Annotated in this window: 34 protein-coding genes; 14 read left to right on the top strand and 20 right to left on the bottom strand. The window is 72.4% G+C overall.

Features of this window, described 5'->3' with window-relative positions:
- Positions 1–212: 212 nt before the first annotated feature.
- A complete protein-coding gene (locus AB0C15_RS17265) occupies positions 213–581 on the bottom strand; it encodes a DUF3499 domain-containing protein (RefSeq protein WP_357352900.1) in 369 nt (122 codons plus the stop codon).
- A 153-nt stretch (positions 582–734) separates the two neighbouring features.
- Here AB0C15_RS17265 and AB0C15_RS17260 point away from each other — a divergent pair, with 153 nt between their 5' ends.
- Positions 735–1,184 carry a metallopeptidase family protein gene (locus tag AB0C15_RS17260; RefSeq protein ID WP_074316962.1) on the top strand — a complete coding sequence of 150 codons (450 nt, stop codon included), beginning with the start codon at positions 735–737 and terminating at the stop codon, positions 1,182–1,184.
- 286 nt (positions 1,185–1,470) lie between these two features.
- Here AB0C15_RS17260 and AB0C15_RS17255 read toward each other — a convergent pair whose 3' ends face one another.
- The 6 genes from AB0C15_RS17255 to AB0C15_RS17230 all read right to left on the bottom strand — a co-directional run bounded on the left by AB0C15_RS17255 (position 1,471) and on the right by AB0C15_RS17230 (position 8,421).
- Positions 1,471–1,728 carry a WhiB family transcriptional regulator gene (locus AB0C15_RS17255; protein ID WP_088986255.1) on the bottom strand — a complete coding sequence of 86 codons (258 nt, stop codon included), beginning with the start codon at positions 1,726–1,728 and terminating at the stop codon, positions 1,471–1,473.
- 458 nt (positions 1,729–2,186) lie between these two features.
- Entirely contained in the window at positions 2,187–2,516 is a 330-nt protein-coding gene (locus tag AB0C15_RS17250; RefSeq protein ID WP_357352898.1) for a phospholipase, read from the bottom strand.
- Between the two features lie 20 nt (positions 2,517–2,536).
- Complete coding sequence (locus AB0C15_RS17245) at positions 2,537–3,931, bottom strand: DUF4331 domain-containing protein (protein WP_357352896.1); 1,395 nt, start codon at positions 3,929–3,931, stop codon at positions 2,537–2,539.
- Between the two features lie 51 nt (positions 3,932–3,982).
- Positions 3,983–4,261, bottom strand: a complete 279-nt coding sequence (locus tag AB0C15_RS17240; protein WP_357352894.1) for a hypothetical protein — start codon at positions 4,259–4,261, stop codon at positions 3,983–3,985.
- 162 nt (positions 4,262–4,423) lie between these two features.
- Positions 4,424–6,967 (bottom strand): bifunctional FO biosynthesis protein CofGH, encoded by a 2,544-nt coding sequence (locus AB0C15_RS17235; RefSeq protein ID WP_357352892.1) that lies wholly within the window; start codon positions 6,965–6,967, stop codon positions 4,424–4,426.
- Between the two features lie 362 nt (positions 6,968–7,329).
- Complete coding sequence (locus AB0C15_RS17230) at positions 7,330–8,421, bottom strand: hypothetical protein (protein WP_357352890.1); 1,092 nt, start codon at positions 8,419–8,421, stop codon at positions 7,330–7,332.
- A gap of 97 nt (positions 8,422–8,518) precedes the next feature.
- Between AB0C15_RS17230 and cofD the strand changes: the two genes are divergently transcribed.
- Positions 8,519–9,466, top strand: a complete 948-nt coding sequence (gene cofD / locus AB0C15_RS17225; protein WP_357352888.1) for a 2-phospho-L-lactate transferase — start codon at positions 8,519–8,521, stop codon at positions 9,464–9,466.
- Complete coding sequence (locus AB0C15_RS17220; RefSeq protein ID WP_357352886.1) at positions 9,463–10,548, top strand: coenzyme F420-0:L-glutamate ligase; 1,086 nt, start codon at positions 9,463–9,465, stop codon at positions 10,546–10,548. Before cofD ends, AB0C15_RS17220 begins: the two co-directional genes overlap by 4 nt.
- Positions 10,549–10,626: 78 nt before the next feature.
- On the opposite strand, the gene AB0C15_RS17215 is transcribed toward AB0C15_RS17220, so the two are convergent.
- Positions 10,627–11,619 (bottom strand): winged helix-turn-helix domain-containing protein, encoded by a 993-nt coding sequence (locus AB0C15_RS17215; protein WP_357352884.1) that lies wholly within the window; start codon positions 11,617–11,619, stop codon positions 10,627–10,629.
- Between the two features lie 428 nt (positions 11,620–12,047).
- Between AB0C15_RS17215 and AB0C15_RS17210 the strand changes: the two genes are divergently transcribed.
- Positions 12,048–12,584, top strand: coding sequence for an NUDIX domain-containing protein (locus AB0C15_RS17210; RefSeq protein ID WP_357352932.1), 537 nt, complete (start codon positions 12,048–12,050; stop codon positions 12,582–12,584).
- On the opposite strand, the gene AB0C15_RS17205 is transcribed toward AB0C15_RS17210, so the two are convergent.
- Positions 12,553–13,644, bottom strand: a complete 1,092-nt coding sequence (locus AB0C15_RS17205) for a sugar phosphate nucleotidyltransferase (RefSeq protein ID WP_357352882.1) — start codon at positions 13,642–13,644, stop codon at positions 12,553–12,555. The two genes, AB0C15_RS17210 and AB0C15_RS17205, sit on opposite strands and share 32 nt — an antisense overlap.
- Before the next feature lie 63 nt (positions 13,645–13,707).
- Positions 13,708–14,853, bottom strand: a complete 1,146-nt coding sequence (locus AB0C15_RS17200) for a glycosyltransferase family 1 protein (RefSeq protein WP_357352880.1) — start codon at positions 14,851–14,853, stop codon at positions 13,708–13,710.
- A gap of 154 nt (positions 14,854–15,007) precedes the next feature.
- On the opposite strand from AB0C15_RS17200, the gene AB0C15_RS17195 reads away from it, so the two are divergent.
- Positions 15,008–15,697: a TIGR03089 family protein gene (locus AB0C15_RS17195; protein ID WP_357352878.1), complete on the top strand. Its 690-nt coding sequence runs from the start codon at positions 15,008–15,010 to the stop codon at positions 15,695–15,697.
- A gap of 256 nt (positions 15,698–15,953) precedes the next feature.
- Here AB0C15_RS17195 and AB0C15_RS17190 read toward each other — a convergent pair whose 3' ends face one another.
- Together AB0C15_RS17190 and AB0C15_RS17185 are read right to left on the bottom strand one after the other, a co-directional pair.
- Positions 15,954–17,963, bottom strand: a complete 2,010-nt coding sequence (locus AB0C15_RS17190) for an acetoacetate--CoA ligase (protein ID WP_357352876.1) — start codon at positions 17,961–17,963, stop codon at positions 15,954–15,956.
- 143 nt (positions 17,964–18,106) lie between these two features.
- Complete coding sequence (locus tag AB0C15_RS17185) at positions 18,107–18,625, bottom strand: hotdog domain-containing protein (RefSeq protein WP_357352874.1); 519 nt, start codon at positions 18,623–18,625, stop codon at positions 18,107–18,109.
- 23 nt (positions 18,626–18,648) lie between these two features.
- Here AB0C15_RS17185 and AB0C15_RS17180 point away from each other — a divergent pair, with 23 nt between their 5' ends.
- Entirely contained in the window at positions 18,649–19,326 is a 678-nt protein-coding gene (locus AB0C15_RS17180) for a hypothetical protein (protein ID WP_357352872.1), read from the top strand.
- Positions 19,327–19,375: 49 nt separating this feature from the next.
- On the opposite strand, the gene AB0C15_RS17175 is transcribed toward AB0C15_RS17180, so the two are convergent.
- Positions 19,376–20,668: a multidrug effflux MFS transporter gene (locus tag AB0C15_RS17175; RefSeq protein WP_357352870.1), complete on the bottom strand. Its 1,293-nt coding sequence runs from the start codon at positions 20,666–20,668 to the stop codon at positions 19,376–19,378.
- 229 nt (positions 20,669–20,897) lie between these two features.
- On the opposite strand from AB0C15_RS17175, the gene AB0C15_RS17170 reads away from it, so the two are divergent.
- From AB0C15_RS17170 to AB0C15_RS17150, 5 genes are read left to right on the top strand one after another with little or no spacing between them, the layout of a single operon-like run.
- Positions 20,898–21,449: a sigma-70 family RNA polymerase sigma factor gene (locus tag AB0C15_RS17170; RefSeq protein ID WP_357352868.1), complete on the top strand. Its 552-nt coding sequence runs from the start codon at positions 20,898–20,900 to the stop codon at positions 21,447–21,449.
- Positions 21,446–22,237 carry a hypothetical protein gene (locus tag AB0C15_RS17165; protein WP_357352866.1) on the top strand — a complete coding sequence of 264 codons (792 nt, stop codon included), beginning with the start codon at positions 21,446–21,448 and terminating at the stop codon, positions 22,235–22,237. Before AB0C15_RS17170 ends, AB0C15_RS17165 begins: the two co-directional genes overlap by 4 nt.
- Positions 22,238–22,292: 55 nt before the next feature.
- Positions 22,293–23,093 carry an ABC transporter ATP-binding protein gene (locus AB0C15_RS17160; RefSeq protein WP_357352930.1) on the top strand — a complete coding sequence of 267 codons (801 nt, stop codon included), beginning with the start codon at positions 22,293–22,295 and terminating at the stop codon, positions 23,091–23,093.
- Entirely contained in the window at positions 23,090–24,481 is a 1,392-nt protein-coding gene (locus AB0C15_RS17155; RefSeq protein WP_357352864.1) for a hypothetical protein, read from the top strand. Before AB0C15_RS17160 ends, AB0C15_RS17155 begins: the two co-directional genes overlap by 4 nt.
- 32 nt (positions 24,482–24,513) lie before the next feature.
- A complete protein-coding gene (locus tag AB0C15_RS17150) occupies positions 24,514–25,092 on the top strand; it encodes a hypothetical protein (RefSeq protein WP_357352862.1) in 579 nt (192 codons plus the stop codon).
- A gap of 26 nt (positions 25,093–25,118) precedes the next feature.
- Here the strand turns inward: AB0C15_RS17150 and AB0C15_RS17145 are convergent, their stop codons facing one another.
- Positions 25,119–26,288 carry an acyl-CoA dehydrogenase family protein gene (locus tag AB0C15_RS17145; RefSeq protein ID WP_357352860.1) on the bottom strand — a complete coding sequence of 390 codons (1,170 nt, stop codon included), beginning with the start codon at positions 26,286–26,288 and terminating at the stop codon, positions 25,119–25,121.
- A 250-nt stretch (positions 26,289–26,538) separates the two neighbouring features.
- On the opposite strand from AB0C15_RS17145, the gene AB0C15_RS17140 reads away from it, so the two are divergent.
- Positions 26,539–27,966, top strand: a complete 1,428-nt coding sequence (locus tag AB0C15_RS17140) for a UDP-glucose/GDP-mannose dehydrogenase family protein (protein ID WP_357352858.1) — start codon at positions 26,539–26,541, stop codon at positions 27,964–27,966.
- 150 nt (positions 27,967–28,116) lie between these two features.
- Positions 28,117–33,009 (top strand): permease, encoded by a 4,893-nt coding sequence (locus AB0C15_RS17135; RefSeq protein ID WP_357352856.1) that lies wholly within the window; start codon positions 28,117–28,119, stop codon positions 33,007–33,009.
- A gap of 318 nt (positions 33,010–33,327) precedes the next feature.
- On the opposite strand, the gene purE is transcribed toward AB0C15_RS17135, so the two are convergent.
- The 6 genes from purE to mca form a co-directional block, all read right to left on the bottom strand.
- Positions 33,328–33,819 carry a 5-(carboxyamino)imidazole ribonucleotide mutase gene (gene purE, locus AB0C15_RS17130; protein WP_357352854.1) on the bottom strand — a complete coding sequence of 164 codons (492 nt, stop codon included), beginning with the start codon at positions 33,817–33,819 and terminating at the stop codon, positions 33,328–33,330.
- Between the two features lie 32 nt (positions 33,820–33,851).
- The gene (locus AB0C15_RS17125; protein ID WP_357352852.1) at positions 33,852–35,027 is read right to left on the bottom strand and encodes a 5-(carboxyamino)imidazole ribonucleotide synthase; all 1,176 of its coding nucleotides are present in this window, start codon (positions 35,025–35,027) and stop codon (positions 33,852–33,854) included.
- A gap of 121 nt (positions 35,028–35,148) precedes the next feature.
- The gene (locus tag AB0C15_RS17120) at positions 35,149–37,185 is read right to left on the bottom strand and encodes a thioredoxin domain-containing protein (RefSeq protein ID WP_357352850.1); all 2,037 of its coding nucleotides are present in this window, start codon (positions 37,183–37,185) and stop codon (positions 35,149–35,151) included.
- A gap of 52 nt (positions 37,186–37,237) precedes the next feature.
- Positions 37,238–39,769 (bottom strand): bifunctional diguanylate cyclase/phosphodiesterase, encoded by a 2,532-nt coding sequence (locus AB0C15_RS17115; RefSeq protein ID WP_357352847.1) that lies wholly within the window; start codon positions 39,767–39,769, stop codon positions 37,238–37,240.
- A gap of 179 nt (positions 39,770–39,948) precedes the next feature.
- Complete coding sequence (locus tag AB0C15_RS17110) at positions 39,949–40,242, bottom strand: hypothetical protein (protein ID WP_357352845.1); 294 nt, start codon at positions 40,240–40,242, stop codon at positions 39,949–39,951.
- A gap of 48 nt (positions 40,243–40,290) precedes the next feature.
- Positions 40,291–41,172 carry a mycothiol conjugate amidase Mca gene (gene mca, locus AB0C15_RS17105; protein ID WP_357352843.1) on the bottom strand — a complete coding sequence of 294 codons (882 nt, stop codon included), beginning with the start codon at positions 41,170–41,172 and terminating at the stop codon, positions 40,291–40,293.
- Between the two features lie 203 nt (positions 41,173–41,375).
- Between mca and AB0C15_RS17100 the strand changes: the two genes are divergently transcribed.
- Positions 41,376–41,816, top strand: coding sequence for a DUF4307 domain-containing protein (locus AB0C15_RS17100; RefSeq protein WP_357352841.1), 441 nt, complete (start codon positions 41,376–41,378; stop codon positions 41,814–41,816).
- The last annotated feature ends 116 nt before the right edge of the window (positions 41,817–41,932 follow it).

Genomic DNA, 41,932 nt, shown 5'->3' with positions numbered 1-41,932 from the left:
CCCACCCCCGCCCCCGCCCCCGCCCCCGCCCCCGACGATGTTGATCAAGAGGTTTGCGTCAAGAACACGCCGATCGGTGACCGAAACGTCTTGATCAACACCTGCGGGCGGGTGCGCCGGAGGGGGTGGGGGTGGGGATGGGGATGGGGCGGGGCGGGGCGGGGCGGGGGCGGCGGGCTGGGCCAGGGGGCGGCGGCGTTGGGGCGGGGCTGTTAGTGGTTGGGGGGGATTACCCGGAGGTGGCCTCGGCGGCCGGTCTGGTGGGGGTTCTCCGGGTGGTGCTGGTCCGGCTCCGGGGGGCGGGGGGCCGGGCGGGCAGCTTCACGGACCGCTTCAGCGAGTGCGACCAGGTCGTCGGTGGTGGGCGGCGGGGGCTCGAACTCGCCCTCGTGCCGGACGACGTCCCAGCCCCGTGGCGCGGTCAGGCTGCGGGCGTGCGGCTCGCACAGGTCGTACGTGTGCGGCTCGGCGAACGCGGCCAGCGGCCCCACCACCGCTGTCGACTCGTTGTAGACATAGGTCAATGTGGCGACCGCTTGCCGGGGGCAGCCGTTACGGGAGCAGCGCCGTGGTGACCTCACGTGCGGCAGGGTATCTCCATTACCGGGTCCGGCGCACCGCTTCGCGTTGCGACACGCCCGTCATGGTGATCACAGTCGACCGTCCTGGACGCGCCGCGCCACGGGAACGGCGCTGCCGCTGACCGGCCCGACGCGGGCGCTACCCTTTGCTTCATGACCAGCCCGGAACACCGCCGCCCCGGCTCCGGCCGGCGTGCGCACCGCGACCGCCACGGACGCGGCCTGCGCGGGCGGCTGGTGCCGGCCACCGTGCCGTTGGCGCGGACCAAGGCCGAGGTCTTCGACGACCTGGTCCTGGACACCGTCGAGACGCTGGAGCGTCGGTTCGCCAAGGAGTTGGCGGGTGTCGAGTTCGCGGTCGAGGACGTCCCGCCGGATTTGAACGTCTACGACTCCGACGTGCTGGAGGACGGCGAGGTCCCGCTGGCCCGCTTGCTGCCCGGCCGGCCGGGCCGGCAGGAGGTGCCGCCGCGGATCGTGCTGTACCGACGGCCCCTGGAGTTCCGGGCCATGGACCGTGAGGACCTCGCCGATCTCGTCCATGACGTGATCATCGAACAGGTGGCGAACCTCCTGGGGGTCGACCCCGACGAGCTGGCCTGAGCGATCCCCCCGCAGGCAAGGCCGAGCACACCACCCCAGCAAGCAGGCCGAGCACACCCCACGAGCCAGACCGAGCGCACACCCCCGCAAGCAAGGCCGAGCGCACCCCGCGTGCCAGGCTGAACGGTCCCCCGGCAACGAGCCAGACCGAGCGCACCCCGCGTGCCAGGCCGAACGGCCCCCCGCAACGAGCCAGACCTAGCGCACCCCCGCGCGCTGGACCGACTCGGTCAGGCTGCCGAGCGGCGCGAGTCGGGCGGCCCCCGCCGCCTCGACCGCACACCGCTCAGGCGGCCCGCCGCTTCAACTTGCGCCGCTCCCGCTCGGAGAGCCCACCCCAGATACCGAACCGCTCGTCGTGACCCAGCGCGTATTCGAGGCACTCGGTCTTGACCTCGCAGCGCCCACAGATCCTCTTCGCCTCGCGGGTCGAACCGCCCTTCTCGGGAAAGAACGCCTCGGGGTCGGTCTGCGAGCACAACGCCCGCTCCTGCCACTCCGGCGCGTTTCCGAGCAGGTCGGCCACCTCAAGCTGGCCGTCCATCAATTGCCTCCTTGTCGCGCACCGGCGTCATCGCCGCTGCAACCCCCCACGCGAAAGGCGTGCTTGTCCGTCCGGTCCCGTTTTGTTGCGTTCCGCGCGAACAACCCCATTCAAATTACACGCGTGTAATGCGTGCGCCGTCAAGCCAAACTTGATAATGGAGTCGCCCTCCCGACACCCCCGGTCGGCCACTCGGGCCGACCAGCCTCGCAACCTGCCCTATCGATTCAGACCCCGGCCGAGTAACGCCCTCTCCGGCGAGTTGCCCGACTTTTCTGCCGTGGCGCTTCCCGGACGGCTCGCCGCCCGGGGCGTGACAGACATCCCCACCCTTAAGCTGATCTTGGTGGGGGACAGGTTAACGCGGCGCGGCGCAGACTGCCCGTCAAGCTGCGGACAGCACTCACGCCCCGTCCACATTGTGGACGGGGCGTGGCGGTGAGAACGAGGTGTCGAGGTCAGCCAGCGACCCCAAAACCACTGCTCGGCCAGGCAAACTCGGCTATCGCTCCACCATGGACAGAGATGGTGCCGGCGGGCGTACGATCGTCCCACCAGACGGTATAAATCCCGCTCGGCAGATCGGGGTAGACCGCACTGTGGAACGAGCCGTCGCGCACCAGACGTTCGCGTACCGCCGAGTGGACCCGCCGGTCACCGTCACGACTGATCTCGATCTCCCGACCGTGCAGGTCGCGACCCGTGTAGACGATCAGGGCACCGGTGTCGCCGCCCAGATCGAGGACGACACTCCCAGTCTCCGACGGCCCGTAGGCGTGCTCGTGCATCCGCTCGCTCTCCGTCCCGGTCAGGACGCCGCCGGCGGGTTGTTGAACCCGTCGTACGGCGTACCCAGATAGGGGAATTTTCCGAGGAACGGCGCGGTCACATCGGCGGCGCTCAGCCCCGGGGTGACCGCGGCGGCCGCCGCGTCCGGTCGGAACGTCTTGTCCACGAGTGGGACGGTCACCCCGGCGATCGCCCGCAACGCGATGCTGACCACGTCGTCACCGACCCGCCGGCCGTTCGGGTACCCGGCCAGGTCACCACCGAGCACCCCGAACCGGTCCGGGCTCCTGGACGGCGGGATCGCGGTGTTCAGTCGCAGCATGTCGGCCTGCACGTCGCCGGTGGTGTTGGTGAAGCCGTCGATCAGCCCGGCCGGTACGCCGGTGAGCAGGATCGCCACCAGGTCGGCGCGGGCCTTCTTCGCCTTGGTGAGCTTGTCGAGGTTCGGGAAGACGTCCGGGTAGAGCGCGGGCAGCAACGCGGCCAGCTCCGGCTGCTCGACGAACTTGGCGAACCGCTTGTCCTCCGACGGCGGCAGCGTGTTCCACTGGTCCTTCTTGGACATCGGCACGATGACCTCGTTGAACAGGGGATTACCCAGCCGCGAGACCTGGGTGAACGGGCCGGTGGAGGTGTCCGCCCCACCCCGGTCGCCGAGCACCCGCACCTGGCGGCGCGACGCCGACGTCCACACCCCGATCACCGAGGCGCGGTCGGCGGCACCGTAGCGGTTGGCGCGCCGACGCACCCGCTCCAGCGGCACCTGCACCGCGATGCTGTGCACGTTCATCCGGTCGGTGGCGTTGACCGGCTCCCCCTCGGCCTTGAAGATCTTCTTTCCGGCGACGTGCAGCTGCTGGAACGGCCGCAGCGTGCCCAGATCGAAGATCGCACCGAGGTCGACGAAGAACCCGTCGGCGCGCTGCCCGGCGAAGACCCGCTCCCCGGTGGAGAGCGAGTAGGTGGCCTGCCGCACCAGCTCGGCGTACTTCGGGGTGGACAGCGGGCCGACGTTGCACGGGGGGCACTGCAGCTTGTGCGCCAGCCGGTGCTCGCGGCCGTCGGCCACCCGGGTCAGGCTGTAGAACTGCCGCCGGTTCCAGTTCTTGCTGTCGAGCGAGTCGATCGGCCCGGTGTTGTAGAGAAAGCTGTTCGGGTTCGTGATCTCGGTGGTGAACTCGAACCGATAGGTGACATCCGGACGACCGTCGCCGTCGTTGTCGATATGGATCTCGTACCGCACGTCGTCGCCGAACTCGAAGAAGTTCGGTCCCCCGGAGGGGAGCTGCAACGGCACGTAGTTGGCGATCAACGTGACCGTGTCGCGCTTGTCGGGGCTGACGAACGCGTACAGGTCGGAGCTGTCGGCGACCGGATCCTTGGCGATCTCCGGGGCCTCGCGGTGGGAAGACATGACGGACCAACCTCACTGGGCGGGGACAGGATGGCGGAGCGGGGTGTCGGGTCAGCGCCGGGCGGCGCGCCGCAGCCGGTCCGCCAGGCCGCGGTCGCGTACCTCGATCCGGGTCTCACCGACGAAGACGTCCATCGTTCCGGAGTCGGCGTCACGCAGGTGCACGACGATGGGTTCGTCGGCCCGCCCGGACGCGCCGGGGGCGTTCTGCGCGGCCGACAGGCCGGGCACGGTGAGCGCGGCGGCGCCGAGGGTGGCGCTTGCCGCGGCGGTCAACGTCTGCCGGCGGGTCAGTCGCGGCCACTGCCGCTTCCGCTGATCACTGGTCATGGGCAACCTTTCCGGCGGTGGCGCGAACGCGCCCGCGGAGACGGACGGGTCCGGTGCCGTCTCGCGACGCCGCCGGGCCCCTGAGGGGACACCGGCGGCGGTCCTCGCCGCGACCGCCACCGGCATCGCGTGGTACGGCCGGCGGCGGGGAAAGGTTCGACGTCAGGGCCGGGCGTGACCGTACGCAGTCGACCGCTTGCGCGCCGGACGACCGGCGGCCTTCGCGATGGCCCGCAACTGCTCCTCGGTACGCGCCGACCCGTTGTCGGAGCCGGCCATCCGGGAGATCGTCTCCTCCATCAGCGTGCCGCCGAGGTCGTTGCAGCCACCCTGGAGCATCGCGACGGTGCCCTCGTCGCCGAGCTTCACCCAGGAGCACTGGATGTTGTCGATCCGGCCGTGCAACAGCAACCGGGACATGGCGTGCACCACCCGGTTCTCCCGCCAGGTCGGCCCGGGTCGGGCGATACCCGCCAGATAGATCGGAGCATTCGTGTGCACGAAGGGCAGCGCCACGAACTCGGTGAACCCACCGGTGCGGTCCTGCACCCCGGCCAGCACCCGGAAGTGCGCAAGCCACTGCCCGGGGTGGTCGACGTGGCCGTACATCATCGTGGAGCTGGACCGGATGCCCAGCTCGTGGGCGGTGCTCACCACCTCGACCCAGGCGGCGGCCGGAAGTTTGCCCTTGGTCAGCACCCAGCGCACGTCGTCGTCGAGGATCTCGGCGGCGGTGCCGGGGATGGTGTCCAGCCCGGCCTCGCGCAGCTGGAGCAACCAGTCACGAATCGGCACCCCGGCCTTCGCGGCGGCGGTGACGATCTCCATAGGCGAGAACGCGTGCACGTGCATCTCGGGCACCCGGGCCTTGATGGCGCGCACGATGTCGGCGTACCCGGTGACCGGCATCTTCGGGTCGATGCCGCCCTGGAGGCACACCTCGCTGGCACCGGCCGCCCACGCCTGCTCGGCCCGGTCCGCCACCTGCTCGACCGAGAGCCGGTACGCGTCGGCGTCCCGCTCCCGCTGCGCAAAGGCACAGAAACGGCAGCCCACGTAGCAGACGTTGCTGAAGTTGATGTTGCGGTTGACCACGTAGGTGACATCGTCGCCGACCGCGTCGCGGCGCACGTCGTCGGCGAGCCGGCACAACTCGTCGAGCGCCGACCCGTCCGCGCCGAACAACGCCAGCGCGGCATCGGTGTGCCGGGGGTCGAGCAACGCCGCCGGGTCGTCGGCGGCGAGCCGCAACCCCGCCGTCAGGTCACGGTCCGCGCCACTTCCGGCCGGTGCCAGAGGTACGCCGTTACGGCGGGCCTCCGCCTCGGGCGTGACCTTGCCGGCCACCTCGGACCAGTCACCGTAGACGCTGTCGAAGTCGCCACGCCGGTCGTCGGTCCGGCCGGTGGTGTCGATTGTGGCGTGCAGGTCCACCCGCCCGCCGAACACCTCCTCCGGCTCCTGCCAGGGGCGGCCCTGCGGAATTGTGGATTCGACCGCCATGCCGGTGCCCGGGTCGGCCAGCGCGCTCACGTGCGGCAGCAGCCGTGGGTCGAGCCACGGGTCGCCCGCGCGCACGTACTCCGGGTAGATCGTCAACCGCTCCCGCAGCGTGAACCCGGCCAACTCGGTGTGCCGGGCCAACTCCTCGATCTGCGGCCAGGGGCGCTCCGGGTTGACGTGGTCGGGGGTGAGCGGGGAAACGCCACCCCAGTCGTCGATGCCGGCGCGCAGCAGCAGCTCGTACTCGCCGGCGATGAGGTTCGGCGGGGCCTGGATCCGGGCCTTCGGGCCGAGCAGCAACCGGGCCACCGCCACCGTGGCGGCCAGGTCGTGCAACTCCGCGTCGGGCATGCCGCGCATCGCCGTGTCCGGCTTGGCCCGGAAGTTCTGCACGATCACCTCCTGGAGGTGCCCGTACTCCCGGTGGGCGCGGCGGATCGCGAACAGCGCGTCCACCCGTTCCGCCGGGGTCTCCCCGATGCCGATCAGGATGCCTGTGGTGAACGGCACCCCGACCCGGCCCGCGTCCTCGAGCACCCGCAACCGGACCGCCGGCTCCTTGTCCGGTGACCCGAAGTGCGGGCCACCCGGCTCCGACCAGAGCCGGGTCGCAGTCGTCTCCAGCATCATCCCCATGCTCGGCGCGACCGGCTTGAGTCGCTGCAACTCCGACCAGGACAGCACCCCCGGGTTGAGGTGCGGCAGCAGACCGGTCTCCTCAAGCACCGCGACCGCGCAGGCGCGCAGGTAGTCCAGGGTCGAGTCGTACCCGCGCTCGTCCAACCAGGTCCGGGCCGCCGGCCAGCGCTCCTCCGGCCGGTCACCCAGAGTGAACAGCGCCTCCTTGCAGCCCTGCGCGGCACCGGCCCGGGCGATCGCGAGGACCTCGTCGCGATCCAGGAACGGCGCAGGCAGCCGGTGCGGCACGGTGGCGAAGGTGCAGTAGTGGCAGCGGTCCCGACAGAGCCGGGTCAGCGGGATGAAAACCTTCTTGGAGTACGTGACCACGCCCGGCCGCCCGGCGTCCCGCAGCCCCGCGTCGCGGACCCCACCGGCGATGTGGAGCAACTCGTCGAGCGCGGCACCGCGAGCGGACAGCAGCGCGGTCGCCTCGTCGACATCAAGCGCCCGCCCGTTCGCGGCCCGGCCCAGGGCCCGCCGCACGCTCGCATCGCTCGGAACCGGATGGGTGCGATCAACCATCCACTCACCCTATGCGCAGCGCGACAACACCAAACCAGTCCCCACCACGCCCGTGGCCCATCACGCCCCGCCCCCACCGCGCTTCACTCCGATACCCGGCCCCGCCCCGCCCCGCCCGCGCCCCGCCCCGCCCGGCCCCGCCCCGCCCGCGCCCCGCCCCGCCGATCAAGGAGTTGTGGTGGGTGACAAAGCGCCTCGTAAGGCGTGAATCCGGCATCATAACTCCATGATCGACGGAGCCGAGGCGGCCGTGGTTCGCGATCTTGCAGTTTGTGTCCCGACTTAGGGGACATATGTTTTGTTTCGACCACCGAAAGTGCAAGATCGCCGCGGGGCAGCGGGGCAGCGGGGCAGGCTTCGGGTTAGCGGGGCTGGTCGGGGTGGTCGTTCGGCTTGATGTGTTGGGTGCGGTCGTTGTCCGGGTCGGTGGGGTGGGAGATGACCTCGGTCGGGTCCGCAGACTGGCGCGGGATCGCCTGGGTGGGGTCGGCCGACGGTGGCTGCCCGAACGGCGGCGCGGCCGGGGACGGCGCGGCCGGGGACGGTGGCGTCGACTGGGGAGTGGGGTTCGCCGGGGGCGCCGACTGCGGGTGCGGCGAGGCCGACTGCGGGTGCGGCGGCGCGGACTGCGGGTGCGGCGAGGCCGACTGCGGGAACGGCGGCGCGGACTGCGGGTGCGGCGAGGCCGACTGCGGGAACGGCGGCGCGGACTGCGGGTGCGGCGAGGCCGACTGCGGGTGCGGCGGGGCGGACTGCGGGGCCTGGAACGGCGGTGACTGCTGGCCGTACTGGCCGGCGTGCGGGTAACCAACCGGTTGACCGGCCTGCGGGTAGCCGCCGGGCTGGCCGGGAGTGGGCCACCCGCCCTGCGGCTGGCCTCCGGGCTGACCCGGGGCCGGCCATCCGCCCTGCTGCTGCGGCCAGCCCGACGGGGCCTGGCCGGGCTGGCCGTACACGCCAGGTTGGGGCTTGGGTCGCGGCACGTAGTAATGGGCGCGCCAGATGGTGTAGACCGCCCAGGCGGCGATCGCAAAGATCACCATCCAGGCGAACCGGGTGAGCACACCGAGCAGCGCGTCGAGCACCTCGGCCTCGGCCAGCCGGCCCACCGTCCAGATCAGCGTGGTCAGCGTGCCGAAGACGGCGCTCACCGCGTACTCGATGAGAGCTGTCTGCGTGATCAGCTTGGCCTTCGGCAGCACCGGCGAGATGTGCGTGGCCAGCAGCACCGCCAGCAGCGGGAGGCTCACGGCCTCCACCCCGATGAACGTGTCGAAGGCGGCGCCGGCACGACCCGTGGAGGAGCCGTCCGGGGTGATCAGCCGGAGCAGTCCCACGAACAGGAACACGGCGTTGGCACCGAGCAGCGCGAGCGCGGCGAGCTCACGTAGTGGCTTGGTGAGCTGGCGGGCCTGCGTCGCATTGGAGGACGCGGGCTCGGCGGGGCTGGTCACGAGCTCCCCCTCGGGGCTGAACGGACAGGGCGCACGTGAGCCTAGTCTCCCGGGCCAGCCACGGATCGGAGGCGTCACGTGCGCGAGGATGGTCGACATGCGCATCGTGGTTCTGGCCGGCGGCATCGGCGGCGCCCGCTTCCTGCTCGGGGTCCGGGCGTACGCCCGTGCTGTCGGCGCGGAGGTGACCGCCGTGGTCAACGTCGGCGACGACCTGTGGTTGCACGGGTTGAAGATCTGCCCCGACCTGGACAGCGTCATGTACACGCTCGGCGGGGGCGCCGACCCGGAACGGGGCTGGGGTCGGGTCGGCGAGAGCTGGACGGTCAAGCAGGAGTTGGCCGCGTACGGGGCGGAGCCGACCTGGTTCGGTCTCGGCGACAAGGACATCGCCACCCATCTGGTCCGCAGCACCATGCTCAACGGTGGTTACCCGTTGAGCGCGGTGACCGAGGCGCTCGCCAGCCGCTGGGAGCCGGGCGTACGCCTGTTGCCGGCAACGGACGACCGGCTGGAGACCCACGCCGTGGTGGAGGACGACCAGGGGCAGCGGGCGATCCACTTCCAGGAGTGGTGGGTGCGGTACCGGGCCGACATCGCGACGCACCGTTTCGTGTTCGTCGGCGCGGAGTCGGCGAAGCCGGCACCGGGAGTGCTGGACGCCGTCGCCTCGGCCGACCTGGTGTTGATCGCGCCGAGCAACCCGGTGGTGAGTGTGGCGCCGGTGCTGGCCGTACCCGGGCTGCGTGCGGCCGTGGCGGACGGCCCGGCACCGGTGGTGGGCGTCTCCCCGATCATCGGCGGCGCGCCGGTCCGGGGGATGGCCGATCGTTGTCTGGCGGTGCTCGGCGTCGAGTGCAGCGCGGCGGGTGTGGGTCGCCTCTACGGCGGCCGGGCCAGCGGCGGCCTGCTCGACGGTTGGCTGGTGGCCGAGGAGGACGCGGGCACGGTGGTGCCCGAGGTGACGGTCCGCGCGGTGCCGCTGCGGATGACCGACGAGGCGGCGACGGCGGCAATGGTCCGCGCCGCGGTGGAGTTGACGTGAGGCTGGAGATTCTGCCGGTGCTCGGCATCGGTCACGTGACCGAGGGTGACGACCTGGCCGCGGTGATCGCGACCGCCGCGCCGTGGTTGCGCAACGGGGACGTGCTGGTGGTGACCAGCAAGATCGTCTCGAAGGCGGAGGGGCGGCTTGTCGACGTACCTGCGGACGGGCCGGAACGGCTGGCCGCACGGGACGAGGTTCTCGCCGGTGAGACCGCGCGGGTGGTGGCCAGCCGGGGGGCGACCCGGATCGTGCAGACCCATCACGGCTTCGTGATGGCCTCGGCGGGGATCGACGCGTCGAACGTGGACAAGACCCAACTGGTGTTGCTGCCGGTCGACCCGGACGCCTCGGCGCGGGCTCTGCGCGACGCGCTGCGGGAGCGCTACGACCTGGACGTGGCGGTGATCGTCAGCGACACGATGGGTCGGCCGTGGCGCAACGGGCTCACCGACGTGGCGCTCGGTGTGGCCGGGATGCCCGCCATCCGTGACCACCGGGGTGAGATCGACCCGTACGGCAACGAGTTGCAGTTGACCCAGATGGCCGTGGTGGACGAGCTGGCGGGTGCCGGCGAGCTGATCAAGGGCAAGTGCGACCAGGTCCCCGTCGCGGTGGTGCGGGGCTACCTGCCCGCCACCGACCCGGACGACACCGGTGGCGCGCGGGTGTTGGTCCGCGACGCGGCACAGGACCTGTTCTCACTCGGTACCGCCGAGGCCCGCGCCGCCGGGCTCGTCGACGCCGCCACCCTGGCCGACGGTCCCGGCCCGACACCGGCCGACCTGACCGCGGTACGGCGGGCGATCGACGCGGTCGCCGGGGTGGTCGCCCCCGGCACCGTCTTCACCCTGATCGACGAAGCCGAGGTACGCGCCGGCCTGGTCGCCGAGATGCCCGGCTGGCCGGACGGCGCCGACCTGCTGCTCGGCTCGGCCCCGGCTCCCGTCGAACCGATCGGTCTGGTCCGCTTCGGTGCCGACCTGCACCGGCTGCGCGTCGCCCTGGCCGCCGAGGGCGTCGGATCGACCCTGCTGCCGCCACCACCGGGCAGCCCGGCGAGCGCCGCCCTCGCCCTGTAACCCGGGCGGGCGCTCGCCCTTCGAGTCGGGCGGGTCACGGCACGCGGGCCGACGAGCGCTGTGCGCCGGACGGCCGGGTCACGCGTCGAGCATGGCCCGGCCCAACGGGGTCAGCGTGTGCAGCACGCTGTTGCGTTCCCGGTGGCTGACCAGCAGGCCAGCGTTGCGCAGCACGGTGGCGTGCTGGCTCGCCGCCGCCGGTGAGATGTTGAGCTGGCGGGCGACCTCACCTGTGGTGCAGCCCTCGTCGCTGGCCTCCAGGACCGCCGCCCTGGTGCGGCCCAACAGCGCGGCGAGTGAGTCGCGGCCGGCACCGGACGCGGCGCCGGCATCGGCGGACACCAGCGCGCCGAGCCGATCCACCGGGTAGACGAGCACCGGTGGTAGCGCCGGGTCGAGCAGCGCGACCGGAGTGGCCGCGCAGAAGAACGACGGCACCAGCAGCAGCCCTCGGCCGTCGAGGTGCAGCTCCCGGCTGTGCGGGTAGTTGCGGACCTCCAGCACCCCGCTGTCCCACCGCATCGCCGGACGGAGGCTGGTGAGCAGACCCTCGACACCGCCGTCGAGCAGCGCCCGCGCCCGTCGCGCGCGGTCCGCCGCCACCGCTGCCTGGATCCGACTCCAGTACGGGCTGATCGCCAACGATCGGTACTGCTCCATCGACTCGGCCAGGTGGTGCAGCACCGCCACCTCGCCCCGGGCCAGCGCGGCCGCCGAGGAGGGCAGTTGGTTCTCGGCGGCAAGCACGCTCAGGTCACGGTGCAGCAACTCGGCGGGCGTACGGCGGAGCGCGTCCAGCCCGGCCTCGAAGCCCTCGACGCTCGCGTACGGAGTGAGGAAGTCGGGGAAGTAGCCGCGCGGCGGGCTCAGGGCGAAGAGCAGACGGAGTTGCTCGGAGGAGGCGTCCTGGCGCAGATCCCGGGCAACGCTGCGTCGCCAGTTGGCCGTCAACGGGTCACGGGTGCGGCCGCGCAGCACGTGCAGGCTGAGGACCAGCTCCCAGACCGGGTCGGCCGCTGGCGCCACCCGGGTCCGGAGGATGTCCTCCCCAGAAAAGTGGATCTTCAGCATGGAGCGCTCCCGTGTCGCCGGCAGGGGGGTGCCGGATGACCGTTCGACTGTACCTGGCCGGCAGTAATCTCCATCTTTAAGTCTGGGCTGAAAAACCTCGACGCCCCCCGTTCCCGTTCGGCATGCTTCCCATGCCCGAACACGGCGCCGCGCGTCTCGAACGCCTGTGCGGCCGGGGGCACCGGGACCGGGGAGGCCCCGGTGATCGGACGGCACCACGAGGGTCTGCGGCCCTTGCTCCGCGGAGGTGCCGTCCGGTCATCCCGCCCCCACCCGTCGAGCCGAAGACGCACATCCAGCCGTCGTGGTGGGCGAGCGCCCGGAGCACACACTCGTACAGTGGCGGGGTGCCCGACACCGTGATCACCGGACCGATCCCCCACCCGACCGACCCCGAGGCGTACGCGACGCTGCACGCCGACGCGACCATGTTGCTCGAGGGCTGGCAGCCCACCAGCCCGGACGCGGCCAGTGCGCGGGAGCGGACCCTCGCGCTGCTCGCCGCCGGCCCGGTCGCGATGAGCCGGCAACACCGCCCAGGGCACATCACCGCCAGCGCGTTGGTGCTGGACTCCACCGGCTCCCGGGTGCTGCTCTGCCTGCACGGCAAGTTCGGGCGCTGGGTGCAGCTCGGCGGGCACTGCGAACCGACCGACCAGACGGTGGTCGCCGCCGCGCTCCGTGAGGCCACCGAGGAGTCCGGGATCGCCGGCCTGCGCATCGACCCGGTGCCGATCGACCTGGACGTGCACCAGGTGCAGTGCCAGGGCGGCTCGGCGCACCACGACATCCGGTTCGCCGTGCTCGCCCCGCCCTCGGCGGTGGAGCAGGTCAGCGACGAAGCCGAGGCGCTGGGCTGGTTCCCACCGGACCAACTGCCCGAGCCGTTGGCCGGTGGAACCGTACAGCTTGTCGCACCGGCCCTCGCAGCCCTCAGACGTAAGCCTCTTCGCCTCGCCTCTTGAGCTCGTCGACCAGGACCTTGACGTCCTGCGCCCGGTCGCGCGGGCAGACCAGCACCGCGTCCGGGGTGTCCACCACGATCAGGTCGCGCAGACCGAGGACGGCCACCAACCGACCCGACTGCGGGACGACCACGAGGTTGCTGCTGTCGCGCAGCAGCACACCCGGCTTGGCCTCCGTGCCGAGCACCACGTTGTTCGCCTCGTCGGCCGGCAGCACGTCGCCGAGGGTGTGGAAGTCACCGACGTCGTTCCAGCCGAAGTCGCCCGGCACCGTCGCGACGCGACCCGCCGTGGCCGCACCCTCCATCACCGCGTAGTCGACGGAGATCTTCGGCAGGGTCGGCCAGATCGCGCCCAGGACCTCGTCCTGCTCCGGAGTGCCCCAGGCAGCGGCGATCGCGGCGACGCCGGCGTGCAGCGCCGGCTGCTGGCGGGCCAGTTCGGCGAGGAAGACGTCCACCCGCCACACGAACATGCTCGCGTTCCACAGGTGCCGGCCCGAACGGACGTACGCCTCGGCGACCTCGGCGCCCGGCTTCTCCTTGAACTCGGCCACCGGCCGCCACGGCACACCCTCGGTCGGATCGCCGGTCTCCAGGTAGCCGTAGCCGGTCTCCGCGCGGGTCGGGGTGATCCCGACGGTCATCAGCATGCCCTGCTCGGCACCCCGGACCGCCTCCTGGACGGTGCAGACCCAGCTGTCCGGGTCGCGGATCAGGTGGTCGGCGGCGAAGCTGCCCATCACCGCGTTCGGGTCGCGGGTCGCGATCACCGCCGCGGCCAACGCGATCGCCGCGCAGGAGTCCCGTGGGGAGGGCTCGACCAGGATGTTCTCCTCCGGCAGCACGGTCAGCTGCCGTGCCACAGCCGTGACGTGCGCGGCCCCGGTGACCACAAGGGTTCGATCCGGTGTGGTCAGCGGCGCGAGCCGTTCCACAGTCGCCTGGAGTAGCGAGGCGCTGGTGCCGGTCAGCGGGTGGAGGAACTTGGGATGGCCGGCGCGGGACAACGGCCACAACCTCGTGCCGCTGCCACCTGCCGGAATGACCGCATAGAGCATCCGCACATCATGCCCGACGTACCTGCCGGGAGTGGCCCGGGTCACCGGCAGCGACCCGGAGGGTCAGGCGCGGGCGCGACTCCACGCGGCGATGTGCACCTCGGCGCTGGACCCCCAGGTGAACTCCTTGGCCCGGTCGAAGCCCGCCTTCGCCAGCGACAACCGCCGCTGCTCGTCGTCGAGCAGGGCGGCCAGGTCGGTGGCGATCTGCTCCGGGTCCTCCGAGGTGTACGCGACGGCGTCGCCGCCCACCTCGGGCAGCGAGAGCCGGGGCGTGGTCAGCACCGGGGCGGCGCACGCCATCGCCTCCAGGATCGGCAGCCCGAACCCCTCGCCGTAGGACGGGTACGCGGCGACCAGGGCCCCACCGAGGAAACCGGGGAGGTCGGCGTAGCGCAGGTAGCCGGGACGCAGCAGCCGCAGGTGCGACGGAACCTCCGCCACCGCCCGGTCGATGTCGTCGTCGTGCCCCTGCCCACCGGCGATGACCAGGGCCGGAGGGTCGGACCGGTCGGCCACCGCCCGGGCCCACCCACGAATCAGATTGGGTACGTTCTTGCGCGGCTCCTTGGCCCCGAGGAACGCGACGTAGCTGCTGTTGCCGAGCCCCAGCCGGGCACGGACGCGGGCCTTCTCCTCCTCGGTGGGAGCGTGGAAGGCTGCCTGGTCGACACCGTGGTAGGCCACGTCGATCCGCGTCGGGTCGGCGTCGAGGAGCCGGATCAGCTCGTCCCGGGTGGCCTTGCTGGGCACGATCACCCGGTCGGCGCGGCGCAGCGAGGTCTTGATGGCGCTGCGGAAGAACGTGCGGCGGGACTTGTCGTAGTGCTCCGGCTCGGTGAAGAACGTCGCGTCGTGCACGGTGACCGTGACCGGGCAGCCGGCCCGCAGCGGGCAGGTGTAGAACGGCGAGTGCAGCACCTGCGCGCCGACCTGCTGGGCGAGCAGTGGCAGGCCGGTCTGCTCCCAGGCGAGCCGGGCCGGGCGATGGGCCACGGCGGCCGGAGCGGGGATGATCTCCGCGCCGGGCAGCATCCGGGTGTAACGCTCCAGGTCGGTGCGGAGGCTGACCACCGCCAGCTCCACCCCCGACCCGCACACCTTGCCGAGGGCACCGAGCAGACCGTCGACGTAGCGACCGACGCCACCACGGTCGGCGGGGACACTCGTGGCGTCGATGAGCACGCGGGGCGGGCGACCGGCGGTCACGGGGCGACTCCTTGCACTGGCGGGGTTGTGGGGAAAAACACTCCGGGGCCCAAGCCTACGCCGGAGCGTGGGGGCGGCGCTGACTGCGACCCGACGGTACGCCGACTTGTCATCGCCATCGAGTACGGCCGGCGGGGGCGTATCGTTCGCGCCGATGGCCGACAATATTGCCCGGGTCTTCGCCGACGCGATCGCGACCGACCCGACCAGACCGCTGCTCACCTGGTACGACGACGCCAGCGGTGACCGCACCGAACTGTCCGGCGTCACCCTGGCGAACTGGGTGTCGAAGACCGCCAACCTCCTCGTCGACGAGGTGGGCCTCGCCCCGGGCACTCCGGCCGGCGTGCTGCTGCCGCCGCACTGGCAGACCGCGGCGGTGCTGCTGGGCTGCTGGTCGGCCAAGCTCAGCGTTGTCGACACGCCGGGCGACGTGGGAGTGCTCTTCGCCGCCGCCGACCAGTTCGACGAGGCGCAGTCCTGGTCCGCCGACGAGCGGTACGCACTCGGGCTGGCCCCGCTCGCCGCCCCGCTTCGGCAGGTGCCGCCCGGGTTCGCCGACTACGTCGTCGAGGTACGCGGACACGGCGACCACTTCACGCCACAGTCCGGCCCCGGCCCTGCCGACGCGCACCTGCTGGCCCGGGCCGAGGCCCGCGCGACCGAGTTGGGCATCGATCCGGGCGCGCGGATCCTCGTCGACGCCGACCGGCACCCCGACCCGGTCGATTGGTTGCTGGCCCCGCTGACCCGAGCCGCCACGGTGGTCCTCTGCGCCAACCAGGACCCCGCCCGCCTGGACGGCAGGTTGACCGCGGAGAAGGTCACGCACTCCCTCCGGTAGTGCGGTCGCGGTGCGCTGGGGATGTCCAAGGTGATCGCGTCCCGCCAGAGGGCCGATGAGGCGCCGCCTCAGCCTTTGCTCTGCTGCCGCCAACGCGCCACCCACCACCCGCCACCCGCCGACTCAGCCTTTGCTCTGCTGCCGCCAACGCGCCACCCACCACCCGCCACCCGCGAAGTGGCGCTTCGGCGGCAGCAGAGCAAAGGGAAATTCCACCGCGGGTGCGGCCACGTCGTCACGACGGGAGGTGGAGATGTCAGACGCGCGTACCGGTCGGAGGGCGGCGCTGGGCCAGGGCGGCGAAGGCGGTCAGTGACTCGGGGTTGGCCAGGGCGCCCTTGGCTGCGGCCTGGTCGACCGGGGTGCCGGTGAGGATCTTCTTGACCGGCACCTCCAGCTTCTTGGCCGAGAGGGTACGCGGCACCGCACGCACCTGATGGATCTCGTCGGGCACGTGCCGTGGGGAGAGCGCCGTCCGCAGTTCCCGGCAGATCTTCGTGCGCATCGGGTCGTCCAACTCCAGCCCCTCGGCCAGCACCACGAAGAGCAGCAGCTCACCGGCACCGCCCTCGCCGTCCTCCAGGTGGACGACGACCGAGTCGAGCACCTCGTCGAGCCCCTCGACCACCGAGTAGAACTCGGCGGTGCCGAGCCGTACCCCGCCGCGGTTGAGGGTGGCGTCGGAGCGCCCGGTGATCACGCAACCACCTCGCTCGTTGATGGTGATCCAGTCGCCGTGCCGCCAGACACCCGGGTAGACGTCGAAGTACGCCTCGGAGTAGCGGGTGCCGTCCGGGTCGTTCCAGAAGCCGACCGGCATGCTCGGCATCGGCTCGGTGATCACCAACTCGCCCAGCTCGCCGATGACCGGCGTGCCGTCGGCGGAGCGTGCCTCCACCTTGGCGCCCAACGCCCGGCAGGCGATCTCACCGGCGTGGACCGGCAGCAGCGGCACTCCGCCGACGAACCCGGTGCACACGTCGGTGCCACCGGAGAGCGACTGGAGCTGGAGGCGGTCGCCGACGGTCTCGTACACCCAGCGGAAGCCCTCGGCGGGCAGCGGCGCCCCGGTGGAACCCACGCCGCGCAGCGCCGACAGGTCGGCGACCTCCCGGGGGATCAACCCGGCCTTGCGGCAGGCCAGCAGGTACGGCGCGGAGGTACCGAAGTACGTGGTGCCGGTCTCCGCCGCCAGCCGCCACAGCCCGCCGAGGTCAGGTTCAGCCGGCTGGCCGGGCTCCGCCCGGACCGCAGGGTTGCCGTCGAAGAGCACGATGGCCGCGCCAACCGCCGGGCCGGAGACCAGGAAGTTCCACATCATCCACCCGGTGGTGGTGAACCAGAAGAACCTGTCGGCCGGGCCAAGGTCGTGGTGCAGGGCGAGCATCTTCAGGTGCTCCAGCAGGATGCCGCCGTGGCCGTGCACGATCGCCTTCGGCAGCCCGGTGGTCCCCGAGGAGTAGAGCACGTAGAGCGGGTGGTCGAACGGCACCGGCGTGAAGGTCAACGGCTCGTCGGTGGGCGCGGCCAGATCCTCCCAGCTCAGCGCGCCGTCCGGCGCGGGGCCGGTCGGGTCGAGGTAGCCGATGCTGACGGTGTGGCGCAGCGACGGCAGGGCGGCCCGGATCGCGGCGACCTCGGCGCGCCGGTCCACCGGCCTGTCGCCGTACCGGTAGCCGTCCACCGCGACGAGCACGGTCGGCTCGATCTGCTGCCACCTGTCGGTGACACTGCGGGTGCCGAACTCGGGCGCACAGGACGAGAAGATCGCGCCGAGGCCGGCGGTGGCAAGCAGCAGCACGTACGTCTCGGTGATGTTCGGGGCGTACGCCGCCACTCGGTCACCGGCGGTGACGCCGAGCCGGCGCAGCCCGGCCGACACCCGGCGGACCTGCTCGCGCAGCTCGGCGGCGGTGAGCGTGACCGGCGGGCGGGTCTGCCCGTGGGAGATCACCACCGGGTCGTCGTCGGCCCGACCCGGCATCCGCAGCACGTTCTCCGCGTAGTTGAGGGTGGCGCCGGGGAACCAGCGGGCGCCGGGCATCCCCCGCTCGGCCAGCGTGGCGGCCGGCGGGGTGTGCGCGATCACCTCGAAGTGGTCCCAGATCGAGCGCCAGAACCCGTCCAGGTCGGTGGTGGACCAGCGCCACAGCGCGTCGTAGTCGGCGAAGTCCAACCCGCGGTGCTCCGACAGCCAGCGCAGGTAGGCACCGATCCGGGACCGCTCGCGTACGTCCGCCGGCGGCGCCCACAGCATGTCACCCACTGCTCCACCCTCCCCCTGGCCCGTCACGACACTGTGACTGGGCCGTGGCGCCATCTTGCCCTACCTCGAAGCGCCATTCTGCGCACCGGGTAGGCCGACCGACGCGTGCCCGTCCCACACTCCAACCCGCCACCTCATGTGGGTCAGCCCGCCCGGTGGGCCTGGATGGCACGGCGGCGGGCGAGGCGGTGCGCTCGGCGGATCTCCGCCTCCTTGTAGCGGCGCTCGTCCTCCGCCGTCTCCGGCAGCACCGGGCGGACCGCCCGCGGCGCTCCGCCGACGTCCACACCGACAAAGACCAGGTACGCCGTGGCCACCCGCACCGGCGCGTCCTCGGCCGAGTCCCACCGTTCGGCGACCACCCGCACGCCCACCTCCATCGAGGTCTGGCCGGTCCAGTTGACCTGGGCGTGCGCGTGCACGAGGTCGCCGACCCGGACCGCCTCGGAGAAGACGATCTCGTCGATCGCCGCGGTCACCGCGGTTCCGCCGCTGTGTCGGGCGGCGGCGGCCCCGGCCACGTCGTCCACGAACTTCATCAGAACCCCGCCGTGCACGGTGCCGTAGAGGTTGACGTCCACCGCCGTCATGATCTTGCTGAGAGTGACGCGCGAGTACGACGTCGGCTTGCCGACGGGAGCGGCGGAGAGGTGCTCAGTCATGACGAAAACGGTACGGTGCGCGGATGCGACATCTCTGGAGCTTCCTCGCCGGGCTGGTGGTGGCGCCCATCACCTGGGTGCTGGTCACACTGGGGCAGGACGGGTCGAGCCGGACGGTCGACCGCTGGGTGGAGATCGGCACGTTCAACACCGCCAACCTGATCGAGCCGGCTGTGTACCTCGGTGTCGGCGGTGTCCTGCTGGGCCTGCTCGGCACGCTGCGCTTCTCGCCGCTGGGCCCGCTGGCGGCCGGGGCGTTGCTGGTCACCCCGTACGTCGGGATGTTCGTGGCACCCTTCTCCGTGCGCGACGCGATCCCGCACGAGTGGAAGGTGTTCGGCGACCCGTTGCCGCTGCGGCTGCCCGTGGAGAACGGCACGCTCTTCCTGGTCGGCCTCCTGCTGCTGATGGCGACCTTCAGCCAACAGCGGTGGCGGCAGTGGCCGAACCGTGCGGTCGAGCCGGCCCCGGCACCCGCCCCCGCGTCTGACGGAGGCCCCCGCAACGACGACTTCACGTTGACCGACTGGCCGGCCCCCGCGCCCGCGGAGCGCGACACCGCGCCCCTCACTCTGGGTTACCCGGCCGACTCGACGCCCACCGAACCGTTGCCTCGCCGGGTGGGTGGCGAGTCACCCTGGTCCGCCCCACCGCGCGGCCAGCCGCGCAACGAGGACGACACCACCACCGAGATCCGCTGATCGTCGGGGCGGGCCGGTGGACCGGCCCGCCCCTCTCGTCTCTTCCGGGTCAGTGCAGCGCGACCGCCAGGTCCCCCTCGACCGCGCCGAGGCTGGCACGGGGCACGACAACGAGCATGACGACAAGCGCGGCGGCCATGCCGCCCGCGATGACGATCGCCATCGGTACGCTCCCGGTGCCGAACAGACCGGCCAGTGGTGCCGACAGCGCACCGATGCCGAACTGCACCGCGCCGAGCAGCGCCGCGGCGGTGCCGGCAGCCTCGCTGTGTCGGCTCATGGCCAGGGCCGGCGCGTTCGGCAGGGCGAGGCCCGCGGCGGCCAGGACCAGCCACAGTGACGCGAGCAGGGTGCCCAGGCCACCGAAGCCGGTCGCCGCGAACATGACCAGCAGCAGACCAGCCGCCGTTCCGGCGACCAGGGCGCTGACCAGGATCTGCTGCGGGGTGTATCGGCGCAGCAACCGCACGTTGAACTGGGTGGCCCCGATCAGGCCGACCGCGCCGGCCCCGAAGGCGATGCCGAACTGCTGCTCGTCGAGGCCGTACTCCTGCTGGAGCACGAACGACGAACCCGAGACGTACGCGAACAGGGCCGCCATCGCCAATCCGGCGACCAGCACCAGGCCGACGAACGCCCGGTCGTTGAGCAACCCCCGGTAGTCGCGCAGGGTGGCGCTCACCCCACCGTGCCGCCGCCGCGCCACCGGCAGGGTCTCCGGGAGCCGGAACGCTGCCACGACGATCAGCAGCGCGCCGAGCACCGCGAGCGCCGCGAAGACACCGCGCCAGTCGGTCCAGCTCAGCAGGCCGCTGCCGAGCGTCGGGGCGAGGATGGGTGCCAGCCCCATGACGAGCATCAGTCGGGAGAAGATGCGGGCGAAGGAGGCACCGCTGAACAGGTCGCGGACCACTGCCGTCGCGACCACTGTGGCCGCCGCGACGCCGAGCCCCTGCAGTACGCGCAGCCCACCGAGCACCGCGATGTCGGGTGCGAAGACGCACAGCACGGAGGCCACGATGTGCGCGGCCAGCCCGGCCAGCAGCGGCACCCGCCGTCCGACCACGTCGGAGAGCGGCCCGATCAGCAACTGGCCCAACGCGAGACCGACGAGCGTGCCGGTAAGCGTCAACTGCACGGCGGTCTCGGTGGTCTGCAGGCCGGCCGTGATGGCGGGTAGCGCGGGCAGGTACATGTCGATGGTCAGCGGCCCGATCGCGATCAGGGCGCCAAGCACGAGGACGAGCTGCGCCCGCTGACGGTTCGTCATCAGGTCGCCGGGCAGCACCTCCTGGGCGGCGGCGGAATCGTGTCCGGTCTTTTCCACCAACTGCTTCATCATCTCGATCTCTCTGGAAGCTGGCGCGTCGTCATGACGAGGCGGGGGGTCGTGGTGGGGGTGGCCGGGTGGGCGATGATCCAAGGGTGGTTCTGTCGGTCGCCAACACCTCGGCCGCGTGTGACGTTCCCGGTGTGTGGGGAGTCACCCCGACGCATCCCGTCCGCGAACTTGTGATCGGCGTCACAGCCTACGCAGAACCGCGGCAGGGGTACGCGTCGTCTTGCCTGGTGTGAGACGACGTTTGGACGGGCTCGACGAGGGTGAACTCCTTCGCCGCGTCGCTCGGGGCGACCGGCGCGCGTTCGACGTGCTGTACCGGCGTACCGCCCCGTGGTTGACCGCGCGGCTGCGCCGCCGCTGCGCGGACGAGGACGTGGTCGCCGAGGTGCTCCAGGAGACGTACCTGGCGGTCTGGCGTTCGGCCGGCAGCCAGGCGCACGCCGCCACCTCCGGCAGCGCGGTCGGCTGGTTGTGGACGATCGCCGCCCACCGGTTGATCGACGCGTTCCGCCACCGGGCCCGACGGGAGCGGATCCCGTCGGTGCAGACCTTCGAGACGGTGGCCCCGGCCGCCGAGGACGAGGCGTTGGCTGGCGGGTTGGACGCCAATCTGGAGCGCGCGCTGCACGCGTTGCCAGCGGAACTCCGTCAGGTGCTGCGCTCGATGGTCCTCGACGGTCTGACCGCGCGGGAGACCGCGGTGCTGCTCGGCATGCCGGAGGGGACCGTGAAGACCCGCGCCCGACGGGCCCGAATCGCCCTACGGGAGGCGCTGTCATGACCACTCACCCGACACCCACGGTCATCTCCCAGTACGCGGCCGCCGACGCCGGCGTCGACGACACGACCATCTGGGCGGTCGAGGCGCACCTGGAGACCTGCGCCACCTGCCGAGCGCTGCTCACCGACATCACCGACCCGGGCACGAGGGACCTTCTGGACCGGGTCGCGAGCGGCCTCGCCGTCGCGATCGCCACCGGGCCACGCCCGGCCCCTCGGCGGCGGTTCCTGCGTACGGGTGTCGTCGGGCGGCTCCTGCCCTGGCTGGGCACCGCGGCCGGTCTGCTGCTGGCGGCGGTCGTGTTCGAGAGCACCTTCGACAGCCTGCCCTCGCTGGTGCTGTTGATGGCTCCGGTGGTGCCGCTGCTCCCGGTGGCCGCCGTCTGGAGCAGGCACGTCGACCCGGCGTGGGAGCTGACGGCCACCATGCCTCGCACCGGTCTGTCGCTCCTGCTGCGCCGGACGCTCGCGGTCCTGGTGACGGTCATCCCCGTCCTCGCGGTCGCCGGCTGGGGCACCGCCCACTCCCCCGGCCTGTGGTTGTTGCCGGCGCTGGGCCTCACCGCCGGGGCGTTGGCGCTCGGTGGCCTGGTGGGCGTCGACCGGGCGGCACTCGGGCTGACCGTCGCCTGGTGCGCGGGGGTCGTGGCACCCAGCCTCGCCGGGAGGCACCTCCCGGCGATCCTCACCGACGGCAGCTCGCTCGGCTGGGCGGCTGTCACCGCGACCCTGACGGCCGTGGTGCTCGTGCGGGTCACCCGTCAGGGCGTCCGGGAGCGTCGGCACTGACCGGGCAGGGCCCCGCACGACCTCGAACGACGCCATCGGAAACGGAGAGATCATGATGCGGACGATAAGCGTGGCGGAGACCGCGCCGACCACCTATCCGTGGGCCGTGCACGCCGAGGCCCTCCAGGTCCGGGCCGGCCGGAAGGTGGCCGTCGACGGCCTCGACCTGCGGTTGGGCACCGGCGTGCACGGGCTGCTCGGCCCCAACGGCGCCGGCAAGACGACGCTGATGCGGGCCCTCGCCACGGTGGTGAAGCCGGTCGGTGGCCGACTGACCCTGCTCGGCGAGGACGTCAGCGCCGGCGCGGACCTGCGGCGGGTACGCCGGAACCTGGGCTACCTGCCGCAGCACTTCGGCTTCTATCCGCGCTTCACGGTCCGGGAGTTCGTCGAGTACATGGCCTGGCTCAAGGAGATGCCGAAGGCGACGATTCCCGGTGCGGTGCAGCGGGCCGTCGACCGGGTTGGTCTGACGGACCGCGCCGACTCCCGGATGAAGACGTTGTCCGGCGGGATGCTGCGTCGCGCCGGCATCGCCCAGGCGATCGTCAACGACCCGGAGGTGCTCCTGCTCGACGAGCCGACGGTCGGCCTGGACCCGGAACAGCGCCTCGACTTCCGCGAACTGCTGCGCGAGATCGGCCTGGACAGCTGCGTGCTCGTCTCCACCCATCTGGTCGAGGACGTCACGGTGGCCTGCACCGACGTGGTGCTGGTCAGCGAGGGCCGGTTGGTATGGCAGGGCACCAGCGGTGAGCTCGCCGAGCAGGGCGGCGCCGACGACGCCGGGGACAGCGCCACCGAGCGCGGCTACTCGTCGCTGCTGCGCGCCCACCGTAAGCGGGTGTCGGCATGACGGGGCGGATCCTGCGCATCGAGCTACGCCGCTCGGCGGCGGTGCCCACCGCGCTGCTGCTGCTGGTGACCGGCACGACGTTGCTGCTCACGGGCACCAACTTCTTCGCCGGGCGGTGGATGCAACTGGCCCTCACCACGCGGACCATGCTGATGGTGTTGCTGCCACTCACGCTCGCCGGTGGGGCGTGGCTGGGGCGGCGGGACGCGCGACACCGGGTCGACGAGCTGTTCGCCAGCACCGTCCGGCCACGCTGGCAACGCGTCGGCCCGGGCGCGGTGGCTCTCGCGGCCTCGGTGGTGATCGCGTACCTCCTGGTGTTTGTCATCGCGGCCGGATGGGTGGTGCGGACGTCGGGGTACTTCCCGGTCGCCGCCATCGTGGTGACCGTGGTCGGCGTCCCGGCGCTTGTCGCCGGGGCCTGGCTGGGCATGGCCGCCGGCCGGGCCGTACCCCGGCTGATCACCGCGCCCATCCTCGCCGTTGTCGGTGTCGCCCTGGTGGGGCTGGTTCCGGATCTGGTCATGATGGCTGACACCACGTCGACTCTCGCCCGGTTCCGGCCCGAACCGTCGGCGGTGCTGCTCATCCCGACCTTCAGCGGCGGCGTGGACGACTTCCAGACGATCACCAACCGGGTCAGCGTGCTCCAGCTGGTGTGGCTGGTGTCGCTCGCGGCCACCGGGTTGCTGCTGCTCGGCGCGGTCCGGCGGCGGGCCGTCGCGCTCGCCGTGCTGCCCGCGCTGCTCGGCGCGGCGGTCGCCGTACCGCTGCTGCCGGTGGGCGGGGCCCGCGGCGCGGCCGTGGTCGACCCGGTCGCCATCGAGCTGGTCTGCGACAACAACGGTCGGCAGGTCTGCGTGACCCGGGCGCACGCCGGAGTGCTGCCCGACGTCGTCGGCCCGGCCCGCGAGGCACTTGCCGTGCTTGCGGCGAAGCTGCCGAACGCTCCGGTCCGGGCGGCGGAGACGCAACAGGTCCCCTACTGGGCACGACTCACACCCGACCCGGCACCGCCCCGGCACAGCGGTGACACGCTCGTCTTCGAAGCCCCCTCGATCGATCGAACCGGAGGCGCCGACCTGTCCGACGGGGACTTCCGGCCCTCCCTGCTCCGGGCCGTGTGGGAGCAGGAGTGCGGCGAGAGGTCGACGCCTGACGACGAGCCTCTCGCCCGGATGGTCGCCGCCGCCTGGCTGAGTGACGAACCGCCAACCCTGGAGTCCTGGTGGGATCGCGCGGAGGCCGAACGGGCGCAGCGCGCCTACCAGAGCCTGGTGAGCCTGCCCGAGGCCGAACAGCGACGTCGGATGGCAGCGGCGCGCGAGGCGGCACTGGACTGCCGGACCGAACCCCTGTTGGCGCTGCTGCCTCAGGAGAAGCCGTGAGGTGGCTTCAGCTTCACCTACGCTCCCGGCGGGTGCCGCTGGCCCTGGGCACCGCGATCGTGATGGTCGCACTGGTGTGGGCGCTGTCGCTCGCCTACACCGACTCGACGACGATCAACGCCCGGACGGCCAGCCTCGCCATCATGGTCGCGGTGGTCGCGGTCGGCACCACCCTCAACGGCGCCGACGACGCGCTCGAGCACACCACGGCGATCAACTGGCCGGTGCGCCGCGCCGGGCACCTGCTGCTCGCCGCCGTGGTGATCATCGCCCTGCTGTCGCTCAGCACGCTCACCGACGCGCGCTACGAGCCGCTCGCCCTGGTGCTGCGCAACACGGCCGGCCTGCTCGGGCTGACCGCGCTCGGCACCGCCCTGTTCGGCGCGGCGCTGTCCTGGATCGCCCCGCTCACCTGGACCCTCGTCGCGGTCCTGCCGTTCCTGGGGCCGAGCACCGACGTGCGGGTGCAGGTCGCCAGTTGGCTGGTCCAGCCCGTCCACACCCCCGCCGCCACCACCTGCGCCATCGTGCTGGCGGCGACCGGTCTGCTGACGTACGCCCTGCGCGGCGGCCCGCGGCGACCCGCCACCGAGACGACCTCCGATCGGTGACAGACCGCCGCGCGGCGCGGGGCGTCCTAGCCGACGTCGGCAAGCAACTGCCGGGCCATGACGATCCGCTGCACCTGGTTCGTTCCTTCGTAGATCTGGGTGATCTTGGCGTCCCGCATCATCCGCTCGACCGGGTAGTCCCGCGTGTAGCCATAACCGCCGAGCAACTGCACCGCGTCCGTGGTGATCTCCATGGCGGCGTCGGAGGCGAAACACTTCGCCGCCGCGCCGAAGTAGGTGAGATCCGCGTCGCCCCGCTCCGACTTGCCCGCGGCCGCGTACGTGAGCTGCCGGGCCGCCTCCAGCTTCATGCCCATGTCGGCGAGCATGAACTGGATCCCCTGGAACTCGGCGACCGCCTTGCCGAACTGGCGACGCTCGGCCACGTACCCCTTCGCGTAGTCGAGCGCGCCCTGCGCGATCCCGACGGCCTGCGCGGCGATGGTGACCCGGGTGTGGTCCAAGGTCTTCATCGCGGTCGTGAAGCCGGTGCCCTCCGCGCCGATCATCCGGTCGGCCGGGATCCGCACGTTGTCGAGGTAGACCTCGCGGGTGGGCGAGCCCTTGATGCCGAGCTTCTTCTCCGGCGCGCCGAAGCTCACCCCGGCATCGGACTTCTCGACCACGAAGGCGGAGATGCCCCGGGACCGGGCGGACGGGTCGGTGACGGCGAAGACCGTGTAGAACTCCGACACACCGGCGTTGGTGATCCACCGCTTCACACCGTTGAGCACCCAGTGATCCCCGTCACGCACCGCCCGGGTGGTCATCGACGCCGCGTCGCTGCCCGCCTCCGGCTCGGAGAGGCAGTACGAGAACATCGCCTCACCGGCCGCGACCGGGGTCAGGTATCGGGCCTTGAGGTCGGCGGAACCGGACAACAACAGCGGCATCGTGCCGAGTTTGTTCACCGCCGGGATCAGCGACGAGGAGGCACAGGCGCGGGCCACCTCCTCGATCACGATGGCGGTGGCCAGCGCGTCCGCGCCCGCGCCGCCGTACTCCTCGGGGACGTGCGGTGCGTGGAAGTCGGCCGCGCGCAGCGCGTCGTAGGACGCCTTGGGGAACTCCCCGGTCTCGTCGGCCTCGGCGGCGTGCGGGGCCACCTTCGCGGCGCAGACCGCACGCACCGCCTCCCGGATCGCCTCGTGCTCCTCGGGCAACCGGTAGACGTCGAACGACTCCCCTGCGGCCATCTCGGCCCTCCCCTTCACCACTATCATGCGCAGTCTGTGACGACTCCTGACCGCCGACCGCGCAGACTGAAGACTAACGACTGCAGTTCAGGTGATGTTACCGGCGCGTAGGTACGGGCAAGATGGTGCACCCGACGCGCTGGGCGATGATGGAGAGCGAGACAGTGAGCCACCCTCCGGTGCCCCGCCCAGGCGCCGCAGCAGAATGCGACGCGACGAAGCGGCGCCAGTGCGAGCGGAGAAGACAGGCGTGACGATCCCCTACCCCACCATCCAGCCGACCCCCGCCATCGCCGCGGTGACACCGCCCTCAGGCGCACCCCGGCCGCGGGTGACGTTCCTGGGGACCGGTTACCTCGGTGCGACGTACGCCATCTGCTACGCGGAACTGGGGTACGAGGTACTCGGGTTCGACGTCGACGCCGACAAGATCGCCATGCTGAACGCCGGCCAGGTGCCGATCCACGAACCCGGCCTCGACGAGTTGCTCCGGCGCAACCTCGCCGCCGGCCGGCTCCGGTTCAGCACCGACATGGCCGAGACCGCGGACTTCGGTGACGTGCACTTCATCTGCGTCGGCACCCCGCAGCGGGCCGACGGCATGGGCGCCGACCTGTCGTACGTCGAGGCGTCGGTCACCAGCCTCGCCCAGCACCTGACCCGCAAGGCGTTGATCGTCGGCAAGTCCACCGTGCCGGTCGGCACCGCCGAGTGGGTCGAGCAGCTCGTCGGCAAGCACACCCCCGACGGCCTGGACGTCGAGGTGGCGTGGAGCCCGGAGTTCCTCCAGGAGGGCTTCGCCGTCGACGACGTTCTGCGGCCCAACCGGATCGTGGTCGGCGTCAAGAGCGAGTGGGCCAACGGCATGCTCTACGCCGCGCACAAGGGCGTGTTCGACCTGGCCGCCACGGAGGACCGCGAGGTCCCCCTCGTGGTCACCGACTTCTCCACCGCCGAGCTGGTCAAGGTCGCCGCGAACGCCTTCCTGGCCACCAAGATCTCCTTCATCAACGCGATGGCCGAGGTCTGCGAGGCGTCCGGCGGCGACGTCACCCAACTGGCCCGCGCGATCGGCTACGACCCGCGGATCGGCAACCGGTTCCTCCAGGCCGGCCTCGGCTTCGGCGGGGCCTGCCTGCCCAAGGACATCCGGGCCTTCCAGGCCCGCGCCCAGGAGTTGGGCGCCGGTGAGGCGCTGCGCTTCCTGCACGAGGTCGACCTGATCAACCTGCGTCGGCGTACCCGGGTGCTCCAGCTCGCCGCGGACCTCCTCGGCCGCCGCTCCGGCCCGGCCGGCCCGGACTTCTCCGGCACCCGGATCGCCGTGCTCGGTGCCACCTTCAAACCCAACACCGACGACGTCCGCGACGCCCCGGCGCTCGCCGTCGCCGCACTGTTGCAGAAGGCCGGCGCCGACGTGCACGTGTACGACCCGCAGGGCACCGAGAACGCCCGCCGCGCGGTCCCCGAGCTGAGCTACGAGAACAGCATCAACGAGGCGGTCAGCGACGCCGACCTGGTCTGCGTCCTCACCGAGTGGGCCGACTTCCGCAACGCCGACCCGGTAGCCCTCGGCGAGTTGGTCAACGGCCGCAAGGTCGTCGACGGCCGCAACTGCCTCGACCCGGCACTGTGGACCCAGGCGGGCTGGGAGTACCGGGGCATGGGTCGCCCCTGACGACACCGACGCACACCGGCCGGCCATCGAGCGTCTCGACGGCCGGCCGGTGTCGTTGTTTGCCCCGGACCCGCCGACAAGAGTCGAAATCCGCGCCAGCTTTGGGCATGCTGCGACAGTGGATGTCCACACTGCGGGTGGAGGGGTGTCGTGGCGACCTTTCAATGCTCCTCGTGCGGCCGGGAGATCAAGCCGGCCGTCCGATGCCCGCACTGTGGGGCAGATCAACCACAGTGGGTCGAGCACCTGGCCGATGTCGAGCGTTCGATCGCGGAGATGAAGGCGCGCGACGCCGCCATCGCGCGTGAGCAGCGGCAGATCGCCGCCAAGATGCAGGCCGCGCTCTTCCAGCGGGACATCCTCGCCCACGCCAGCGAGGAGCGGATCAAGCAGGCCACCCGGCCCCGCCGGGTGCTGCGCCGCCGCCCCGGGCGGCGGCCACCGACCGCCACCACCGGAGCGCCACCCCGGGTGCCCCGGCAGGGCACCCCCTCCGGCCCGGAAGAGCCGCCGCCACCGCCGCCGACCCGGCCCACCTGGCTGGACGTGGACGACCCGGAGCACCCGCCGGAGGCCTCGTCGCGCGAGGTGCAGAACATCCCTCTCGGGCTGGGCGCGCTGCTGCTCGGCGTGGCCGCCGTGGTCTTCGCCGCGGTGGCCACCAGCTCGATGGACGCGCTGGCCCGGCTCGGCATCCTGCTCCTGGCCACCGTGCTGATGCTGCTCGCTCCACCGGCCCTGGCCCGGCGGGGGCTCACCTCGACCGCGGAGACCATCGCCGCGGTCGGTCTGCTGCTGGTGCCGCTCGCCGGCAACGCCCTCTGGGCGGTGGACCGGATCGGCGGCGGCTCCGGCACCGTCTTCGCTGGGGTGATCTTCGCGGTCACCGCCGCCGTCGCCTTCGGGTACGCCGGTTGGACGGGCCTGCGCGCGCCCCGCTTCGCCACCGTGCTCGCCGCGCAGCCGGTGCTGCCCCTGCTGGCGTACGACCACGTCACCGGCCCGGGCGGCTGGGCGCTGGTGCTGGCCCTGGTCGCCCTCGTCAACCTCGGCCTGGCCTGCTCCGGCGTGACCCTCGAACGCCCCGCCCGGCAGGACCTGCCAGCACCGGGCGCGCAGTCGACGCCGCGCCAACGCGACGCCGAGAGCCGGCCGGAGGGCGACCCCGAGGAGGCCGGCGAGCTGATCGACGCCGGTGCCGGCAGGGCCGACCCACGGCCGGCCCGCCCGGTGCCCGGCCTGCGGGAGCTGACCTGGCTGCTGCACGCCGTCGCCGTCGCCGTCGCACTCGCGTACGCGGTCACCGCCCTGCTGCGGGCGCAGACCGTGCCGGCCGCGACCGGCGCCGGGATGGTGTTGCTGCTGGCCGCCGTGGTCGGGCTGGCCGGCGCACTGGTGCTGCGCCGGCCGCCGCTGCCCGACGTGGCCGCCGGCATCGTCACCCTGGCCGTGATCGGCGCGCTCAGCCGGATCGCCTCGGTGGCTCTACCCGGCCGGGCGCTGCTGCTGATCGCGGCGGTCATCACGGTCACCGGGCTGGCGGTCCGCGCGGTCCCGGAGGCCGCCCGACGTGGCCCACAGATCGCCGCCGCGGTGGCGCTGACCGTCAGCGGTCTGGTGGTCGCCGGCGGCGCGCTGCGCGCCGGGGTGGCACCGGTCCGGGCGGCGCTGCCCGCCTGGAACCCCGACCTCAGCCGGTACCCGGGTGAGCTGGCCACCGCGGTCGGGCCGACCACCTGGCAGCTCGCGGCTGCCGCGTTCCTGCTCACCATCGCGGCGGTGCTGGCCCTGCCCACCGAGATCCGGCGGGAGTTCGCAGTCGCCGGGACGGTGCTGACCGCACTCGCCGTCCCGGCCTCGTTCGGTCTCGGCTGGGCGGTGGCACCCTGGCCGATGGTGGTCACCGCGGTCGGCATCGGCGTCATCGGGCTCTCCGCCCGCACCGACCGCGCCGCGCTGGCACACGCCATCGGGGCGGCCGTGGTCGGCCTGTTCGGTGCGGGTGCCAGCCTGGCCAGCCCCACCCTCACGGCCGCGGTCCTGATCACCCTGTTCCTGGCCGGCACGCTCGTCGCGGTGGCACCTCGGATCCGGATCGCCTCGGCCGCCGCCGACACGGTCACCGCGTGGGCCGCCGGGGGCGCCGCGTTCGCACTGCCCGGGGCGGTGGCCGCGTTCGTGGCCGCGACCATGCCGACCGACCCGACCCCCACACCGGCGAGCCTGCGCGAGGTGACCGTCCCGGTCCTGGCGGCCAGCTTCCTGGCGGTCTGCGTGACTCTCGGCTACGCCGCGGTCGTGCAGGTCTCCCAGCGCCGCATCCCCGTGCCGCTCTCGGTCGGCACCGGGCTGGGCGCGCTGATGGTCACCGCCGCCGCGTTCGGGGCGCCCGGCGCGACCGTCGCCGACGCCTGGGTCGGCGCGCTCCTGCTGGTCGCGGCGGTGCTGCTCTTCCTGGCCCCCTCCATCGACGCCGGCCGTCGAGCCGACCTCACCCTCGACGGCTCGGACCTGGCCGCCGCGGCGGTCACCACGGCCCTGGTCGCCACGCTGGTGCGGATCGGGGCGGTACTCGCCCCGGGTGGGCAGTTGGCGGTGGCCTCCGCCCTGCTCCTGGTGGTCGCCGTGGGCGCACGCAGCATGCCGGAGGAGTGGCGACGCGGGCCGATCCTCGGCCTCGCCGTCGGCGGTGCCCTGATCGGCGTACTCGCCGGCTGGTCGGCGGTGCGCGGTGGGGTCGGCGTGCTCGCCACCCCCGGCCCGATCTGGAGGGGCGACCTGAGCGACTGGCCGGCCGCCCCGGTCGGCGGGGCCACCTGGCAGGCGCCGGTCGCGCTGGCGCTGCTGGCCCTCGCCGCCGGCATCCTGCTCCCGCCACCCTGGCGCTGGGACATCTCCGGCGCGGCGGTGGTGCTCGCCACCATCGGCGCGCCGGCCGCCTTCGACCTGGCCTGGTGGTCGCCCGTTCTGGTCGGCGGAGTGGTCGCCACCGTGTTCGGCATGGCCGCAGTGGCCACCGAGGAGGCCCGCGCCGCGCTGTCCCGGGCCACCGTGGCCGGGGTCGTCGCGCTACACGCAGCCGGAGCCGGCCTGGTCCGCCCGTGGACGACAGCCCTGGCACTGGGCAGCATCGCTCTCATCGGTGTGGTGGTGGCCACGCTGGCCCGCGTGCTCGCCGACCCTCAGGTCGACGACATCGACACCGAGGGGATGCCGCCGTACCTGGCGCAGATCGGTGGTGCGGCGATCGGTGCCGCCCTGCTCGCCCTCCCCGGTGCGGTGGCGGCGCTTGCCGCCGAGTACGAACACTCGGCGCAGGTGGTGCTGACCGCCGCACTGGCCGCGACCAGCCTCGGCCTGGCCGCCGTCGCCGCGGTCCGCCGGCAGGTGCCGCAGTATCTGCCGTGGGTCAGTGTGGCGGTGGTCGGCGGGGCCGCCATCAGCGCCCTCGCGGCCATCCCCACCGGCCTTGCCGCCGGCGTCTACGCGGCCGCCGCCGCCCTGCTCGGCGTGCTTGCCGAGCTGATCCGCGCGGCCACCGTGCCGCCCGCCGGGGCCGCCCAGCCGGTCCGACGCTGGGCGGTACGACTCGACGGTGCTCTACGTCGGCTGCCGGACGACCCGGAGCAACGACGGTGGCGGGTCAACCCGGCCGCCGGCGCGCTGGCCGCGGCGGCGCTCCCGACCGCCCTGGCCCTCGCCTCGATCGCGCCCGCGCTCGTCGCCGCCCTGGTCGAGCCGCACCGCACACTGACCCGGATCTGGCAGGGCCCACCACCGGAGCTGCTCACTCCACCATCGGACGTGGTCAACCCGACCCACGTGCTGACGGCGCTGCTGCTCACCGCGACCGCCGCGCTGGCCGCCACCGGGTTCAGCGGCGGGCGGCGGTCCCGGGCCGTGCCGGTGGTGCTGCCCGGGGCAGCGGTCACGCTGCTGATCACACCCATCGCGCTGGGCCAGGGCTGGCCCGCCAGCACCGTCGCCGCGCTCTCCGTCTTCACCATCGCGATGCTCGGCCTCGCGCTGACCCCACCGCCACCGCTCGTGGAACGGGCGCGCTCGCTGCGGCTGGCCCGCGTGCTGGTGTTCGTCATCGGCCTGGCCGGCGGCAGCGCCGGGCTCGCCGGCAGCCTCGCCGACCGGCAGATGACCCTGTTCACCCTCGGCAGCGCGGTCGGGGTGGGGGCGGTGGCGGCACTGTTCGGCACCACCCAGCGGGCCCGCATCCTCGGCTGGCTCTTCGCCTCACTCATGGCGCAGCTCTTCGTGCTCACCGCCGGCCTGGTCGCCGGGCTGGCGGCGGTGTGGTCCGCCTTCGGAGTGCTGGCCGTCGGCGCGGTCCTCCAGGTGCTCGCCGCGACCCTGCCCCGACTCCGCCGCCCCGAGGCGCAGCGGGAAGCCTCGACAGTGGAGTGGACCGGGTATGCTGCCGCGCTCATCGCGTTGGCCCTCGCCTTCGACTCACCCCGGCACATCGCCGCCCTGCTGGCCGCCTGGGGCGCTGTCCTCGGGGTGGCGGCCACCCGACCCGGCCGCCACCCGGTGGAACGCCGGATCCTGTTCTGGGCGGTGGTGGTCTGCGAGATCACCGCATGGTGGATCCTGATGCGAGTCGCCGACGTGGCGCTGCCCGAGGCGTACACGCTGCCGTTCGCCGCGCTGGCCCTCCTCGTCGGAGTTCTGGAACTGCGCCACCGACCGGACATGAGCAGCTGGGTGGCGTACGGGCCCGCGCTGGTCGCGGCCTTCGTGCCGACGCTTGCGATCGTGCTCGCCACCGAGTCCAGCACGACACGTCAGATGCTGCTGCTGCTCGGCGCGGTCGCCGTGCTGATCTTCGGCTCGTCCAGTCGGCAACAGGCCCCGGTGATCGTCGGCGCCTCGGTCACCGCGATCACCGCGATCCACGCCCTGTTCAGCCTCGGCCCGTGGCTGGCCCTGATCCCGGTGGGCATCCTGCTGCTGGTACTCGGCGCGAGCAACGAACGCCGCCGCCGCGCCCAGGAACGCCTGCAGACCGCGCTGCGCGGCATGAGATGAGACAGCGAGGGTCACCGGTGCCCTCGCCCTCGCCCTCGCCCTCGCCGATCATGGAGTTGTGGTGGGGGATAAAACCCGCAAATACCCTCTCTCCGGGCACCACAACTCCATGATCGACCCCGTTGAGGTCGGGGTTCACGGGACTGGGGCGGGAGGTGGGCCGCATCTCCCGGGTGACCTCGCGCGATCTTGCACTTTCTGTTGCGATATAAGTCGTGAATGCCGCAGAACGACGACCGAAAGTGCAAGATCGCGCGGCGAGGGCCGCAGGGCGCGGCGAGGGCCGCAGGGCGCGGTGCGAGAGCGCCGAGCGGCGCGCTAGGAGAGGGTTGCTTGGAGGGCGGCTTCCTTGGTTGCCACCAGCTTCTCCAGGTCCTGCTGGTAGGTCGTCATCTTGGCGCGCAGGTCCTCGTCGGCGGCACCGAGGATCCGTACGGCGAGCAGGCCGGCGTTGCGGGCGTTGCCGATCGACACGGTGGCGACCGGGATACCGGCCGGCATCTGCACGATGGACAGCAGCGAGTCCATGCCGTCGAGGTGCTTCAGCGGCACCGGCACACCGATCACCGGCAGTGGCGTCATCGAGGCGACCATGCCGGGCAGCGCGGCGGCACCCCCGGCCCCGGCAATGATCACCTTGAGGCCCCGGTCGGCGGCGTCGCGCCCGTACTCGATCATGGCGACCGGAGTGCGGTGGGCGGAGACCACCCGCACCTCGTACGCCACGCCGAAGTCGTCCAGCACCTCGGCGGCGGCCCGCATGGTCGGCCAGTCCGAGTCGCTGCCCATGATCAAGCCAACCGTGCTCACTGCGGCCCTCTCCTCGTTCGCGAAAGCGTGGCTCACTCGTGCCCCTCGCGCAGCCAACGCGCGGCGCGCGCGGCCCGTGCCCGCAGGTCGTCCAGGTCGTCGCCGAGCACCGTGACGTGCCCGATCTTGCGGCCGGGTCGCACCTGCTTGCCGTACAGGTGCACCTTGGCCCCCGGCTCAGCGGCGAAGAGGTGGTGCAACCGCTCGTCGATCGACATCCCGCCCGGCTCACCGCCGAGCACGTTCGCCGACACCACCACCGGGGCGGTCAGCGCGGTGTCACCCATCGGGTAGTCGAGCACGGCCCGCAGGTGCTGCTCGAACTGCGACGTCCGGGAACCCTCGATGGTCCAGTGCCCGGAGTTGTGCGGACGCATCGCCAGCTCGTTGACCACGATCGCCGGCCGGCCGGCGTCGTCGCGCACCTCGAACAGCTCCACGGCCAGCAGACCGATCACACCGAGCGCGGTGGCCAGGTCGATGGCGAGCTGCTGGGCGGCGACCGCCAACTCCTCGTCCAGACCGGGCGCCGGGGCCAGCACCTCCACGTTGATGCCGTCGCGCTGCACCGTTTCGACCACCGGGTACGCGGCGACCTGGCCGAACGGCGAACGGGCCACCTGCACGGCAAGCTCCCGCCGCAGCGGCACCCGCTCCTCGACGATCAGCCGGGTGCCGCCGGCGAGCAGCGTGGTCGCCAACTCGGCGGCCTGGGTGGCGTCGTCGACCATCCAGACGCCCCGACCGTCGTACCCACCCCGGGCCGCCTTCAGCACCACCGGCCAGCCGACCTGCTCGCCGAAGCCGACGAGGTCGGCGGGCTCCCCGACCGGCCGCCAGGCCGGGTTGGGGGCACCCAGCTCGGTCAGGCGTTCCCGCATGACCTGCTTGTCCTGCGCGTGCAGCAGCGCGTCCGCCGGCGGGTAGAGGGGCACCCCCTCCGCCGCAAGCGTGCGGATGTGCTCGGAGGGCACGTGCTCGTGGTCGAAGGTGACGACGTCGCAGCCCTTGGCGAGGGTACGCAGGGCGGCCAGGTCGGTGTGGTCGCCGTACTGGACGTCGGCGGCGACGAGCGCCGCGCCGTCGTCGGGGGCGCTCGCGAGCACACGCAGTGACTGGCCGAGGGCGATAGCGGCCTGGTGGGTCATCCGGGCCAACTGGCCGCCACCCACCATGCCGACAACTGGCAGACCGGTACGGGAATCCATAGCGCGGCCAGCCTATCCGGGCCCCCGAGACGCCCACCGGGAGGGCTGGCGACCGACCCGGCCGGCCCCGGCGGGACCACCCGGCGGGTGGCGTGGGTGACTACCGGGCGTGGCCGTGCGGTCAGCCCAGCTCGGCGACCAGCTCCTCGACGGAGGTGACCGGCCGCTTGCAGACGAAACCCCGGCAGACGTACGCGGCGGACCGCCCGTCGACGAGCGGACGGTCGGCGAGCAGCGGCACACCCGGCTGGTCCGGCCCACCGGCGACGACCACCGCTCCGGGCGGGGCGTGCCGGTGGGCGGCGGCCACCAGCGGGTCGCCGGCCGGGTCGTCGGTGACGACGGCGATCTCGTACGGCCCGGAGAGCAACGCCTCGCCGACCGTCGCCGCGTACCCGGTGAACCGGGGGTGCTTACCGACGATCGGCGCGACAGTGCCGAGGGCGGCCTCGGCGGCCTCCCGGTAGCGGGTCTCCCCGGTCAGCGCCGAGTACGCCACCAGCCCGGCGATCAACGCGGACCGGCCGGACGGGGTGGCGTTGTCGGTGGGGTCGGCCGGGCGGGTGACGAGCCGCTCCGCGTCGTCGGCGGTGTCGTAGAAGGCGCCACCGGGCGCGGCGAAGTGCGCCAGGGCGGTGTCCAGCAGTTCGCCGGCCAGGGTGAGCCAGCGCCCCTCGCCGGTGAGCTGGTGCAGTGCGCAGAAGGCCTCGGCCACGCAGCCGTAGTCCTCAAGGACACCAGCCGGCTCGCCAACCTTGCCGTTGCGGGAGACCCGGCGCAGCCGGCCGTCCACCAGGTGCACGCTGGCCAGGTGCTCGGCGGCCTGACGCATCGCCCCGTCGGCGACGATGGTGACGCCGTCCATCAGGTTGGCATCAGCGTCCTGCGGGGACGCGTACACGGCGGCGACCTGCTGGAACTCGGCGATTGCGGTGATCGCCAGGCCGTTCCAGGCGGCCACCACCTTGTCGTCGAGGGCCGGTTGCGGGCGGGTGTCGCGGGCGGCGAGCAGCCGACCGACGACCTGCTGCCAGCGGGCGCGGACCTCCGGCGCGGCGTCGTCGACGTCCCGGGCAAGCTTGAGCACGCTCATGCCATTTTCAAAGGTGCCCGCTTCGGTGACGGTGAGGAGGTCGGCGGCGAACCGCCCGTCCTCCTCGCCCAACGCCTCGACGAGTTGCGCGGGCGTCCAGGCGTAGGTGAGCCCCTCGACGCCCTCGGTGTCGGCGTCCAGCGCGGAAGCGAACCCCTGCCCCGGTCGATGCAGCTCGTCGGCGAGGAACCGGGCGGTGTCCCGGGCCACCCGGCGGGCCAGCGGGTCGCCGGTGAGCCGCCACAGTTGGGTGTAGACCCGCAGCAGCAGCGCGTTGTCGTAGAGCATCTTCTCGAAGTGCGGCACCGTCCAGTGCGCGTCCACGGAATACCTGGCGAAGCCGCCCGCGAGCTGGTCGTAGATGCCTCCCCTGGCCATCGCCTCGGCGGTGTGCCGGGTGATCTCCAGGCTGGCCGGGTCGCCGGTGCGCTGGTGGTGGCGCAGCAGGAAGAGCAGGTTCATGTGCGGCGGAAACTTCGGGGCACCGCCGAACCCGCCGTTCGTCGCGTCGTACTCGCTTGCCAGCCTGGCGGCCGCCGCGTCGAGCAGTGCGGCGTCCAACGGCGCGGTGGGGCCGCCCACGGCCTGCGCGCCACCGATCGCCTCGACCACGGCGGCGCCCTGGCCGAGCACCGCGTCGCGCTGTTCCCGCCAGGCGGTGGCCACCGACTGGAGCAACTGGACGAAGTTCTGTCGCGGGAAGTACGTGCCGCAGAAGAACGGCGTGCCGTCCGGGGTGGCGAAGACGGTCATCGGCCAACCGCCCTGGCCGGTCATCGCCTGGGTGGCGGTCATGTAGACAGCGTCCACGTCCGGGCGCTCCTCCCGATCCACCTTGATCGACACGAAGTTGTCGTTCATCAAGGCGCCGACCTGCGCGTTCTCGAACGATTCGTGGGCCATGACATGGCACCAGTGGCAGGCCGCGTAGCCCACCGAGATGAGCACCGGAACGTCGCGGCGCTTCGCCTCGGCGAACGCCTCGTCCGACCAGGGCCACCAGTCGACCGGGTTGTCGGCGTGCTGGAGCAGGTACGGGCTGGTGGCGTCGACGAGTCGGTTCACCTGACGACCATAGCCACCCTCGGCGAGGACCGCGCGGGCTCCACCCGGACGGTCAGGAGGCGCCGTCGGCGCGGAGCCGGAACACGTTCGACTCGGCTGAGTCGCGCAGCGAACCCAGCACCGCGCCGATCTTGTCGGCCGGCATCGGCTTGAAGAAGTGGTAGCCCTGCGCGGAGGTGCAGCCCAGCTCGGCCAGGGCCATCCGCTGCTCGGCGGTCTCCACCCCTTCGGCGACCACCCGCAGCCCCAGCTCGTGCGCGAGGCCCACAGTCGTCCGGACGATCGCGGCGGCCTCCGGCGAGTCGGCCATCCGGATGACGAAGGAGCGGTCCACCTTCAGCTCGTCAACGGCGATCCGGGTGAGGAAGGTCAGCGACGAGAACCCGGTGCCGAAGTCGTCGACCGCAAGCTGCACACCCATCGACCGGAGCGTCGCCAGCACCTCGTCGATGACCTCCAGCTCGCTCATCACCACCGTTTCGGTGATCTCCAGGACGAGCCGGTGCGGCGGCACCTGATGGCGACGCAGCGCGTCGGCGATCTCCGCCGGCAGGCGGGGGTCGAGCAGGCTGCGCGCCGAGAGGTTGACCGAGATCGGAACGTCCAACCCCTCGCGGGCCCACCCGGCGGCCACGCTCAGCGCCTTGTCGAGCACGTAGCGGGTGAACGTGCCCAACTGCTCGCTGTTCTCCACCGGCCGGATGAAGTCGACCGGGTTGAGCCAGCCCCGCCGGGGGTGCTGCCAGCGGATCAGCGCCTCCACCCCGGTGGGCGCACCCGTGGCCAGGTCGACAGCCGGCTGCAGCGCCAGCACCAGTTGGTCGTCGACCTTCAACGCCTCCCGCAGCTCGGCCAGCAGGGCGAGTTGGTCGGTGCTCGCCGCGTCACGCGTGCCGTCGTACGCGGCGACGTTGCCGCCGCCCTCCTTGGCCTGGTACATCGCGATGTCGGCCCGACGCAGCAACTCGGTCAGGTCCGCGGTGCCGGCGGTGGCCACCACCACCCCGACCGAGACCTCGATGGACATCCGTACGCCGGCCACCTCGGTCGGCGCGGCCAGCCGCTCGGCGATCTCGCGGGCCTGGCGCAACGCGTGGGCCATCGGGGCCGCCCGGTCGCCGAGCACCGGCACCGCCGTGAGCAGCAGGGCGAACTCGTCGCCGCCGAGTCGGCCGAGCAGGTCGCCGGCGCGGACCAGCTCGCTGAGTCGGTTCGCGGTCAGCCGCAGCAGTTGGTCACCCGCCGCGTGGCCGAGGGTGTCGTTGACTTCCTTGAACTGGTTGATGTCCAGCAGCAGCAGCGCCACCGGGTGGTCGTGGCCGAGGTGCCGCAGCGACTGGTCGCCCTTGCTGAGCATCGCCGCCCGGTTGGCGAGCCCGGTGAGCGGGTCGTGCACCGCCTCGTACGAGGAACGGGCGGTGACCAGCCGCAGCTCGTGGTGGGTCGCGGCGTCGTGCAGCGCGGCGGCGAGCGCGTCGCCGAAGGCGGCCACCGCGTCACGTTCCCGGGCGGTGGGCGGCGCCGAACGGGGGAACCGGACCAGCAGCCGGCCGACCGGCGCGGCACCGACCGACAGTTCCCGACTCAGCTCGTGCTCGTCGGGCTCCGACCGGGCCGGTGGGCCCGTCTCACGGTCGATCAGCTGACCGCTGGCGTCACCCCGGTAGCGGTGCCACCGGCCATCGGCCCGCGCGACGTCGACGTCCACCAGTTCGGCGTTGAACAGCGTCAGCGCCCCGGTGACCGCCGCGCTGGCGACGCCCCGTTCGTCGAGCTGGTTGAGGGCCGCGGTGGCCTCGGCGAAGGCACGCCAGGTGCGGCGCTCCTGGTCGGAGCGCAGCCGGTACCGGTAGGTCTGCTGCAGCAACCACAGCAGCGGCGGCAGCAACAGCAACCACCGCGGATCCAGCTCCAGCAGAGCGACCACCACGAGACCCACCGCCACGTTGCCGACGAACATCATCAGCTTGCCGCGCAGCGCGGCGAGCAGGGTCGACCCGATCGGCAGACCGTGGCGCAGACCCAGCGTCACACCGCCCAGCCAGGCGTTCACCAGGAGGTACGTCACCGAACCGGCGATCACGGCCAGCGCCAGCATCGGGGTGGGTGGGGAGAGCAGCGGTCGACCCAGCGCCGTGGTCACGGAGACGGCAAGCGCCGCTGCGGCGGCGAGCGACGAGGCGATCCGGACGATCTCCAGGGCCGGACGGCGGTCGTTGTGCAGTGACAGCACCGTCCAGGCCAGCCCGGTGCCGAGCAGCGTGGCGGACGGAAGCCAGCCCGCCGGTGTCAGGTAGAGGCAGACGATCAGGGCAGCCTCGCCCCAGGTGATGCTGACCATGCCCGCTGCCGAACGGAACCGCAGCCGGGCGAGTTGGGCGAGGGCCAGGACGGCGACGGCGATGCCGAAGCGGGCCGGGCCGCCGAGTGGGTCGTCGGCCGGCAGCCGGACCGGGAGGGTCAGCCCGACCGCGGCGGCGGTCAGGGCGGTGAGCGTGACGGCGGCGGTGAGCACGAGCAGCCGGCCCGGTGTGCCACGCACCCCGAGCCGATCGAACGGGTCGCCGGCCGGCGTGGAGGTCATCGACCTCCCCCGTCAGCCGACCGACCGACGTCGCGGCGGGCGGCCGGTGCTGTGCTGCTCATCGGCGCCTCCTCCCGCACACGGCTCGGAGACTTTTGGTCCCCCCGGCGGAAGGCTAAGCCAAACCGGGTGGTCGCAACAGGGGGCGACCACCCGGTTCGGCGTGAATCATGCGCTGACTACCCGTTCAGGTGCTGCTGGTGCCCGTTGGGAGCGGGGGTGGATGAATCACGCCCCCCGGTCTCGTCTGTCGGATCGACGACTGTCGCGTCGGCCCTGGTCGGATCGGTCGACCCCGACTGCTGGGAGAAGCGGTCCGGCAGACGGCGCAGCCGGGCGTTCATGTTGCGGATCAGCAGGATCGTCGCGGTGGCCAACAACAGGATGAGGAAGAGGCCCATCGGCCCGGCCAGACCACCCGTGCGGGTGTCCCCGAAGTTGTTCTCCGCGAGCACCTGGGCAGCGGTCAGCATGGCGTTCCTCCGATGTGCGGTTGGTAACCAGGGTAGACCCGCCGGGAATCAGCGCGCGTGCGCCGTCTCCCGGACCCCGGCGAAGAGGTCGGACTCGGGCAGCGGGCTGTCGACCATCGAGCGGGCCAACTCGTAGTCCTCGGTCGGCCAGGCGCTCCGCTGCAGCTCCATCGGCACGTGGAACCAGAAGCCGTCCGGGTCGACCTGGGTGGCGTGGGCGCGCAGCGCGTCGTCGCGGACCGGGAAGTATTCGGCGCACTCGACCCGGGTGGTGATCCGCGGGCCCTTGTCGGGCCGGTCCTCCCACCGCTTGATCCACTCCTCGTAGGGCGACTCCCGGCCGGCGGCGAGCATGCCCTCGTGCAGGGCCATGATCTTGCCCTTGGAGAAGCCGATGTCGTAGTAGAGCTTCAGCGGCTGCCAGGGCGCGCCCAGCTCCGGGTAGCGCTCCGGGTCACCTGCGGCCTCGAACGCGGCCACGCTCACCTTGTGGCACATGATGTGGTCCGGGTGCGGGTAGCCACCCTCCTCGTCGTACGTGGTCACCACGTGCGGACGGAACTCGCGCATCAGCCGCACCAGCGGGCCGGCGGCGACCTCGACGTCCTGAAGGGCGAAACACCCCTCGGGCAGCGGCGGGAGCGGGTCACCCTCGGGCAGACCCGAGTCGACGAAGCCCAGCCAGGCCTGGTCGACGCCGAGGATCGCCCGCGCGGCGTCCATCTCGGCACGCCGGATCTCGCCGATGTTGGCCCACACGTCGGGTCGGTCGAGCTTGGGGTTGAGCACGCTCCCGCGCTCGCCGCCCGTGCACGTCACGACCAGGACGTCCACCCCCTGTGCGACATACTTCGCCGTCGTCGCCGCGCCCTTGCTCGACTCGTCGTCCGGGTGCGCGTGCACGGCCATGAGACGCAGTTGCTCTGCCAACTTCGGCGCTCCTCGTCTGTGCCGGACGGTGGACCCGACCGGGCTCGACCGGCTGACCTGCCGGGATCTCTCCTCGCCGCACCCTGCCGTCGGCCACCAGCGCCGGGCATGACCTGCCATTCCGGCCGCTGGACGGGGTGGGAGGATGGGGCTCTGCCATTCTTGCCGATGCCGCCGACAACAACGCCAGGAGATACCCGCCGGTGACCGAGACGCACGCCACAATTTCACCAGGCGCGCCGGTATTTCCGGCCGGGCGCTACGGCCGCCGCCGCGCACCCGGCGGAAAGCGCCGCCGTACGCTGCTCGCCGCACTGGTGCTGCTGGCGCTCGTGGCGACGCTCACCGTGATCTCGGTACGCCTCTACCGCCAGTACGGCGACCCGGCCTACGACGCCCAGGTGATCACGTACACCGACATCGCGGACAATCAGGTGGTTGTCGACTTTCGGGTGACGGTTCCGGCCGGTGGGTCGGCGGTCTGTGTACTGCGCGCCCGGGACCGTTCCGGCACCGAGGTGGCCCGCGAAACGGTCACGGTGACCGCCGGTCCCGGGGAGCGGCACGTCAGCACCCGGCACCGCCTGACCACCACCGCGCGCCCCTTCATCGGCGAGGTTCTGCGCTGCCGACCACCGTCCTGAGCTGCCAAAACAGCGTCGAGAACGGGTTTCGCCGAGCGCCTACCGCCGGTGTCGGGACCGGACACCGGCGGTGATGGCCGACACGCTGTGTCGTACCGCACTGGTAACTTGGTAGT

Source organism: Micromonospora sp. NPDC048835, assembly GCF_040649995.1.
Lineage (GTDB): Bacteria > Actinomycetota > Actinomycetes > Mycobacteriales > Micromonosporaceae > Micromonospora.
The sequence above is the reverse complement of the archived record's forward strand: the minus strand, read 5'-3'. Positions and strand labels throughout refer to the sequence as shown.

Excerpts from the sequence above, each read along its gene's own strand:
- AB0C15_RS17240 (WP_357352894.1), bottom strand. The coding sequence starts at position 4,261 with ATGACCAGTGATCAGCGGAAGCGGCAGTGGCCGCGACTGACCCGCCGG.
- AB0C15_RS17155 (WP_357352864.1), top strand. The coding sequence starts at position 23,090 with ATGACGGGGCGGATCCTGCGCATCGAGCTACGCCGCTCGGCGGCGGTG.
- AB0C15_RS17245 (WP_357352896.1), bottom strand. The coding sequence starts at position 3,931 with ATGTCTTCCCACCGCGAGGCCCCGGAGATCGCCAAGGATCCGGTCGCC.
- AB0C15_RS17235 (WP_357352892.1), bottom strand. The coding sequence starts at position 6,967 with ATGGTTGATCGCACCCATCCGGTTCCGAGCGATGCGAGCGTGCGGCGG.
- AB0C15_RS17250 (WP_357352898.1), bottom strand. The coding sequence starts at position 2,516 with ATGCACGAGCACGCCTACGGGCCGTCGGAGACTGGGAGTGTCGTCCTC.
- AB0C15_RS17210 (WP_357352932.1), top strand. The coding sequence starts at position 12,048 with ATGTTGCTCGAGGGCTGGCAGCCCACCAGCCCGGACGCGGCCAGTGCG.
- AB0C15_RS17145 (WP_357352860.1), bottom strand. The coding sequence starts at position 26,288 with ATGGCCGCAGGGGAGTCGTTCGACGTCTACCGGTTGCCCGAGGAGCAC.
- AB0C15_RS17115 (WP_357352847.1), bottom strand. The coding sequence starts at position 39,769 with ATGACCTCCACGCCGGCCGGCGACCCGTTCGATCGGCTCGGGGTGCGT.
- AB0C15_RS17260 (WP_074316962.1), top strand. The coding sequence starts at position 735 with ATGACCAGCCCGGAACACCGCCGCCCCGGCTCCGGCCGGCGTGCGCAC.
- AB0C15_RS17195 (WP_357352878.1), top strand. The coding sequence starts at position 15,008 with ATGGCCGACAATATTGCCCGGGTCTTCGCCGACGCGATCGCGACCGAC.
- AB0C15_RS17180 (WP_357352872.1), top strand. The coding sequence starts at position 18,649 with ATGCGACATCTCTGGAGCTTCCTCGCCGGGCTGGTGGTGGCGCCCATC.
- AB0C15_RS17160 (WP_357352930.1), top strand. The coding sequence starts at position 22,293 with ATGCGGACGATAAGCGTGGCGGAGACCGCGCCGACCACCTATCCGTGG.
- AB0C15_RS17165 (WP_357352866.1), top strand. The coding sequence starts at position 21,446 with ATGACCACTCACCCGACACCCACGGTCATCTCCCAGTACGCGGCCGCC.
- AB0C15_RS17185 (WP_357352874.1), bottom strand. The coding sequence starts at position 18,625 with ATGACTGAGCACCTCTCCGCCGCTCCCGTCGGCAAGCCGACGTCGTAC.
- AB0C15_RS17125 (WP_357352852.1), bottom strand. The coding sequence starts at position 35,027 with ATGGATTCCCGTACCGGTCTGCCAGTTGTCGGCATGGTGGGTGGCGGC.
- AB0C15_RS17175 (WP_357352870.1), bottom strand. The coding sequence starts at position 20,668 with ATGATGAAGCAGTTGGTGGAAAAGACCGGACACGATTCCGCCGCCGCC.
- AB0C15_RS17110 (WP_357352845.1), bottom strand. The coding sequence starts at position 40,242 with ATGCTGACCGCTGCCCAGGTGCTCGCGGAGAACAACTTCGGGGACACC.
- AB0C15_RS17205 (WP_357352882.1), bottom strand. The coding sequence starts at position 13,644 with ATGCTCTATGCGGTCATTCCGGCAGGTGGCAGCGGCACGAGGTTGTGG.
- cofD (WP_357352888.1), top strand. The coding sequence starts at position 8,519 with ATGCGCATCGTGGTTCTGGCCGGCGGCATCGGCGGCGCCCGCTTCCTG.
- AB0C15_RS17215 (WP_357352884.1), bottom strand. The coding sequence starts at position 11,619 with ATGCTGAAGATCCACTTTTCTGGGGAGGACATCCTCCGGACCCGGGTG.
- AB0C15_RS17255 (WP_088986255.1), bottom strand. The coding sequence starts at position 1,728 with ATGGACGGCCAGCTTGAGGTGGCCGACCTGCTCGGAAACGCGCCGGAG.